We start from the raw sequence: 57671 nt of genomic DNA on the forward strand, positions 1-57671 counted from the left end.
GCAGCCCGTCGGCGGTGTACCGCTTGACCGCGCCGGAGCTCAGGTGCATGACCTCGGCGGCCTCCGCGACGCTGAGCTGCCACTGCAGCCGCATCACCACCGCCTCGCGCTCCCTCGGCGGCAGCTCGGCCAGCGCCGCGCGCACCGCCAGCGCGTCGGCGACCTGCGCGGAGACGTCCGGGCGCTGGCTGGGCAGCTCGGCGTGGCCGGAGTCGTCCTCGGCGACCAGCCGCTGCCGGTCCGGGATCACCGAGCGCAGCTCGCGGTTGACCTCGTTGCAGGTCGCGGTGAGCAGGTAGGCGTCCAGGTTGCTGATCTCCGGGCTGTCCTGCCGCTGGCGGCGCAGCACCTTCTCGAAGGCGCGCTGCACGACGTCCTCGGCGCGCCCGTGGTCGCCGACCTTGCGCGCGGCGTAGCGGACCAGCATCGGCATCCGGTCGCGGTAGGCCTGCACCAGCCGGCGCTCGAACTCCTCGGCCAGCGCCCTGGACACCCGCCGGATGCCCGCCCGCCCGGGCGGCACCAGGCCGAGGACGGTGCCGTCACCCTGGTCGGCGAGCCGCACGAGCAGCGTTCCGAACCGCGCCTCATCCTCGGACAGCTCGATCTCGGCCATGTTCGCCCCCTTCGCCCCCGATTATGACGTGTCGACGAGCCCGAGCAGGCGGGCCGGGGTGTCGTGCACGACACGGCGCAGGAACCCGACGCCCAGCCTGTCGTCCTCGGCGGCCCAGGCGTGGATCGCGCGCAGTTGCTCGGCGTAGGCGTAGGGCAGCGAGGGGTAGTCGGTGCCGAGCACCACCCGGTCGGCCAGGCCGTCGGCGGCCAGCCGGGCCGGCCAGTCCGGGGGAAGCGGCATCAGCGGCTCGATGAACGCGGTGCCCACCATGGTGGTGTCCAGGTACACCCGCTGGTGGCGGCGCACCAGGTCGAGCGCGGCGTCGTACTCCGGCATGCCGGCGTGGGCGAGCACGGTGGTCAGTGTGGGGTGCGCGTCCAGGACCTCGGCGAACACGTCGAGGCCCGTGTGATCGCCCCGCAGCGGCCCGTGCCCGCAGTGCACGACCACTGGGACGCCGGCCTCGGCGAGCAGCCCCCAGGCGGGCGTGAGCAGCGGGTCCCTCGGGTCGAACGCGCCGACCTGGACGTGCACCTTGACGCAGCGCGCGCCGGCGTCCAGCGCCTTGCCGAGGTAGTCGAGCACACCTGGTTCGGGGTAGAGCGTGGCGGTGGGCAGCGCGGCCGGGGTGCGCTCGGCAAAGTCCAGCACCCAGTCGGTCAGCCAGGCCGCCATGTCCGGCTTGTGCGGGTAGACCAGCGGCGCGAACCGCAGCACGCCGAGCCGGCGCAGCACGTCCACCCTGGTCGGCTCGTCGAACCGGTAGGTGATCGGCCAGTTCATGCCGTAGTGCCGGCCGCCCTCGTCGAAGTACGCCCACACCTTGCGGAGCACCCGCTCGGGCAGGAAGTGCACGTGCATGTCCACCAGCCCGGGCAGCCCCAGCTCGGCCGTCCACCTCGGCACGTCGGCGTCGTCACGCGGCGGCTCCGGCAGCCCCGCCGTCAAGCTGTAACACCTGCCTCGCCGCGCTCGGCGTGCATGGCGTTCGCACGGGTCGGGCAGCACTTGCGTCGTGGGCTCACGCCATGCCCTTGGCGCGGCGGCCAAGGACCCGCCTGATCTCCCGCTCCGCGTCGCGTTTGGCCAGGTCCTGGCGCTTGTCGTGGGACCTCTTGCCGCGCGCGAGGGCCAGCTCGACCTTCACCTTGCCGTCCGTGAAGTACATCCGCAGCGGCACCAGGGTGAGCCCGCCCTCCCGGGTCTTGCCGATCAGCCGCTCGATCTCCGAGCGGTGCAGCAGCAGCTTGCGGGTGCGCCGGGCCTCGTGGTTCGTCCAGCTGCCCTGGACGTACTCCGGGATGTACACGTTGCGCAGGAACACCTCGCCGTCGTCCACCGTGGCGAACGCGTCGACCAGTGACGCCCGGCCCAGGCGCAGGCTCTTGACCTCGGTGCCGACCAGCATGATGCCGGCCTCGTAGGTGTCCAAGATGGTGTAGTCGTGCCGCGCCTTGCGGTTCGACACGATCACCTTCTGCCCCTGCTCGCGCATACCGATCAGTCTAGGCGCCGCCCTGACCCGGGCCGGAGCCGGCGACCGACGTCCCCGAGAGGGTCCGAGCGTGAAGATCGCCACATTTCTGGGATGCTTGATATACCTGACAACTGGACGGACGCCCAGCTGGCGAGCCGGCGGACGGTGGCAGGCCAGGTGCTGAGCTTTGCCGTCGGCAAGGTGACGTTGGAGTTCAGCGGCGAGGTCAAAGCGGGTCGCGGGCGGCAGCGGCGGCGCGAAGTTCTGGGTGCTGACCGCCGACGCCAAGGCCGAGCGTTCGGCGGGGGCGCCGCGGCGAGGCGCTGGACGCCGCCCGGAAGGCGGTCAGGCGGCACAGGGAGCTGGTCGGCCGGGACCCCGCCCACGAGCCCGCCCTCGCCGCCGCGCTGAACAGCCTCGCCAACCGGTACGCCACCGCGGGTTGGCGAGACGAGGGGCTCGCGGTCGCCCGGAAGACCGTCGAGCTGTACCGGCGGCTGGCCGCGAACAACCCTGACGCCCACCTGCACAGCCTGGCCACCACGGCGCACAACCTGGTCACCGACCTGCGCAAGGCGGGACGCCCCGGGGAAGCCCACGCCCTCGCCCGGGAGGCCGAGCGGTACTACCTCGAGCTGGGCGTCACCGCCCCGGCCTCGCTCGGACCGAAGACCGACGGACCGGGCGGCTGAACCCCGAGCGCGCGCCGGTTCGCGATCGCACACGATCACCGGCAAACGCCCCGTGCCGGTCATGCCGTGGGATAACGCTGGTCGGCGTGACGGGGTGGGGCGGGATACGGACGGACGCCGAGCGCGGCGCCCTTGCGGGCCGAGCGTCCCTCGGCGGGGCGGCGCTGGCCGCGTTGCTGCTGCTCACGGGCGTGGCCTACGTGGCATGGGGCCCGTCCGAGGAGACGGACGCGCCGGCGTTGGTCGGCCCTGCGCTGGCTCGCGTCGAGCCCGCTCAGGAGGACGACGGCCGCGACGGCAACAACGGCGGGCCGCCCTGTACGAAGGTGCTCACCGACGTGGCGAGCCTGGCCAGCACGCTGTCCGCCGCCGGCCCGAGCGACGTGACCTGCATCCGGGGCGGGAGCGGCGCCACCCCTCAGCGCTCCCAGAACGGGCCGACCAAGCAGCTGCGCATCTGGCTGACCGGCTACTCGTGGCAGGACAACACGCCGCCGGGCTCGGCCAAGGTCAGCCAGCCGGTGCTGCACAAGGAGGCCGGCGGGGAAGGCACCTTCGACGACCCGATCACCGTCGCGGTGCCCGGCAAGGGCGGCGGGATCTTCAAGTCCGGCGCCAAGTTCTACCTGCCCACCGTGCAGCGGTACGTGATCGTCGAGGACACCGGCGCCAGCGCCGCCCCGTCCGGGCAGGACGGCCACCTGGACATGTGGATCGGCGGCAAGGGCGGCACCCGGAGCGCCACCGACGCGTGCATGGACAAGATCACCGCCAAGGGCGTCCCCGCCGAGCACAACCCGCCGCCGGACCGTCCCGTGATCAAAGGCCCGATCTACGCCGACAACCGCTGCAACATTCCCGGCGGCCGCTCCCGCAACTAGTGCCGCTAGAGCCGCACGTACAGCCGCAGCGTCACGTACCCGGTGATGGACGCGATGCCGATGCCGAGCAGGAACAGCCACGGCGAGACCGCGAGGATGTCCGTGTACTGCAGCGTCGGGACCACCCCGTTGCCGAAGCCGCTGGAGATCGCCGAGTCCAGGAACAGCGCCTTGCCGGCCAGCAGGCTGCCCACCGCGAGCGCCGTGCCGACCACCCCGGTCACCGCCGCCTCCAGCAGGAACGGCAACTGTGTGTACCACCGCGTGGCGCCGACCAGCCGCATCACGCCGACTTCCGTTCGTCGGTTGTACGCCGAGAGCTGCACCATGTTGGAGATCAGCAGCGCGGCCGCGACCACCTCGATCAGCGCCAGCGCGAACACCACGTCCCGGACCGTGCGCAGGAAGCTGAACAGCCGCTCCACCACGTCGCGCTGGTCGGTGATCGACTTGACGCCGACCTTGCCCTGCAGCAGCTTGCGCAGCCCATCGGTGTCGTTCGGGTTCACCAGCTTGACCCGCAGCGACGCCGGCAGCCCCTGCGGGCGGGCCAGCGCGGCCAGCGTCTGGCCCTGGAACAGCCGCTGGAACCGGGCGAACGCGTCCTGCTGGTTCTCGAAGGTCACCGACTGGACCAGCGGCGAGGCCTTCAGCTCGTCGCGCAGCCCGGCGCAGATGCTCTGCGAGCAGTCCTGGTCGCGGGTGGAGACGTCCAGGGTGAGGGAGACGACCAGCTCGAGACGGTCGCCGTAGAGGTCCTGGGTCTCGTCGATGGTGTGCACCGCGAGCAGCCCGGTGCCGAGCAGCCCCAGCGAGACCGCGGTGGTCAGGATCATCGCGATCGTCATCGTGACGTTGCGTCGCAGGCCGGTGATGACCTCGCGGAAGACGAAGTTGAATCGCATGTGGTCTGACCTTCTCGAAACCTCGGACGGACGGGCGCTGCTGGTGGGTGCGTCAGCGGCCCACGCCGTAGACCCCCCTCGTCTCGTCGCGGATGACCTTGCCGAGATCCAGCTCGACCACCCGCCTGCGCATCGAGTCGACGATGGAGTGGTCGTGGGTGGCCATCAGCACCGTCGTCCCGGTTCGGTTGATCCGCTCCAGCAGCAGCATGATGTCCTGGCTGGTGTCCGGGTCGAGGTTCCCGGTCGGCTCGTCGGCCAGCAGCACCAGCGGCCGGTTCACGAACGCCCTGGCCACCGCCACGCGCTGTTGCTCGCCGCCGGACAGCTCGTTGGGCATCCGGCCGGCCTTGCCCTCCAGCCCGACCAGCTCGAGCACCTCCGGCACCACCTTCTGCACCGTCCGCGCCGGCTTGCCGATCACCTCGAGGGCGAACGCCACGTTCTCCGCGACCGACTTGTTCTGCAGCAACCTGAAGTCCTGGAACACGCAACCCACCCGCTGGCGCAGCCTCGGCACCTTGCGCCGGGGCAGCTTGGCCACGTTCCAGTCGGAGACGAACACGTTGCCCTTGGTGGGCACGTCCTCCCGCAACAGCAGCCGCAGGAACGTCGACTTGCCCGACCCCGACGGCCCGATCAGGAAGACGAACTCGCCCTTCCCGACGTCCACCGAGACGTCGTCCAACGCGGGTCGGGTGGACGTCTTGTAGGACTTGGAGACCTTCTCCAGGCGAATCACGGGTGGCGAGCCTACTCGCCCCGGATCGGCCGACCCGCCGCCGACCCGCCGTCACCGGGTGCCGCCACTACCGCCCATCACCCCTCTCACCTCACCGTGCGTGATCATTCAACCGGTCGGACTCCGCACAGCGTGACCGTCCGTGACAAAGGCGGCCGGTCTCACCCGAACCGCCCATCCAGCTCGCTCCGAGCCGATACCGTCACCTCCCATGGCGAACGGCCCCGGCACGCCGCCGGACCCGGCACAGCTACGGGTCGAGCCGGAACGCGTGATGGCGGCGATGAGACTCCTCGTCGCCGAGTCCGACCGCCTGCTCGACTCCGCCCGCCGCGCCCGCCTGCAAGCCCCCTGGGTCGGCCCGTGCGGCGCCGACCCGGTCTCCCGTGACGCCGCCGCCGCCTTCAACCACCGCATCGACCTCCTGGTCGACCAATGCCACCGCTACGCCGCCGACCTCCGCGCCGCCGGCCACGCCCTGGCCCGCACGGCAAGGGACTACGGCCACACCGACGCCGAGATCGAAGCCGCCCTCCGCCACACCCACCCCTGACCGCCCGCGCCCTGACCGCCGGCCGCCCGCACACCCACTTCGTGCGCCACACACCTGCTGCAGCGCGTGTGCCGGGGACGAAGTGGGTGTGCGGGCGGTCATCTGTTGAAGGCGCGGAGGATGCGGGCGACGACGGGGGCGAAGTCGCGGAGGTCGTGCCAGGTCCAGCGGGTCACCTCGAGGTGGTTGTCGCGGAGGCGGTCCTCGCGGAGTTTCTCCTCGAAGACGGCGTCGCCGGGGGTTTCGCCGGGGCGGAGGAGGCGGCCGTACTTGATGCGGCCGTCGAACTCGCCGACCGTGCGAAACTCGGGCCAGGCGAAGTCGACCCGCGCGATCGACATCCCGTCCCGGCGTACCTCCCATTGCGGCACCGGCGCGGGCAGCCCGGCACGGCTCAGTGCCACCCGGCTGCGGGACTCGCCGACGCTCTCGCTGCGCCCGTCCGCGAACGCCACCACCCGGCGCGCGGCGGGGCTACCGCGCCATCCGGCCGCCCGGTCGACCGCGACGCCCATGCCGGCCTCGTCCACCAGCCCCAGCCGCAGGGCGGCGTCGGCGATCGCAACCGCCGAGGCGAACGGCAACGACCGCGCCAGGTCGACGACCGTGCGTGCCGGGGAGGTCACCGCCATCCCGGTCACCTCGACGATCTCCTCGGCCGTCAGCGGCGCGGCGTGCAGGTGCACCGTCGCGCCGATCCGCCCGCCGGTGCGCTGGGCGCGCGTCAGGTGCACCCGCCCGAGCGGAACCGACCAGGTCGGCAACCCGAGCAACACGGCCGCCGAGGCATGGCTGACCACCGATCCGGCCCCGGCGTCCGGCAGCGCGGCGGCGATGAGCAGCGCATGCCGAGCGGCGGCATCGCCCAGCCGGGCATCGTCGCCGGCGACGTAAGCACCCCGCCGAACCGACGCCAGCTCCCCCACCCGAAGCCCCCGCCGAAGCTCCCCGTCCGTATACCCCGCGGCGACCAACGACCGCCGCAACTCCACCCCACCCAGCTCCACCCCCGCAGCATCCCGCCGCCCCGCCCGCCGCGGGCGCCCCCGCCCGCCCACCTGTGGACAACTCGCCACCCGTGGACAACTCGCCGCCGCACACCCACTTCGTGCTCAGCACACCTGCTTCAGCGCATGTGCGGCGCACGAACCGGGTGTGCGAGCGAAGGCCGGGGCCGAGGTGGTCAGGGGCAGGCGGCGGTGTCGTGCACGGGGCAGTGGAGTTCGACCACGTCGGCGGCGAGGGGGAGCTCGCGGTAGGGGCCGTGGGACTGCAGGCCGTGCTCGGCCAGCACGGCGTCCACGGTCAGCCACGGGTCGGCCGGGTCCCCGTCCGTGCGAGCCAAAGTGACCACCGCGCCCCGCTCCTCGGCCGGCACCTCGCCCAGCTCCAGCCCGGGTCCCGGGTCAACCCCCGGAGCCAACGGCACCCCCACCATGACGTCGATCTTCGACCCATCCGGCCGTCCGTAATAAACGCGGACGCCGGCCGCCGCCAGCCGCCCGGACAACGCGGCGACCATGGCGCCGATCTCGCTGGCGTCGTTCACCTCGCCGCTGACCTGCGCGAGCCGGAGCGCGGGCAGCGGCTCCAGGCGGAGTGTGTCGGAAGACATGGTCAGCCCCTCCTCGATCGATCGGAGCCGCCGCGCCACCTCGGCCAGCCGCCGGGTGTCGGACTCGATGCGCCGCTCCAGCTCAGCTTCGCGCAGCCGGAGCATGCCCCGCAGCGCCTCGACGGAGATCCGGTCGTCCAGCGCCGCCCGGCACTGGTCGAGCGTGAACCCCAGCTCCTTGAGCGCGACCACGCCGTTCACCCGTCCGACCTGCGAGGCCGCATACCAGCGATAACCGGTGGCCTCATCGACCCGTTCCGGCACGACCAAGCCCACCGCGTCGTAATGCCGCAACATCCGGACCGAGACCCGGGTGCGGGCAGCAAGCTCTCCGATGCTCAACATGACGCGCCCACTACACGCCATGACACCGTGTCAGGGTCCAGCTAGCTCGCGGCCGTCTCGCGCTGCCGGCGCCAGCGGATGCCGGACTCCAGGAAGCCGTCGATGTCGCCGTCCAGCACCGCGGTGGGGTTTCCCACCTCGTGGTCCGTACGCAGGTCCTTGACCATCTGGTACGGGTGCAGCACATAGGAGCGCATCTGGTTGCCCCAGCTCGAGCCGGTGTCCTTGAGCGCATCCATCTTGGCCTGCTCCTCCTGGCGCTGCCGCTCCAGCAGCTTGGCCTGGAGCACGGCCATCGCGGTGGCCTTGTTCTGCAGCTGCGAGCGCTCGTTCTGGCAGGAGACGACGATCCCGGTCGGGATGTGGGTCAGGCGCACGGCGGAGTCGGTGGTGTTCACGCCCTGGCCGCCGGGGCCCGACGAGCGGTAGACGTCCACCCGCAGGTCCTTCTCGTCGATCTCCACGTGGTCGGTGGACTCCACCACGGGGGCCACCTCGACGCCGGCGAACGAGGTCTGCCGGCGGCCCTGGTTGTCGAACGGCGAGATGCGGACCAGCCGGTGGGTGCCCTGCTCGACGGACAGGGTGCCGTAGGCGAACGGGGCGTGCACCGCGAACGTGGCCGACTTGATGCCGGCCTCCTCGGCGTAGGACGTGTCGTAGACGTCCACCGGGTACTCGTGGCGCTCGGCCCAGCGCAGGTACATCCGCATCAGCATCTCGGCCCAGTCGGCGGCGTCCACCCCGCCGGCCTCGGACCGGATGGTGATCAGCGCGTCGCGCGGGTCGTACTCGCCGGAGAGCAGGGTGCGGACCTCCAGCGAGCCGATCTCGGAGCGCAGCCGGGCGCGCTCGGCGTCCGCGTCGGCCATCGCCTTGGCGCCCTCCTCGCCCTCGTCCTCCTCGGCCAGCTCGTAGAGCACCGGGAGGTCGTCGAGGCGGCGGCGGATGTCGGTGACCTGGCGCAGCTGGGCCTGTGCCCGGGACAGCCGGCTGGTCACCTGCTGGGCGTGCTCCTGGTCGTTCCACAGGTCGGGCTGGCCGGCCTGCTCGGAGAGCTCCTCCACGTCCGCGCGCAGCTTGTCCACGTCCAGCACGGCCTCGATCCCGTCGAGGGTGCTGGACAGGTTCTTCAGTTCGGCTGCGACGTCGAGGTTCACAACGCTCCAGGGTACGACCCCGGGCGGTCAGTCCGTCGGGACGGTGTCCAGGAGGGCCAGCACGGCGCGGTTGTGGGCCACCGCGAACTCGGCGACGGCTCGGGCGTAGGGGTCGGCCTGGGAGTTGGCGGCGTGCTTGGCGGCCTCCTCGGCGCGGGCCAGGCGCTCCAGGTACGTCTTCTGGCCCTGGGTGACCAGGGCGGTCCGCTGGCGCTTGGTGAGCGAGCCGGCGTGCAGCAGGCGCAGGATGAGCGGGCTGCGCAGCTGGTCGGAGCCGTCCCCGGCGGTCAGCCAGGTCTTGAACGCGCGCTTGCCGGCCGGGGTGAGGACGTACTGCTGGGACGAGCGCGGGCCCTGTTGACCCAGCCGCAGCAGGCCGGAGTCGACCAGCGCGGGCAGCTCGCGGTAGACCTGGCTGCGGGTCACCGAGAAGAACGTGCCGAACCGCTCGCCGGCCGCCGAAACGAGCTGGCCGCCGGTCATCGGGCCGCCGTGCAGCAGGCCGAGCAGGGCCGCCGCGGTGGCGTTCACCGGGGTCGCCGCGTTCACGTTGGTCACACGATCACCGTGCCACGGTCCTCCCAACGCTGTCCACAGTGGCCCACCCACCTCGGTGACCACCCCCGCAGCGGGTCCTATACTCCCGCCAGACGCGGGGGCTGGGGACGCGGGTACGTAAGCAACGATCAGGAGCGCCCAATGGCCGGATTCCTGGCCCGCAGGCTTGTCAACTACCTGGTGCTGTGCGTGCTGGCCACCTTCCTGGCGTTCGCGCTCGCCTCGCTGACCTTCCGCCCGCTCGACCAGCTCGCCCAGCGCCAGCCACCGCCGCCGGCCAGCACCATCGAGGCGAAGAAGCTGGAGCTGCACCTGGACCTGCCGATCCCGCAGCGGTTCGGCAACTGGGCGGCCGGGGTGGCGCACGGCGACTTCGGCAACACGGTGGCCAGCGCCCCGATCAACGCCGAGCTGTGGCGCCGGGCCGGCATCAGCCTGCGGCTGTTCCTGGCCGGCACGGTGATCGGCGTGATCGCCGGCGTGCTCATCGGGGTGACCAGCGCGATCCGGCAGTACCGGGTGTCCGACCACCTGGCCACGTTCTTCTCGTTCCTGATCCTGTCCACCCCGGTGTTCGTCATCGGCACCCTGCTCAAGGTGCTGTGGCTGCCGGTCAACCAGGCCGCCGGCACCCAGCTGCTGTACTTCAACGGCGAGTCCACAGCGGGGTTCAGCGGCGGCTTCGGCGAGGGCCTGCTCGACCGGCTCCAGCACCTGGTGCTGCCGACCGTCGCGATCGCAATCAGCATGGCCGCGTACTACAGCCGCTACCAGCGCAGCGCCATGCTCGACGTGCTGGGCAGCGACTTCCTGCGCACCGCCCAGGCCAAGGGCCTGACCAGGCGACAGGCGCTGTTCAAACACGGCCTGCGGACCGCGCTGATCCCGATGGCCACGCTGTTCGCGTTCGGGTTCGGGCTGCTGGTCACCGGCGGGGTGTTCACCGAGCGGATCTTCGGCTGGTTCGGCATGGGCGACTGGCTGATCGTCGGCGTGCAGACCCAGGACGCCAACATCATCGCCACCGTGACGCTGTTCATCGCCGTGCTGGTGCTGTTCTCCGGCTGGCTGTCCGACGTCATCTACGCCGCGCTCGATCCCAGGGTGCGGGTGCGGTGAGGACGGATGAGGCGATGACCGTCACGAAGCCCCCGACCGCCGCCGAGGACACCGCCCCCGAGGAGACCGGCACGCGGACGGCCGGGCGTGGCCGGTTGGTGCTGCGCCGGCTGGTGCGCAACCGGCTCGGGCTCGGCGGCGGGATGTTCATCGTGCTGCTGTTCGTCGGCGCGTTCGTCTCCCCGCTGCTCTATCCATGGGACTACCGCACCCAGGACGACTACGCGCTGCTCATGCCGCCGTCCCCGGAGCACTGGTTCGGCACCACCAAGCTCGGCGAGGACCTGTTCGCGCAGTGCATGCGCGGGCTGCAGAAGTCGCTGCTGATCGGGCTGTTGGTCGGGGTGATCTCGACGGGGGTGGCGTCGGTGGTGGGCGCGGTGGCCGGCTACTTCGGCAAGGCCACCGACCGGGCGCTGATGTGGCTGGTGGACCTGCTGCTGGTGCTGCCGTCGTTCCTGATCGTGGCCATCCTGAGCCCGGCGTTCCGGGGCAAGTCCTGGCTGCTGCTGGTGCTGCTGCTGTCCGCGTTCGGCTGGATGATCGCGTCGCGGATCGTGCGCGGCATGACGCTGACCCTGCGCGAGCGGGAGTACGTGCTGGCCGCGAAGTTCGCCGGCATGCCGGCCTGGCGGATCATCGCTCGGCACATCATCCCGAACATGGCCTCGGTGCTGATCATCGACGCCACCGTCGGGGTGGGGGTGGCCATCCTGGCGGAGACGTCGTTGAGCTTCTTCGGTTTCGGCATCCAGCCGCCGGACGTCTCGCTGGGCACGCTGATCGCGTCCGGCACGGAGTCCGCGCTGACGTTCAACTGGCTGTTCACGTTCCCGTCCGGGCTGCTGATCCTGACCGTGCTGGCCGTCAACTTCTTCGGTGACGCGCTGCGCGACGCGCTGGACCCCTCGTCCAAGCGGGCTCGGGTACGGAGCAAGCGATGAGCCAACCGATTCTGAGGGTCAAAGACCTGCGCGTGTCGTTCCCGAGCGAGGCCGGCATGGTGCGAGCGGTGCGCGGGGTGAGCTTCAGCGTGGACGCCGGCGAGGTGCTCGGCATCGTGGGCGAGTCCGGCTCGGGCAAGTCGGTGTCCGCGCTGGCCACCATGGGGTTGTTGCCGCCGCAGGCCGAGGTGTCCGGCTCGATCACCTTCCGCGGCGAGGAGCTGCTCGGGCGCCCGGACCCCGAGCTGGCCGGCATCCGGGGCAAGCGGATCGCGATGGTGTTCCAGGATCCGCTGTCCGCGCTCACCCCGATCTTCAGCGTCGGCGACCAGGTGGCCGAGGCGCTGCTCATCCACGGCAGGGGGGCGATCAGCAAGCGGGAGGCAGCCCAGCGGGCGGTGGAGCTGCTGGACGTGGTCGGCATCCCGCGCGCGGCGGAGCGGGCGAAGGCGTTCCCGCACGAGTTCTCCGGCGGCATGCGCCAGCGGGTGGTGATCGCCATCGCGATCGCCAACGACCCGGACCTGATCATCGCCGACGAGCCGACCACCGCGCTGGACGTCACGGTGCAGGCCCAGGTGCTGGACGTGCTGCGCACCGCCCGCGAGCTGACCGGCGCCGGGCTGGTCCTGATCACCCACGACCTGGGCGTGGTGGCCGGCGTGGCGGACCGGGTGCAGGTCATGTACGCCGGGCGGGTGGTGGAGTCCGCGCCGGTCGACGACGTGTTCGCCCGCCCCCGGATGCCGTACACGCTGGGCCTGCTCGGTTCGATCCCCCGGCTGGACTCCGACCGCCGCGAGCCGCTGGTGCCGATCGAGGGCCAGCCGCCCGCGATGATCGACCTGGGTCCCGGGTGCCCGTTCGAGCCCCGCTGCCCGCTCGCGGTGGACGCCTGCTCGGTGGAGGAGCCGGTGCTGGCCAACGGTGAGGCCGGCGGTCAGCACCTGGCCGCCTGCTGGCGCGCCGGCGACCTGCGCAGCGACAAGCTCGACGCCGCCGAGGTGTTCCACATCGAGACCGCGCCCGCCGAGCCGGCGCCCCCGGAGTCGAACGGAAACGTCGTCCTGCGCGTCACCGACCTGGCCAAGCACTACCCGGTGACCAGGGGCTCGGTGTTCCGCCGCCGGGTGGGGACGGTGCGCGCGGTGGACGGGGTGTCGTTCGAGCTGCGCGCCGGCGAGGTGCTCGGGCTGGTCGGCGAGTCCGGCTGCGGCAAGACGTCCACGCTGATGGAGATCCTGGGCCTGGCCGCGCCCACGGCCGGCAGCGTCGAGGTGCTCGGCCGCGACGTCAGCGGCCTGGACCGGTCCGCGCGCAAGGCGATCCGCCGCGACCTGCAGGTGGTGTTCCAGGACCCGATCGCGTCGCTGGACCCCCGGCTGCCGGTCGGCGACGTGATCGCCGAGCCGCTGCTGGTGCACGGCGTGCCGGCGTCGCGCCGCCAGGCCAGGGTCCGCGAGCTGCTGCGCCTGGTCGGGCTGCGCCCGGAGCACGCCGAGCGCTACCCGGCCGAGTTCTCCGGCGGCCAGCGCCAGCGCATCGGCATCGCCCGCGCGCTCGCCCTGGAGCCGAAGGTACTGGTGCTCGACGAGCCGGTGTCCGCGCTGGACGTGTCCATCCAGGCCGGCGTGATCAACCTGCTGGACGAGCTGCGCGACCGGCTCGGGCTGGCGTACCTGTTCGTGGCCCACGACCTGTCGGTGGTGCGGCACCTGGCCGACCGGGTGGCGGTGATGTACCTGGGCAAGCTGGTGGAGACCGGATCGGTGGCCTCGGTGTTCCGGGCGCCCCGGCATCCGTACACCCAGGCGCTGCTGTCCGCGATCCCGATCCCGGACCCGGCGGTGGAGCGCCGCCGGGAGCGGATCCTGCTGCGCGGCGACCTGCCCAACCCCGCCGACCCGCCGTCCGGCTGCCGGTTCCGGGGCCGCTGCCCGCTGTTCCCGACCCTGGGGCCGCTGGCCCAACAGCTCTGCCTGGACGTCGAGCCGCCGCGCCAACCTCCGGAGGACGGGACCGCCGAGCCCGGCCACGAGGTTGCCTGCCACCACGCCCGCGTCCGGGAGGTCGTTTGAGGTTCCGTCACCGGCCGCCGGCCCTGCTCCTGGCGGCCCTGGTAGCTGTGTGCGCAGCGCTGGCCGGCTGCGGCGGCGGCGAGCCCCCTCGGCCGCCCACGATCCCGTCGGCGGACCGCAACGACATCAACGCCAAGCCGCGCGACCTGGTCCGCGACGGCGGCGAGCTGCGGCTGCCGCTGACCGCGCTGCCGGACAACTTCAACGTCAACCAGTTCTCCGGCAGCCAGGTCGACACCGACTCGATAGCGATGGCCGCGCTGCCCTACCCGTTCGCCGCTACCGCCGACGGCGGCCTGAGGCTCGACCCGGACTACCTGACCGGCGCGGACATCACCTCCACCGCACCGCTCGTGATCAGGTACACGATCAACCCCAAGGCGACCTGGAGCGACGGCACGCCGATCACCTGGCGCGACTTCGAGGCCCAGTGGCGCGCCCTGAACGGCACCAACCCCGCCTACCAGGTCGTCAGCAGCACCGGGTACGCCGACATCGCCTCGGTCGAGCGCGGCGTCGACGACAGGCAGGCCCTGGTCACCTTCACCGAGCCGTTCGCGGAGTGGAAGAGCCTGTTCACCCCGCTCTACCCGGCCTCGACGAACTCCGACCCCGGCCTGTTCAACGCCGGCTGGCGCGACCGGATGCCGGTCACCGCCGGCCCGTTCGCCGTGGAGGCGATCGACCCGGCCGCCAAGACGGTGACGCTGCGCCGCAACCCGGCCTGGTGGGGCACGCCGGCCAAGCTGGACCGTCTGGTGTTCCGGGTCTACGAGCGGACCGCGCTGGCCGACGCGCTGGCCAACAACGAGATCGACTTCTACAAGATCGGGTCCAGCGTCGACCTGCTCAAGCGCGCCCAGGGCACCCCGGGCGTGGCCGTGCGCCAGTCGCCGGAGCGGACCTACAACCAGATCACCTTCAACGGCGCGCCCGGAGCGGTCCTGGCCGACGTGAAGCTGCGCCGGGCCGTCGCCAAGGCCATCGACCGCACCGCGCTGGCCAAGCGGCTGGTCGGCCAGATCACGCCGAACGTGTCCGAGCTGGGCAACCACATCTTCCCGTTCGGCTCCAGGTACTACCGGGACAACTCCGACGTGGTGGGCTACGACCCGGCGGACGCCAACCGGGAGCTGGACGCCCTGGGCTGGGTCCGGCAGGGCGCGGTCCGGGTCAAGGACGGCCAGGAGCTGCGGCTGCGGCTGATGGAGCCCTCGCCCAGCCCGATCGGCGAGCAGATCGACCGCACGGTGCTCGAACAACTGGCCCAGGTCGGGGTGACCGCCGTGATCGAGACCGTCCCGGTGGAGCAGGCCGCCTCCCGCTACAAGGCGGGCGGCTTCGACCTGGTCAGCTTCGCCTGGCAGGGCACGCCAACGCCGTTCAGCAGCAGCGGCGGGCTCTACGCCGAGCCTCGCGGCGAAGACATCCAACAGAACTACGGCCGGATCTACAGCCCGGAGATCACCGCGCTGTTCGACAGGGGCCTGCGCGAGCTGGACGACGACAAGCGCGCCGACATCGCCAACCAGGCCGACCGCCTGATCTGGCGCGAGGTCCACCACCTGCCGCTCTACCCGTCCACCGGCGCGGTCGCCGTCCGCTCCACCCTTGCCAACTTCGGCGCCCCCGGCTACGCCGACGTCGACTACATCAATGCGGGGTACCTCAAGTGATCCGTCCGAGCAAGCTCGCGTTACTCGGCGTCCTGGCGCTCACGCTCGTCGCCTGCGGCGGCGGGCCCCGCGGCGCGGCCCCGCCGACCAGGGCGCTGGGCCAGACCGACATCAACCCGCAGCCCCGGGAGAACGTGCGCGACGGCGGCGACCTGCGGCTGCCGATGCAGCTGATGCCGAGCAACTTCAACTACAATCAGGTCGACGGGCCCAACGGCGACGCCCACACCATCGACGTCGCGGTGCTGCCCAGGGTGTTCAACGACGCCGCCGACGGCGGCCCCGAGCTGAACACCGACTACGTCACCTCGGCGGACGTCACCTCGACCTCACCGCAGGTGATCACCTACACGATCAACCCGAAGGCGAACTGGAGCGACGGCACCCCGATCACCTGGCGCGACTTCCAGGCCGAGTGGCAGGCGCTGAACGGATCCAACCCGGAGTACCAGATCGCCGGCACCACCGGATACGCCGACATCGCCTCGGTGGCCAGGGGCCGCGACGACAAGCAGGTGGTCGTGACGTTCGCCCGGCCGTTCGGGGAGTGGCAGTCCCTGTTCACCCCGCTGATGCCGACCTCGCTGAACTCCAACCCGCGGGCGTTCAACACCGGCTGGCGGACCGGCATCCCGATCACCTCGGGGCCGTTCACCGTGCAGTCCATCGACCAGACCAAGCAGACGATCATCCTGGCGCGCGACCCGAAGTGGTGGGGCACCCCGCCCAAGCTGGACCGCATCATCCTGAGCGTCTACCAGACGACGGCGCTGCCGGACGCGCTGGCCAACAACGAGCTGGACCAGCACGGCATCGGCGGCCAACTGGACCTGCTGCGCCGCACCCAGCAGAACCCGAACGCGGTGATCCGGAGCGCGCCCGGCAGGTTCTCCTTCAACGTGACGCTCAACGGGGGCGCCGGCGCGCCGCTGTCCGACCCCCGGCTGCGCCGGGCCGTCGCGCAGGGCATCGACCGCGCGGAGATCACCCGCCGGATGCTCGGGCAGGAGATCCCCAACCCCGAACCCGACGGCAGCCACATCTACGCACCGGGTTCCAAGGAGTACCGGGACAACGCGGGCGTGCTCCCGTTCGACCAGGCGGCCGCGAACCGCGAGCTGGACGCGTTGGGCTGGATACGCCAGGACGCCGGGCGGGTCAAGGACGGCAAGCCGCTAAACCTGCGCCTGGTCTACGCCGAGGACCCGAGCAACACCAACATGGCCAAGACAGTCCAGAACGAGCTGGCCCAGATCGGCGTGACCGTCACGCTCGAACAGGTGGACGGCAACAAGCTGTTCCCGGAATACGTCAACCCCGGCAACTTCGACATGGCGCTGATGGGCTGGCAGAGCACCTCCACCCCGTTCAGCAGCTCGGCGGGCATCTACCAGCGGCCGCTGGGCAACAATGTCCAGCAGAACTACGGCCGGATCGGCAGCCCGGAGATCGACGCCCTGATCGCCAAGGGGCTCGCCGAACTGGACGACACCACACGCGCCGACATCGCCAACCAGGCAGACCGGCTGATCTGGGAGCAGGCGCACAGCCTGGTCCTCTTCGCCGTTCCCGGCCTCGTCGCGGCCCGCAAGAACGTGGCCAACTTCGGCGCCCGAGGCTTCGCCGACCCTGACTTCATCAACGCGGGGTTCGTCAAGTGATCACGCGACGCGGGGCGCTGGTGCTCGCGGGGGTGGCGGCGCTGGGGCTGGCCGGCTGCGGTGGCGCGGCGCGCACCCAGTTGCCGGGCGGCGCGGCCGGGCACAGCGACATCAACCCGCGCCCCCGCGACCAGGTGCGCGACGGCGGCGACCTGCGCTGGCCGATCGACGTCATGCCCGACAACTTCAACTTCAACCAGTTCAGCGGCACCCAGGGCCAGACCCTCGAGATCGTCGAGGCGCTGCTGCCGGCGCCGTTCCGAGGCACCGAGGACGGCGGTCTGGAGCTGAACACCGACTACCTGACCTCGGCGGTCCTGACGTCGACCTCGCCGCAGGTGGTCACGTACACGATCAACCCGCGCGCGACCTGGAGCGACGGCACCCCGCTGACCTGGCGTGACTTCGAGGCGCAGTGGAAGGCGCTGCGCGGCGCCGACCCGGCGTTCCAGGTGGCCGGCACCACCGGCTACGAGGACATGGCGTCGGTGGCCAGGGGCGCGGACGACAGGCAGGCGGTGGTGACCTACGCCCGCCCGTTCGCGGAGTGGCGCAACGACTTCCGGCCGCTCTACCCGGCCTCGACGAACTCCGACCCCTCGGTGTTCAACACCGGCTGGGTGAACAAGATCCCGGTCACCGCCGGCCCGTTCACCGTGGCCTCGATCGACCTCGCGGCCAAGACCGTCACCCTGGAACGCAACCCCCGCTGGTGGGGCGCCCCCGCCAAGCTGGACCGGATCATCTTCAAGGTCGTCGAACGCGCCGCGCTGGCCGACGGCCTGGCCAACAACGAGATCGACTTCTACCGGATCGGCTCCAACGTCGACCTGTTCCGCCGCGCCCAGTCCACCCCGGGCGCGGCCGTCCGCCAGTCCCCCGGCCGCCGCTACAACCACATCACGTTCAACGGCTCGCCCGGCGCCATCCTCTCCGACGTGCGCCTGCGCCAGGCCATCGCCAAGGGCATCGACCGCGCCGCCATCACCAGGCGCCTGATCGGCCAGATCGCCCCGAACATGACCCCCGCCGGCAACCACGTCTACGCCTACGGCTCCAAGGACTACCGCGACAACTCCGACATCCTCCCCTACGACCAGGCCGCCGCAAACCGCGAGCTGGACGCCCTGGGCTGGGCGCGCCAGGGCGCCGGCCGGGCCAGGAACGGCCAACCCCTGCGCCTGCGCCTTGTCGAGTCCACCCCCAACCCGATCAGCGAGCAGATCGACCGCACGGTCCTGGACCAGCTCGCCCAGATCGGCGTCACCGTCACCATCGAGCCGGTCCCGCTCAACCAGATGGCCGCCGCCTACCGCCAGGGCAACTTCGACCTCGCCGGCTTCGCCTGGGAGAACACCTCCACCCCGTTCAGCAGCAGCCGAGGCATCTACACCGCCCCCACCGAGTCCGGCGCCATCAACCAGAACTACGGCCGCATCTACAACCCGGAGATCAGCGCCCTGTTCGACCAGGGCATCCGCGAACTGGACGACACCAAACGCGCCGAGATCGGCAACCGCGCCGACCGCCTGATCTGGCAGGAGGTCCACCACCTCCCGCTCTACCCCGACAGCGGCGCCTACGCCGTCCGCTCCACCCTCGCCAACTTCGGCGCCCCCGGCTTCGCCGACATCGACTACATCAACGCCGGATTCGCCAAGTAGCCGGCCAAGTCACGGAGCCTGAGTTCCGTCGCGTCCTTGCGAGCCGGCCGCGGGAGCCGGTCGCGGGGGATCTCCGTCCACGACGTCACGGCACCTCACGCGGCTCGACCTGGGCGAGGTGAGCAAACGTTCGGTCCCACTCGTCGAACAGTTCCGCGAAGGCGGGCGTGGCGGCCGCGAGGGGCAGGAAGTGCTCGCGGGTCTCCAGGTAGTAGGCGCGCCGCTTGGCCGGGCGCGGGTGGGTGTCGAGCCGCTGCACGTTGCTGTAGCGGTCGGCGAGCTTGATCAGGCGCGCCGCCGGCGGGGCCGAGGCGAAGCGCTCCAGATAGCGAGCGCGCAACTGCTCGGACGCCTGCCCAGGCGCCGGTGCGGGCTTGGTGAGCCACCCGACCAACTCGGCCGTCGAGGCCCCAAAATTTACCTTCACCTGCTCGGCGGTGACCGGAGTGTCCTCCACGACGTCGTGCAGCAGCGCGGCCCGCAGCGAGTCCGGATCGACCAGCCGCCCGACCTTGTACGCGATCTCCAGCACCTCGAGCAGGTGCCACACGTAGGGCTCCCCCGCTGGCCGAACCTGGTCAGCGTGCCAGGCGCCGGCGAACTCGTACGCCTCGCTCAATGCGACAACGGTGTCGGGCCGCAGCCGCGCGGAGAGGTCTCTCCGCGCCGCGGCCCAGTCCCGCCAGGCACCGAATACCTTCACTTGTCTTCCTCGTCGGGGCCGATCAGCTCAGGAGGCTACTCGCGGGCCGGCGAAAACACCCGGGTAGCCGGCACGCACCCACCAGAACCTGGAACCGGCATCCAGCCGCACCCACACGTCGACCACGCGAACACCGGATTCGTCATCTCTCCAACCCGCCACGCGGCTAAGATCCCGTGCCACGTTCCCCACCCGTATACGAGAGGCTTCGCGTCACGTGACAGCTCGCCGGGTCCTCGCGATGGTCACAGTGGTCACCTTGATCACGGTGGCCGGATGCGGCGGGGGTGGTGCGGCGCTGCCGCCGTCCAGCCAGGAGGTCGGCCACACCGACATCAACCCTCAGCCGAGGGAGAACGTCCGCGACGGTGGCGACCTCAGGCTGCCCCTGGACGGCCTCCCGATCAACTTCAACTACAACGAGGTGGACGGCACCGTCGCCGACGTCAGCAACATCGTGGGCGCGGTGGTGCCGTCCTGGTTCACCGGGACCGCGGACGGCGGCCTGGTGCCGAACCACGACTACCTGACGAAAGCGGAGATCACGTCCACGTCCCCGCAGGTGGTGACGTACACGATCAACCCGCGCGCGGTGTGGACCGACGGCTCGCCGATCACCTGGCGGGACTTCGAGGCGTACTGGCGCTCGCAGAACGGCACGAACCCGGCGTACCAGACCTCGGGCACCACCGGGTACCAGGACATCACCTCGGTCGCCCTCGGCGTCGACGACCGCCAGGTGGTGATCACGTTCGGCCGGCCGTTCGCGGAGTGGCGCAACCTGTTCAACCCGTTCTACCCGGCGTCCGTGTCCGCCACCCCGGAGAGCTTCAACACGAGCCTGACCAAGGGCATCCCGGTCAGCGCCGGGCCGTTCGTGATCAGCTCGGTCGACCAGGGCGCCAAGACCGTCACGCTCACCCGCAACCCGCGCTGGTGGGGCACCCCGGCGAAGCTGGACCGGATCATCTTCCGTCAGGTCGACGACTCCGCCCGGCCGGACGCGCTGGCCAACAACGAGCTGGACTACTTCGAGTTCGGCGCGGACGTCGACCAGCTGCGGCGGGCGCAGTCCAGCCCTGGTGTGGCCATCCGCAACGCGCCGTCGCGCTACTACACGCACGTCACGTTCAACGGCGCGCCCGGCGCCGTGCTCGCCGACCTGGACATGCGGCGGGCCATCGCGCAGGGCATCGACAGGCAGGCCATCGCGCGGCGCATGCTCGGCCAGGTCGTCCCGGACGCCCGCCCCAGCGGCAACCACATCTACGTGCCGGGCGGCAAGGACTACCGGGACAACGCGGGCGGCCTGGCCTTCGACCCGGCGGCCGCGAACCAGGCGCTGGACCGGCTGGGCTGGGTCCGGCAGGGCCAGGGGCGGGTCAAGGACGGACGGCAGCTCAGCCTGCGGCTGGTCTACGGGCAGATCGCCACGAACGAGGACGTCGCCAAGACGTTGCAGAACCAGCTCGGCCAGATCGGCGTCACGCTGGTGCTGCTGCCGCAGGCCATCGCCGAGCTGTTCCCGAACATCACCCGGGGGAACTTCGACCTGGCGCTGTTCGCCTGGGGCGGCACCGCGAGCCCGCTGAGCAGCTCGGTGGAGATCTACGGTAGCCCGATCGGGAACGTGGTCAGGGAGAACTACGGTCGGATCGCCAGCCCGGAGATCGACGCACTGTTCGCCCGTGGCATCGCCGAGCTGGACGACGCCAAGCGGGCCGCCATCGGCAACGAGGTCGACCAGAAGATCTGGCAGGAGGTGCACAGCGTGGTGCTCTACGCCCGGCCGGGGGCCGTCGCGGTCCGGTCCAACCTGGCCAACTTCGGCGCCTCCGGGTTCGCCGACCCGGACTACATCAACGCGGGGTTCGTGAAGTGAACGCGGTGCGCCTCGCCGCCGTGCTCGCCTCGGCGGCCCTGCTGACCGGTTGCTCGCTGCTGCCCGGGGCCGACGACGAGCCGGCCCGGCCGGTGCTCAACGCCGGGCGCGCCGACCTCAACGCGAAGGACCCGTCCGGCCTGAAGGACGGCGGTGAGCTGCGCTGGCCGATCGAGGGCGTGCCGCCGACGTTCAACATCTACCAGACCAACGGCCCGTCCGACGACAACCGGGCGATCGTGGACGCCATGATGCCGCGCGCGTTCCGGAGCACGCCGAACGGCTCGCTGCTGCCGGACCGCAACTACCTGGTGTCCGCCGGCCTGCTCCCGACCGCCGCGCCGCAGACCGTGGTCTACACGATCCAGCCGAACGCGAGCTGGAACGACGGCGCGCCGATCACCTGGCGCGACTTCGAGTCCCAGTGGAAGGCGCTGACCGGCTCCAACCCCGCGTTCCAGTCCACCATCCCGGAGGGCTACGACGAGATCGCCGGCGTGACCAGGGGCGTCGACGACAAGCACGCCGTGGTGACCTTCAAGGGCGACTACGGCGAATGGCAGTCGCTGTTCAGCCCGCTCTACCCGGCGTCGACCACCGGCAACCCGGTGCTGTTCAACACCGGCTGGCTGCGCAAGGCGCCGGCGACCGCGGGCCCGTTCAAGCTGCAGTCCGTGGACCCGGTCACCGGCGTCACCACGCTGGTCCGCGACGAGGCGTGGTGGGGCCCGCGGGCCAAGCTCGACCGGATCGTCTTCAAGCCCTACCTGCCGGCCAAGCTCGCCGACGGCCTGCTCGGCAACGACATCGACTTCTACCAGATCGGCGAGAACGTGGACCTGGTCCGGCGCGCCCGCACCATGCCGGACGTGGTCGTGCGCCAGTCGGTGGACCGCGACTACGACGAGCTGCTGATCAACGGCGGCCCCGGCGCGGCCCTCGCCGACCTGCGGCTGCGGCAGGCGATCGCGGAGGGCATCGACCGCACCGCGGTGGCCAGGCAGGTGGTCGGCGAGATCGCGCCGGCGATCCGCCAGCACGGCAACCACCTCTACGCGTTCGGGTCGTCCAGCTACCGGGACAACTCGGGCGTGGTGCCCTACGACCAGGCGCGCGCCGGCCAGGACCTGGACGCGCTGGGCTGGACGTTGAGGGGCGACCGGCGGGTCAACGCCAGGGGCACGGCGCTGGCGTTGCGGCTGGTCGTGGAGGCCGGCAACCCGGCCAGCGAGGCGGTCGGCGCGGCGGTGCGCGACCAGCTGGCCAAGATCGGCGTCACGGTGACCGTGCAGCCGATGGCCGGCCCGGAGAAGAGCCTGGCGACGCGGGCCGGGAACTTCGACCTGATCCACGTGCGGTCCCGGCACTCCGCGTCGCCGCTGCGCAGCTCGATCGGCCGCTACTACCAGCCCAGCGGGCAGGACGTCGCGCAGAACTACGGGCGGATCTTCAACCCGACGATCGCCGACCAGATCGCCGAGGACATGGGCAAGACCGACGACATCGAGCGGGCGGCCGCCGGCGACGGCGTCGACCAGGTGATCTGGACGGTCGTGCACAGCCTGCCGCTCTATCCCGACCCCGGCGCGTACGCGGTGCGCTCCACGCTGGCCAACTTCGGCGCGCCCGGGCTGTCCGACCTCGACTACACGGCCGTGGGGTTCACGAAATGACGAGCGTCCGCACCGCCATCGCCCTGCTGACCGCGGCCGCCGCCGTGGCGCTGGCCGGCTGCGGCGGCGGGGGCGGCGGCCGGTTGCAGGAGCCCGCGCACGGCACCCAGGACATCAACCCGCACCCCGCCCAGGCCCTGCGCGACGGCGGTGACCTGCGCATACCGCTGGACAACCTGCCGACCAACTACAACTACAACCACACCGACGGGCACGAGGAACAGACCCACCGGGTGATGGCGGCGCTGATGCCGCGCGCGTTCGACGACGCCCCCGACGGCGGGCTGAAGCTGAACACCGACTTCGTGACCGCCGCCGAGCTGACCTCCGCCTCGCCGCAGGTGATCCACTACCACATCAACGACCGCGCGGAGTGGTCCAACGGCCGGCCGGTCACCTGGGAGGACTTCGCCGAGCAGGCGCGCGCGAACAACGGCTCCGACCCGAGGTACCTGCTCGGCGACAAGAACGGCTACCAGGACATCGCCAAGGTCGAGCGCGGCGCCACCGACAAGGACGCGATCGTCACCTTCGCCAGGACGTACTCGGAGTGGCAGAACCTGTTCTACGGGCTCTACCCGAAGGAGACGAACGCCGACCCGACCGTGTTCAACACCGGCTGGCTGGCCCGCCCGCTGGAGACCGCCGGGCCGTTCCGTGTAGGCCAGGTCGACCAGACCGCGAAGACGATCACGCTGGTGCGCAACGAGCGCTGGTGGGGCGAGCGGCCCCGGCTGGACCGGGTGATCTTCACCGTCACCGAGCGGGCCGCGCTGGCCGACCGGCTGGCCAACAACGAGATCGACCTCTACGAGATCGGCTCCAGCGTGGACCTGTTCCAGCGCGCCCGGACCATCCCCGGCGTGCGGATCCGGCAGGCCGCCCCCAAGGCGTTCGGGCACATCAGCTTCAACGGCGCGCCCGGCGCCATCCTCTCCGACCTCAGGGTGCGCCGGGCGGTGGCCCAGGGCCTCGACGCGAAGGCCATGGCCCAGCGGCTGATCGGACCGATCGTGCCGACGGTCCAGCAGATGGGCAACCACATCTACCCGGTCGGATCCGCCGCCTACCGGGACCACTCCGACCTGCTGCGCCACGACCCGGCGGCGGCCAACCAGGCGCTGGACGCCGCCGGCTGGGCGCGGCAGGGGCCCGTGCGGGTCAAGGACGGCCGCCCGCTGCGGCTGCGCATCGTCGTCCCCGCCGGCAACCCGATCTCCGACGCGATCGCCAAGACCGCGCTGGGCCAGCTCGCCGAGATCGGCGTGCAGCTCGTGCTGGAGGCGGTGCCGCCGAACCAGTTCTTCAGCGACTACGTCAGCCGGGGCAACTTCGACCTGGCCCCCTACCAGTTCGTCGGCTCGTCGGCGCCGTTCTCGAACAGCTTCAACGCCTTCCAGGAGCCGACCGGCAACGACCTCGGCATCAACTTCGGCCGCATCTACGACCCCCGCATCACCGAGCTGTACCGGCGGGGCTTCGCCGAGCTGGACGACGCCAAGCGGATCGAGATCGGCAACGAGATCGACAAGCTGATCTGGGAAGAGGTGCACGACGTCCCGGTCTACCCGCAGACCGGCGCCTTCGCCGTCCGCGAGAACCTGGCCAACTTCGGCGCCAAAGGGCTGGGGGACTACGACTATGTGCACGCCGGCTTCGTCAACCCGTGAGTGGTTAGCGTTGCTATGACAACGCTAACCACTCACGGGTTGCGGATGCTCGCTTGTGCGGTGGCCGGTGCGCTGGTGCTTGCGGGGTGCGGCGGCGGGCAAGGAGGCGGGACCGGCGACCCGTCGGGGTACGGGTCGCAGGACGTCAACCCGCGTGATCCGGACTCCCTGCGCGACGGCGGCACCCTGCGGCTGCCGTTGAACGACCTGCCGGTGAACTACAACTACAACCACGTCGACGGGCACGGTGAGTGGGCCAGGGATGTCCTGTGGGCGCTGATGCCCCGGGCGTTCGACCAGTCCAAGGACGGCGACCCCGTGCTGAACGCGGACCTGCTCACCGACGCCGGGCTGGTGTCGACCCTCCCGCAGGTGATCCGTTACCGCATCAACGACCGCGCGGTGTGGTCCAACGGGCGGCCGATCACCTGGGAGGACTTCGCCGCGCAGGTCAGGGCCAACAACGGGTCCGACCCGGCGTTCCGCTTCGTGGACAAGACGGGCTACGCCGACATCGAGAGGGTGGAACGCGGCGGGACCGACAAGGAGGTCCTGGTGACCTTGCGCAGGCCGTTCGCGGAGTGGCAGGGCCGGCTGTTCTACGGGCTGTACCCGAAGGAGATGAACGGCGACCCGGCCGAGTTCAACGGCTGGCACACCGAGCCGAAGATCACCGCCGGCCCGTTCCGGGTGGAGAAGATCGACACGACCGCGCGGTCCATCGCGCTGGTGCGCAACGAGCGCTGGTGGGGCAGGCCGCCCCGGCTGGACCGCATCACCTGGACGGCCGGCGACAGGGCATGGCCCGATCGGCTGGCCGACAACGAGATCGACGCCTACGAGATCGATGCCAACGTTGACCTGCTCGACCGGGCGAGGGCCATTCCGGGGGTGAAGATCCGTCGGGCCGCCACCGGCCAACGCACCCACATCACGTTCAACGGCGCTCCCGGCCGGCCGCTGGCCGACCCCGCGTTACGTCGCGCCGTCGCCAAGGCCATCGACAGGGAGGCCATCGCCCAGCGGGTGATCGGACCGATCGTGGGCTGGGCGAAACCGCTGGGCAACCACATCTACCCGATCGGCTCGAAGGGATACCGGGACAACGCGGGCGCCGCCCCAACGACCACTTTCGACCCGGAGAGCGCCAACCGGGAGCTCGACGCCCTGGGGTGGGTTCGACAAGGCTCCGGCACCGGCTCGATCCGAGCCCGAGGTGGCCAGCCGCTGCGGCTGAACCTCGTCATCTTCCGCGACGACCTGGAGTACGAGCAGATAGCCAAGGAGATCGCGGTCCAGCTCGTCGAGGTCGGCGTCGAGGTGGTGATCGAGCCGGTTCCGTCCGCGCGGTTCTACCCCGACTTCGTTCACGCCGGCAACTTCGACCTGACGGCCTTCGGATGGGTTCTCACCGGGCCGCCGTTCAGCGACTCGGTCTCGATCTACCAGGAGCCGAAGGGCGGCGATGTCGGCCTCAACTACGGCCGCATCCACGACCCGGTGATCAGCGAGAAGTTCGCCGAGGGAACCGCCGAGCTGGACAACTCGAAGCGGATCGAGATCGGCAACGAGATCGACAGGCTGGTCTGGGACGAGGTTCATCACCTGCCGCTCTACGCGGAGCCCGGGGCGTACGCCGTGCGCGAGAACCTGGCCAACTACGGCGCCAGGGGCCTCGCCGACTGGGACTACACGAAGGTCGGGTTTAACCCATGACGCGAACCCTGCTCGCCTGTGCGGTGGCCGGCGCGCTGCTCCTCACGTCGTGCGGCGGTGGCTCGGGCGCGCGGCTGGAGGCGCCGCCGCCGCCCGGCGCGCAGGACCTCAACCCGCGTGACCCCGCCACCCTGCGCGACGGCGGTGACCTGCGCCTGCCGTTGGACAACCTGCCGGTGAACTACAACTACAACAGCACGGACGGCCACGAGGGGCAGACCCACCAGGTGCTCTGGGCGCTGATGCCGCGCGCCTTCGACGAGGCGGCGGACGGTGGCACGGCGCTGAACACCGACCTGCTCGCGTCCGCCGACCTGGTCTCCACCTCGCCGCAGGTGGTCCGCTACCGGATCAACGAGCGGGCGGTCTGGTCCACCGGCCGGCCGATCACCTGGGAGGACTTCGCCGCGCAGGTCAGGGCCAACAACGGGTCGAACACGGAGTACCAGTTCAGCGACAAGACCGGGTACGTCGACATCGAGAAGGTCGAGCGCGGCGGCGGCGACAAAGAGGCGGTGGTGACCTTCCGCAAGCCGTTCGCGGAGTGGCAGGGCCGGCTGTTCAACGGGCTGTACCCGAAGGAGATGAACGACGACCCGAAGGAGTTCAACGGCTGGCTGACCGAACCGAAGATCACCGCCGGCCCGTTCCGGGTGGACAGGGTGGACCTCACCGCGAAGACGATCACGCTGGTGCGCAACGAGCGCTGGTGGGGCGCCCGCCCCCGGCTGGACCGGATCATCTTCACGGTCACCGAGCGGTCCGCGCTGGCCGACCGGCTGGCCAACAACGAGATCGACGCCTACGAGATCGGCTCCAGCACCGACCTGTTCGAACGCGCCCGAAAGATCCCGAGCGTACAGATCCGCCGGGCCATCCCGAAGCAGTACAGCCACCTGACGTTCAACGGCGCCCCCGGCCGGGTGTTGGCCGACAAGGCGCTGCGACGCGCCGTCGCCAAGGGCATCGACCGGGCGGCCATCGCCCAGCGCCTGGTCGGGCGGATCGTCGGCCAGGTGACCCCGATGGGCAACCACATCTTCCCGATCGGCTCGAAGGGCTACCGGGACAACTCCGCCAGCGCGGCCTTCGACCCGGTGGCGGCAAACCGCGAGCTGGACGCCCTGGGCTGGGTCCGTCCCGCCGGGTCCGCCGTGCGCGCCCGCGACGGCCAGCCGCTGCGGCTGCATTTCGTCACTCCCAGCGGCAACCCGATCAGCGAGCAGACCGCCAAGACGGTCCTCGACCAGCTCGCCCAGATCGGCGTCGAGGTCGTCATCGACCCGGCCCCGACCGCGCAGTTCTTCTCCGACTTCGTCAACGTCGGCAACTTCGACCTGACCACCTTCCAGTGGATCACCACCGGCTCGCCCTTCAGCGACTCGGCCGCCATCTACCAGGACCCGACCGGAACCGACGTCGGCGGCAACTTCGGCCGCATCTACGACCCGACCATCAGCGCGAAGTTCGCCCAGGGCATCACCGAGCTCGACGACGCCAAACGGATCGAGCTCGGCAATGAGATCGACAGGCTGATCTGGGACGAGGTCCACCACCTGCCGCTCTACCCCCAGACCGGCGCCTACGCCGTCCGCGAGAACGTCGCCAACTACGGCGCCAAGGGCCTCGCCGACCCGGACTACACCAAGGTCGGCTTCACTCCGTAACTCCGCGAACATTGCCACTTTTATGACCAACGTCGCATTGCTGAGAACCCGCCCTCGACCCGGTCCCGGTTCTTAGGAAAATGACAGGAAAAGGAATCCGGACTATCAGGTAGGCGCCCGATCCTGATCTGGTCACGTGTGGCCGAAAACGATCCGTGCGGGGGTAGCGACCAGTGATCCTCAGGGACATCCTGGCAATCGCCTTCCGCAGCCTGCGCGCGCACAAGCTGCGCTCGGTGCTGACCATGCTCGGCCTGGTCATCGGCGTCGCCGCGGTGGTGCTGCTCAGCTCGCTCGGCCAGGGCCTGCTGGGCTCGGTGAACGCGGCGATCGAGCCGGTGGCGAACAGCATCACGGTGGTGCCCAAGGTGTCGCCGTACCCGGGCGGGCCGCCGGCCAAGCCGCTCACCGACGCCGACGTGGCCGCGATCGCCAAGATCCCGCAGGTGGCCGAGATGGTGCCGTCCGTGACCGGGGCGACCACCGGGGCCGCCGGCCAGTCCGCCAAGGCGGTGACGGCCACCACCCAGGGCGCGCAGTACCTGTCCGCCTCGGTCGAGGGAACCACCGCCAACTACCTGCAGGCCTCGCAGCGGGAGCTGGTCGCCGGGCGGTTCTTCAACACCGTCGAGGACGACAACGGGGCCAAGGTCGCGGTGATGGGCTCGCTGGTCGGCCAGGCGCTGTTCGGCCCGGACCCGCACGCCGCGCTCGGCCGCACCGTGCGCCTCAACAGCACCACGGTCAAGGTGATCGGCGTGCTCAAGTCGTACGGCGCGGCCAACGACAACGTCGTCGTCATGCCGTTGAAGGCGGTGCGGGCCGGCGTGTTCGGCTCCTCCTTCGGCACCGGCGCCAACCACGTCAGCCGCCTCACCGTGAAGGCCACCTCGACGCAGGCGGTGCCGGCCGCGAAGGCCCAGATCCAGGAGGTCCTGCGCGAGCGCCACCACATCGACTCGCCGCAGTACGACGACTTCCAGGTGCAGGACCTGGGCTCACGGGTGACCACGTTCACCTCGCTGATGACGCTGGTGACCAACGCGGTGCCGGCGGCGGCCGCAATTTCCCTGCTGGTCGGCGGCATCGGCGTGCTCAACATCATGCTGGTGTCGGTCACCGACCGGACCCGGGAGATCGGCACCCGCAAGGCGGTCGGCGCCAGCGACTCGGCGATCATGGGCCAGTTCGTCCTGGAGTCGATCGCGCTGGCCGGGCTGGGCGGGCTGATCGGCGTGGGGGCCGGCATCGGCGCGATCCTCGGGATCAAGCAACTGCTCGCCGGCATGGCCGCGGGCGGCCCGCTGAAGACCTTCGACCCGACGATCTCCCTGCCGGCCGTCGGGCTCGCCTTCGCCATCTGCCTGGTGATCGGGCTGATCGCCGGCGGCTATCCGGCATGGCGGGCGGCTCGCCTCGAACCGATCGAGGCACTGCGGTTTGAATAACCCCAACTGGACGGCGAAGAACGCAGGGAGTCGGATGATCCGCCTGGAAGGCATTACCCGTTCCTTTCGCATGGCGGAAGGCGAGATGAGGGTTCTGCACGGCATCGACCTGGACATCGAGGCCGGCGAGATGGTCGCCATCATGGGGCCGTCCGGCTCCGGCAAGAGCACGCTGATGAACATCCTGGGCTGCCTGGACACCCCCACCACCGGCCGCTACCTGCTGGACGGCACCGACGTGACCCGGCTGTCCAAGCGCGAGCTCGCCAAGGCCAGAGGGCAGAAGATCGGGTTCGTGTTCCAGTCGTTCAACCTGATCCCGCGCACCAACGCGATGCGCAACGTCGAGCTGCCGCTGGTCTACAACGGCGTGCGGCGGCGCAAGGCCAAGGCCAGGGCGGCGTTGGAGCGGGTCGGGCTCGGCGAGCGGATGGGGCACGTGCCCAGCGAGCTCTCCGGTGGCCAGAAGCAGCGGGTCGCGGTGGCCCGCGCGCTCATCAACGACCCGTCGATCATCCTGGCCGACGAGCCGACCGGGGCGCTGGACACCAAGACCACCACCGAGATCATGGAGCTGTTCACCGACCTGAACAGGGCCGGGAGCACGATCGTGATCATCACGCACGAGGAGGAGGTGGCCGAGTACTGCTCGCGCCGGGTCTGGCTGCGCGACGGCAACATCGAGAGCGACACCCCGGTGGAGCGGCCCGACAACGTCAGCGGGCTCAGCGCCTGAGCGTTGTGTCGGCGTCGGGGGGCTCAGAGAGGAGCCAGTGGTGATCAAGCTCGAGCGGGTCGGGAAGGCGTACCGGTCGACCGAGCGGCGGGACGTTCCGGCGCTGTTCGACATCGAGCTGACCATCGAGGCCGGCGAGATGGTCGCCGTGGTCGGGCCGTCCGGCTCCGGCACCAGCACCCTGCTGAACGTGCTGAGCTGCCTGGACCTGCCCAGCGACGGGCGCTACCTGCTGGACGGCGTGGACGTGGGGCGGCTGTCCAAGCGGCGGCTGGCCAGGCTGCGCGGACGGTTGATCGGCTTCGTGTTCGGCAACTTCGACCTGATCCCGAGGGCGAGCGTGCAGGAGAACGTCGAGCTGCCGCTGCTCTACCGGCGGGCGGGGGTTCGGCGGCGGCGGGCGCGGGCCGCGCTGGACCGGGTCGGGCTGCGCGGGCACTACGGCGACCGGCCGGTGGAGCTGTTCGAGGCGCAGCGGCAGAAGGCGCTGATCGCCCGCGCGCTGATCAACGACCCGGCGGTGCTGCTGGACGACGACCCCACCGGCGGCCTGGACGCCGGCTCCGCCACCGAGATCATGGAGCTGTTCGCCGAGCTGAACGAGGCCGGCCGCACGATCATCTACTGCACGCACGACGAGGACGTCGCGGCCTGGGCCACCCGGATCGTCCGGATGCGGGCGGGTCGGGTGGTGAGCGACCGGCGCAACGTCCCGTACCGGCCGCACCGGCCCCGGCGGCCGCACCTGCGCGCGGTCTGAGGCACGGGGTTGGGCCGGGGTTTCGCACCGCCCCGGCCCAACCCGTCTAGGCCGCGCGAGGCGGCCGTTTCATCACGTGACGCGGGTGCCCATCATCGGCGATCCCCCCTTTCCACATTCGGTGATCCGGCGTGGTCGCCGGACCGGGGTTCTGGCGCGCTCGGCGGCACGCCGGTACCGAGCAGCGGACGGGCGAGCACCAGCAGGCTCCCGGCCAGCAGCGCGCCGGCGAGCAGGTAGACGGCCCCGAGGCTGGCCAGCTCGGCGACCGGCCCGGCCAGACCGGCGCCGATCGGCATCAGGCCCCAGGTCAGCACCCGGTAGCCGTTGGTGACCCGGCCCATCATCGGCGCCTCGGTGAGCCGTTGGCGCCGGGTCGCGGACAGCACGTTCCAGCCGCCGGCGCCCAGCCCGACCAGCGCGTAGCCGAGCCAGCCGACCGGTTGCCAGGACAGCGCGCCGAGCAGCAGGAACCCCGAGGCAAGCACCGCCATCGCGGCCACCATCACCGGCCCTTCGGAGAACCGGGCGGCCAGCGCCGGCACGCACCGGGCCGCGACCAGGGTGCCCAGCCCCATCGCCACCCACAGCGTCGGCACCAGCGCGGTCGGGATACCGAGCACCTCCACGGCGTAGAGCGCCATCACCGCGTTCGCGGCGGCCACCGCGACCGCGGCGAACAGCACGGCGGTGACCAGCACCCGCAGCCCCCGGTGGCCGAACAGGTAGCGCACGCCCTCGCCGACCTGCCCGGCCAGCCCGTGCCGTACGCCGTGACCGGCCCCGATGCGCGGCAACCCGGCCACGACCAGCCCCGCCGCCAGGAACGAGACGCCGTCGAGCGCGAAGCAGACCGCCGGCTGCCACAGGAACAACCCGCCCGCGACCAGCGGACCGAGCACGTCCAGCGCGATCGTCTCGACGCTGACGAACCGCCCGTTGCCCCGCTCCAGGTCGTCCGGCCCGGCCAGCCGCACCAGCAGCCGCTGCGACGCCGGGTCGGCGAACGTCTCCCCCGCCGTGACCACGAACGCGGCGGCCACCAGCACCCAGACCCCCGCCGTCCCGGTGGCCACCGCGGCGGCCAGCAGCAGCGTCGCCACGCCACGGACCAGGTGCGCCCCGAGCACCGTCCAGCGCGGCTCCCACCTGTCGGCCAGCGCGCCCGCCGGCAGCGCGAGCAGCAGCCAGGGCAGCACCTCCGCCACCGCGACCGCGGACACCGCCAGCGGGTCGCGGGTGCTGACCGCGGCGAACAGTGGCAGCGCGGCCAGCCGCACGCCGTCGCCCACCATCGACGTCGACCAGGCGACCAGCAGCCGGCGGAACCCCGGGGTGTCGACGCCGACGGCCGGAGCGGGCGGTTCGGGCACGCCCGGGCCGGGCACGACCTCCCCCCGACCCGCCACCGCACGTCCCCCTCGTTGTGACCGGCGTCCCGCCCGAGGCTAGGTGCAGCCGAGCACGGATGGGTAATGGTTTACCCGATTGGGTAATGGATTACTCGCGGTTCCTGATGTTATGCCGAGCGGCCGATTTACCGTGGCCGTCGCCGGGCGGAGCTGGCACCGTAACCGGGTGGCCGCACCCACGGACGGCGCCGGCGCCCCGACCGTCACGACCGGGATCGCGGCCGCCGTCACGGTTGCGCTGGTGGCGGTCAGCCCCGGCTACGGCTACCACCGCGACGAGCTGTACTTCCTACAGGCCGGACGGCACCTGGCGTGGGGCTTCTCGGACCAGCCGCCGTTGACCCCGCTGCTGGCCCGGGTGGCAGACGAGCTGTTCGGCGACTCGCTTGTCGGGCTGCGGGCGGCCTCGGCGGTGGCGGCCGGGCTGATCGTGCTGCTGTCCGGGCTGATCGCCCGCGAGTTCGGCGGCGACCGGGCCGCGCAGGCGCTCGCCGCCGGCTGCATGGCCGTCTCGTCGTACCTGCTCGCGGTCGGCCACACGCTCTCGACCAGCACGTTCGACCTGCTGGTGTGGGCGGGGCTGAGCTGGGTGGTGGTGCGGGCGCTGCGCGACGGCGGCCGGTCCTGGCTCGCGGTCGGGCTGGTCGCCGGGGTCGGCCTGGAGGTCAAGACGCTGCCCGCGCTGCTGCTGGCCGGGCTGCTGGTCGGGGTGCTGGTGGCCGGCCCGAGGGCGGTGCTGCTCGGCCCGTGGCCGTGGCTCGCGGGCGGGATCGCGGTGCTGCTGTGGGCGCCCAACCTGATCTGGCAGGCCACGAACGGATGGCCGCTGGTCGCGTTGTCCGGGGAGATCGCGGCCGGCGGCTCGACCAGCAGCCAGCCGAGGTGGCTGTTCCTGCCGTATCAGTTGGTGCTGGTCAGCCCGCTGCTGGTGCCGGTGTGGGCGGCCGGGCTGTGGCGGCTGGCCAGGGATCCGGGGCTGCGGCGGTACCGGGCGTTCGCTCCTGCGTACGCGGTGCTGGCCGCCGTGTTCATCGCCGCCGGCGGCAAGCCGTACTACCTGGCCGGCCTCTACCCCGTGCTGCTCGCCGCCGGTGCCGAGCCGACGCTGCGCTGGGTGCGGCGTGGCCGGGCCCGGGTGCGCGCATTCGTGCTCGCCGCCGCCCTCGCGGTGAGCGCCGCCGTCAACGCCACGCTGATGCTGCCGCTCGTGCCCGTGCACGCCCTGGCGTCCACGCCGGTCGTCGCGGTGTACCCGGACGCCGGCGAGACGGTCGGCTGGCCGGAGTTCGCCCACACGGTGGCCACCGTCTACCACGGACTGCCGGCCCCCGGCGCGGTGCTGCTCACCCGCAACTACGGCGAGGCCGGCGCGCTCGACCGGTTCGGCCCCGCGCTGGGCCTGCCGCCCGCCTTCAGCGGCCACAACAGCTACGCCGACTGGGGGCCGCCGCCGGAGACGCCGTCCACGGTGATCGCCGTCGGCTACCGGCGCGCCGAGCTGCAACGCTGGTTCACCACCGTCGACGAGGCCGCGCGCATCGACAACGGCCTCGGCCTGCGCAACAGCGAGCAGGGCAAGTCCGTCTGGATATGCCGAGGCCGGCTCGCCCCCTGGACCGATCTGTGGCCCCAACTACGCCACGTCGGCTGACCCGAGAGCTCAGCAGCCGGGCACTCTGAGCGAGAGGACCAAGGCCCTTAGGCCAAATAGGGCGAAAGACACCGAGTACACGACCGGCTCCAATCCGGGTCAAATTGCCTCTGAACAGGAAACTCCGACGCTGGCCAGGTGGCACGGCTAAGCGTCCTCCAGCTCGGTGGGCAACGAATCGGCAGCACGCACCTGCTGGTCCGACAGTTGCTGACGACGTAGCCCTCGCGCTCCCCGCAGCTTGGCGCCCGTGAGGTCGGCGCCCGTGAGATCAGCATCGGTGAGATCGGCGTCGGTGAGATCGGCCTGGTTGAGTCGGGCCTGAGCCAGGTCGGCACGGACCAGGGTCGCGCCGGTCAGGTTGGCACGAGAGAGGAAGGCATGGCTAAGGACGGCTCCATGAAGGTCGGCATGAGTGAGGTCGGCACCGAAGAGGTCGGCGTGGGTGAGATCGGCCTCGCCGAGATGAGCCTCGGTCAAGTTCGCGTGATGTAGGTTCGCGTTAGTGAGGCCGACGTATTCGAGGTCGGCACGGCTGAGATTGGCAGGCCCGAGGCTAGCGCCAGGCAAATCAACGTCGCTGAGGTCAGCACGTGGTATGCCCGGCCGTTGCGGGAGACGCCCGAGGACGGCGAGTGCGGCGGCAACATCGCTCGGGAGTGACCTCGGTTCGTTCGACGACGAAGGCTCCTCGGCTGCCTCATCGGTGTTCGAGGTTTCGCGTGACCGCGGCGCTCCGGCGAGTTCTCGGATGAACGCGGAGAGGACCTCGACCACGGTTTGTTGATCACTGTGTCGGTCGGTGTCGACGGCGATCTGTTCAAGCGCGTAAATCCCGCCCAGGCGGATCGCCTTCGACTCGGTGTTACCGAGTTGCTCGACGGCCTTTGTGTAGCGCTCGGTGATCTGACCTCGTGCTTGAAGGGCGAAGGTGCGCTGGATAATCTGCGAGTTTCGATAGTTGATCAAGATCGTAACGAGAGCGCCGAGGCCGGCCGCTGCCGCCAAGACGCTTGCCCGGGTGGTGGCAATCGCCGACAACCGCGCCGACTCCTGCGCGGCCCTCACCGCATCGCTGGGCGCATCCGGCAACGGGTACGCGGCCGGTACCTCTATCCAGCCCCATACCGCCAATGCCACGACAAGCCCGGCAATCACCCATGACCACGGACGCAAGCTCGATACAACGGAGCCTGCGCGGTCCGCCACACCCGTCATCGGCATATCCCCTCGTCACGGCACCAGCGACGATCGATCCGAGCGCAGTATGCACGCTCCCGCGAATCTGAGGTGCTGGGTGGTCGAGTCCCGGCCACTTGTCGGTGTGCGTGCCGAGGTGACAGACCGACGGCTGAGCTGGGATGGCCATTCGGCCGGAACCGAAGGCTTCCTGACCATCAGCGGACCAGGTTTCGAGTGGCCGGTCAAGTTCGCCACGATCGTCCGTTCCTCTCGCAAGGCCCGGGAGTTCGCGGCGCGCGTCAACTCAACCAGCCCGCCTACGTCTGCCGGGGCGCCCGGTCCGAACATCGCCCCCGAGCTTTCCAAGCTCGCTGAGCTGCACAGGTCCGGCGTACTCAACGAAACCGAGTTTGCGGCCGCCAAGGCCCGTCTCCTCGGATAAACCCGGCCGACGAGACAAGTCCGCGCGAGCCCTTGAGCGCCGGCTGCGCGCGCCGCAGGACTACCGGCTGGTACCGACTTCCACGCGCTATGCCATCACTTCGCCAGGCTGTTGATCTTTACGAGCGCCTCGGTCAGGGCGGTATGCCGGGTTGTGCCCGACTTGTGCCCGGCTCAGCCGATCGTCAGTTCGGCGAGGCGTGCGCGGTGTTCGTCGGCGGTGCCGGCGATTCCGGCCAGACGCTTGGCGCGCTTGTAGAAGAAGTGGGCTTCGTGTTCCCAGGTGAAGCCGATGCCGCCGTGGTACTGGATCATCGCGCCGGTCACCAGTGACGCGGTGTCGCTGGCTTTGGCCTTGGCTACGGAGACGGCTAGCGCGCTGTCGGGGGCGGCGGTGTCCAGGGCGTGGGCGGCGTAGAGGACGGCGTGTTCGGCCATGGTCACGGCGACGTGCAGGTCGGCCAGGTCGTGTTTGATCGCCTGGAAGGAGCCGACCGGGACGCCGAACTGCTTGCGCTCGCGGTCGTAGTCCACGGTGCGGGTGAGGGCCTCGCGGGCGATCCCGACCAGGTCGGCGGCGATAAGGACGGCGTTGCGGGCGGCCAGTTCGGCGACCACCTCGGCGGTGGCGCCGGGCAGCGGTTCGCCTGCGCTCTCGGCCAGGGTCACGGACGCCAGCCTGGTGGTGCCGTCGAAGCTGGCCTGCCCGGTCACGGCGACCTCGTCGCGGCGCAGCAGCCGCAGCTCGGCGGGGCCGTCGGCCACCACGAGCACGTCGGCCGGCGCGGCGTACTCCACCGCCGGCCAGCCGTCGGCGGACGACCCGCGCAGCGCCACCGCACCGGCCACCGAACCGGCGGCCAGCCGGGGCAGCCACTGCCGCTGCTGGCTGCCCGTACCCGCCAGCCGCAGCGCCTCGGCGGCCAGCACGGTGCCGCGCCACGGCCCCGGCGCCACCCCGGCGCCCAGCTCGCGGGCGATCACCTGCGCGTCCACCATGCCGAGCCCGAGCCCCTCGTGCTCCTCGGGAACGAGCACCGCCAGCCAGCCCTGCTCGCCCATGGCCCGCCACAGCGTCGCCGGGTTCCCGTCCGAGTCCGGGTTCTCGCCGTCCTCGACGACGGCGCGCACCGCGTCCAGGTCGAACTTCCCGGCCAGGAAGTCGCGCACGGCGGCGCCGAACTCGCGCTGCTCCTCGGTCAATGCGAAGTACATGCCGGGCTCCTATCGCGGCAGGCCGAGCACCCGCTCGGCCACGATGTTGCGCTGCACCTGCGACGAGCCGCCCCAGATGGTGACCGACCGCGACCACATGGCCTGCGCGTGCATGGCCGTCAGGTCCAGGCCGGGCACGGGCTCGCGCAAAGTGGCGTCCGGGCCGAGCACGTCGTCGAACACCTCCCAGAGGTCCTGGAACGTCTCGGACCACTGGAGCTTGGTCATGGACGCCTCGAAGCCCAGGTCACGGCCCTGTTCGACCTGGGTGAGGACGTGCATGGCGTGGTAGCGCAGGCACTCCAGCTCGGTGAGCACCCCGGCCAGCTTGCCCCGGACCACCGGGTCGCGGTCGCGGCCGAGCGCGCGGGCCACCGAGGCGATCTCGTCGTACTGCCGGCGGAACTCGGTGTACTGGGCGATGCCGGACGCGCCGCGCTCGAACGAGAGCAGCAGCATCGCGGTCCGCCAGCCGTCGCCCAGCTCTCCCAGGCACTCCGACGCGGGCACCCGGGCGTCGGTGAAGAACACCTCGCCGAACTCGCTGGCCCCGCTGATCTGCTTGAGCGGGCGGGCCTCCACGCCGGGCTGGTGCATGTCGATGAGCAGCATGGAGATGCCCCGGTGCCGCTCGGCGCCCGGCTCGGTGCGAACCAGGGTGAAGATCTTGTCGCCGTGCACGGCGTTGGTGGTCCACACCTTCTGGCCGTTCACCACGAAGTCGTCACCGTCGCGGACGCCCTTGCAGGACAGCGCGGCGAGGTCGGACCCGGCGCCGGGCTCGGAGAAGCCCTGGCACCAGATGACCTCGTTGCGCAGCATCGGGCCGATGATCTCCTTGCGCTGCGCGTCGGTGCCGATGGCCATCACCGTCGGCGCCAGGAAGGTCAGCCCGAGCGGGTTGACGGTCTGCGGCGCGCGCGCCCGCACCGTCTCCTCGTCATAGATCGCCTTCATGCCCGGCGTGCCGCCCCGGCCGCCGTACTCGGTCGGCCACTGGATGCCGGCGAACCCGGCCAGCGCCTTGTCCCGCTCCCATTCCCGGCGCATCTCGAAGCTCTCGGCCGAGGGCAGCGACGCCCAGAACCCCGGCCGAGTCCACTCCTCGGGGATGTGCGCGCGCAGCCAACCGCGCAGCTCCTCGCGGAACTTCTCCTCCTCGGCGGTGTAGCTCAGGTCCATGCCACGCGCCTCCTCGCGAGTGCCGACCGGTCAGCCCCCAGCTTGGCATACTCGCCGGTAACTTGTCCCGCCGATAGACCCGTGAGTGGTTAGCGTTGCTATGACAACGCTAACCACTCACGGGGTCGGTCAGGCGCGTTCGCAGGACGTCCAGCTCGGTGTCCGGCATGCCGTGGCGGAGCAGCCAGCCGGGGGCGGAGCCGCGCGCGTCCAGCTCGCCGAGCAGTGCGGCCATCACCTCGGGGCGGCATTTGTGCGGGTCGACGTCGGTGGGGTCGATGTCGTACTCGCCGCCGACGCCCCGGCGCAGCACGGCCGCCAGGCGCTCGTTGGACAGCGTGTAGTCGTTCACCACGGCGTCGCGGCGTACCCCTACCGCGTCGGCGACCAGCGCGCAGAAAACCCCGGTGCGGTCCTTGCCGGCCGCGCAGTGCACGAGCGCGGGGCCGGCGTCCGGTTCGGTGAGCAGGCGCACGGCGGCCAGCATGTTCTCCGGGCGGTGGTCGAGGTAGCCGCGGTAGTTGAACAGCTTGGGGTCCTCGCCGTCCCTGGGCAGCGGGCGCTGGCCCTCCGGCAGGACCGTCAGGTGCTCGGTGCGCACGCCCGCCCGCTCCAGCGGCGTCGGGCCGTCGCGCTCGACCTCGGCGGGGGTGCGCAGGTCGATCACGGTGCGCAGCCCGTACTTGCCGACCAGGAGCTCGACGTCCGCCTCGGTCATGTCGTGGAGCCGGGCGCTGCGCAGCACCTGCCCGAACCGGGTGCTGCCGCCGCCGGCCAGCGGCATGCCACCCAGGTCTCGGACGTTTTCCACGCCCTCGAGCGGTACCCAGCGGCCGTTCAACGCTCGAACGGGGTCGGGTTGAGCACCCGGCGGGCGAGCCGGGCCAGGATCGGTCCGTCCCGCTCGCTCTCGGCCTGCACCCGCTGCCACTCCGGGTCGGCCACGAACTCCGCCCACTTGCGCTCCATGTCGGCGTAGTCGGCGAAGCGCAGCACGTAGACCAGCTCGTTGGTGGAGTTCTCGCCCACGGCGGTCAGGGAGATGAACTCCAGGTCCATCCCGTGCTGTTCGAACAGCCGCAGGGTGTGCTCGTTGAAACGTTTCACCAGGGCCGGCATCCGGCCGGGGACGGTGGTGTACTCCCTGATCTCGTAGATCACCCGCTCAGTGTGCCCGGCCGCAGGGGTAATCGCAGGGTGACGCTGGTCCCGGTTTCGGCGCCGGCGGACACGTCCAGCGTCGCGGCCGAGCCGTGCGCGGCGGCCAGCCGGCCCCGCACGTCGGCGACCGCGTCGGTGAGCCACCGTGGGTGACCGCCCTCCGTGGCGACTGTGCCGTCTTCGGACACGGTGACCACGCAGTGTGCCCCGGCCGGGGCCGCCGTGACGGTCAGCGTGCCGCCGCGCGGGGTGCCCTCGATGCCGTGCCGCACGGCACCCTCCACCAGCGGCTGCACCGTCAACAGCGGCAGCTCCACGTCGCCCAGGTCGTCGGCGATGTGCCGCTCGACCCGCAGCCGCTCGTCGAACCGGGCGGACTCCAGCGCCAGGTACCGCTCCACGTTGGCCAGCTCGGCGCCGAGCGTGCTGGGCTGCCCGGGCTGGCGGAACGAGTACCTGTTGAACTCCGCGAACTCCTGCAGCAGCTCGCGCGCCCGCTCCGGGTCGCGGCGCACGTAGGACGCGATGGTGGTCAGCGCGTTGAACATGAAGTGCGGCGAGATCTGCGCGCGCAGCGCACGGACCTCCGCCTGGGCCAGCCGGACCGCGTCGTCCATCGCCGCGAGGCCCGGCCCGCGCACACCGGCGGCCGGTTCGTGGTCGGGCACCCCGGGCGGCACCAGCGGGCCGTGCACGCTCGCCGGGTGCGCGCTCGGCCGCAGCCCGCGCCAGCTCGCGCCGCGCAGCCGCCCGTCCGCCTCCCAGCGCCGGTAGGAGACCTCGCCGACCAGCGCGGGCGTCACCCAGTGCGCGCCGTGCGCGTCGGCGTCCGGCGGCGGTTCGGCGAACGGGCAGTCCGGCCGGGCCAGGCCGTCCAACCGGTCGGTCAGCTCGCGCCGCGCGGCCGCGTCCAACCCGGAGCCGACCCGGCCCAGGTACCGCAGCCCGGCCGGCCCCGGCACCCCGACCAGCAGCGCGCCCGGCCGCCCCGACTCGCCGGGGCGCCAGCCGCCGACCAGCACCCGCTGGGTGTGCCGGGGCAGCGTCTCGACCCACGCCCGGGACCGCCGCCCCGGCCGGTACCGCGAGTCCAGCCGCTTGGCCACCACGCCGGACAGCCCGTGGCGCTGCGCCTCGTGCAGCACCAGCTGGCCGTCGGTGTCCAGGAAGTACGGCGGCAGCCGGGCCGGCAGCCCGGTCAGGTCCAGCTCGTCGAGCAGCTCGCGGCGCCGCCGGTAGGTCAGGTCCAACGTGGACGCGCCGTCCGCGTGCAGCACGTCGAGCAGGTAGAACAGCACGGGCACCCGGCGCACCAACCCGGCCGACGGGCTGGACGTGCTGGTCCGGTGCCGCAGCAGGGCGGTGCTCGGCCGGCCCATCTGGTCGGGCGCGACGATCTTGCCGTCCAGCACCAGCGGCCCCCGGCGATCGGCGAGGGCGCCGAGCGCGGCCAGCTCGGGGTAGCTCGCGGTGATCACCCGGTCGTTGCCGCCGAGCAGCCGGGCCCGTCCCGGTGTCAGGTAGGCGACCGCCCGCAGCCCGTCCCAGGCGAACTCGAACGCCCACGCCGACCCGGACGGCATGACGCCCTCGGCCGCCAGCATCGGGCGTATCGGTCGCACGGCCGACCACGGCTCGCGGGCGGCCACCGCAGGGCTATCCACGCCCCGGGGTCAGTTCGTGAACAACCCTCTGAATGCGGCGCACGGCGTCGAGCCTAACGCCGTACGCCACCCAGACCAGCGGAAAATCTCACTCACCGCGCTCAAGCAGTTGCTTGAGGTTGTGATAGCTGTCCGGCGCCCGTTTCGCGGCCATCCGGTGCAGCATCTCCGGCGCCAGCAGCTTGCCGATCCCCCGGCCCTCGAAGTCGAGCTCGAACCTGACCCGCGACCGGGTGCCCCCGTCCAGCGGTTCGACGGAGATGCTCGCGCTCGGCCGCAGCGGCCCGTCGACGCCGCGCGCCGCCCAGCCGGTCGGGCTCTCCAGCCGGGTGATCTCCTGGGTGGTGTGGTGCTCGACGCGGCCGATCCGCCGCGTGGTGGTGAACCGCGAGCCCACGCCCGGCGGGTCGGCGCCGTGCACGTCGACGCGCACGACGTCCTCCTGCCACTCGGGGAACCGCGAGGGGTCGGTGGCGAACCGGAAGACCTCCTCCGGCGGCCGGGCGATCTCGACGGTATGCACGGTGGGCGCCATGTTTGATCTCCCTGTCATCTCTCCTGGAAGGGTTGTTCACGAATCGCCTCCGGCGATCAAACCGCCTGATCCAGTCGCTCGGACGAGCCTCCGGCCCGCCCTCGCGCCAGGAGCGTGAACAACCCTTCCTGTCACAGCGAAGCGTTGTGGTCCGTCACCAAGACGACGGGCCGCGACGAGGGACTGTGACCGATGGACGAGTGCGACGGGCTGGCCACGCTCTTCCAGGCCCACCGGCCCCGGCTGCGGGCCGTGGCCTACCGCATGCTGGGCTCGTTCGACGAGGCCGACGACGCCGTTCAGGAGGCCTGGATCCGGGTCGGGCGCGCGGGCGCCGACGGGGTGGACAACCCGGCCGCCTGGCTGAACACGATCGTCGCCAGGTTGTGCCTCGACATGCTGCGCTCCCGCGCGGCGCGGCGGGAGGAGCCCAGCGGGGTGCACCTGCCCGACCCGGTCATCGGCATGTCCGACACGCTCGACCCCGAGCAGGAGGCGCTGCTCGCCGACTCGGTGGGGCTGGCGCTGCTGGTGGTCCTGCAGCGGCTGGAGCCCGCCGAACGGCTGGCGCTGGTGCTGCACGACAGCTTCGCGGTGCCGTTCGGGGAGATCGCCGCCGTGCTCGGGCGCTCGCCGGACGCGGCCAGGAAGCTGGCCAGCCGCGCCCGAGGGCGGGTACGGGCGGCCGGCGTGCTCCCCGACGCCGACCTGGCCCGGCAGCGGGAGGTGGCCGCCGCCTTCCTCGCCGCCGCGCGCGACGGCGACCTGGAGGCGTTGCTGGCGGTGCTCGACCCGGACGTGGTGGCGCGGGCGGACTGGGGCGCGGCGGGCGCGTCCAGGGTCCTGCGCGGTGCGCGGGCGGTGGCCGAGCAGGCGCTGGCGTTCGCCCGGCGGGCGCCGTTCGCGCGGCCGGCGCTGGTGAACGGCGCCGCGGGCGTGGTCGCGGCGGCGAACGGACGGCTCTACGCCGTCATCGGGATCACCGTCGCGCGCGGCAGGATCGTGGAGATCGACATCCTGGCCGACGCCGAGCGCCTGGCCCGGCTAGGCGCCGGCTAGCAGCCGCCGCCCCCGCCGCCGAGCAGCCCGCCGACCAGCGACACCAGCCCGCCGAGCAGGCCCGGGCTGCACGCGCGCGGCGCGGGTGGGGTCGCGGCGCGCGCCCCGCCACCGCCGCCGCTGAACGTCGCGCGCGCCGGCGCGTTCGGGGCCGCCGGGGCGGCCCTCGGACCCGGCGCCGAACCCAGTCCGCCGCTGTTGACCAGCTCGGGGGGCTGCTGCATCGGGATCCCGCCGACGGCGCGCAGCTCGAGCGGCGCGCCTGCCTGGCCGCCGCCGGGGATCCGGGCTCGCTCGTCGTGCTGGTGGGAGTTCGCGTTGTACGCGAGGACCCCGATGACGATCGCGAGCGCCGCCGCGACCACGGCCGCGACCGATCCGAAGGCACGAACCACCACAAGCTCCAGTCATGCGCCGTTGATTACCCAGGTTAACGATCGTCCGCTTGCCTCGTTTCCAAGATCACACGGACGGATGGCCGCGACGGCGAGCGCCCCACGAACCAGATGCCCGGCGAAGTCGAAGGCCCGCTTCTGGAACGCGACCAGGTGACCTCTCGTCACCCGGTAGGGCATCCGGCACGGCCACCGCGGGTGGGTGGCCGGTACTACTTCGTGAGTGGCCCGTACTGCTATGGCCACGCTCGCCGCTCACGGGCACGCTGGTGCACATGACTGTGGTGCTGGTGCATGGCAATCCGGAGACCGACGAGGTGTGGGGGCCGCTGAAGGACGCGCTGGGCCGGCGCGGCGTGACCGACATCGAGTGCCTGTCCCCGCCCGGTTTCGGCGCCCCGGTGCCCGACGGGTTCGGCGCCACCGTGGACGAGTACCGGGACTGGCTGATCGGCGAGCTGGAACGGTTCCCCGAGCCGGTGGACCTGGTCGGGCACGACTGGGGCGGCGGCCACGTGCTGAACGCCGTGATGAGCCGCCCCGAGCTGGTGCGCAGCTGGACCAGCGACGTGGTCGCCCTGTTCGACCCGGACTACGTCTGGCACGACCTGGCGCAGGTCTGGCAGCGGCCAGGGGACGGCGAGGAGCTGGTGGCCCAGATGCTGGGCGGCACCGCGGCCGAGCGCGCCGCCCGCCTGGTCCCGCTGGGCATGACCCAGGAGGTCGCCGAGCGGGTCGCGGCCGGCCAGGGCGAGGAGATGGGCCGGTGCATCCTGGCGCTGTACCGCGACGCCGCCCAGCCCGCGATGGCCGAGCGCGGCCGCGACCTGCCGAAGGCCGCCGCCCGCCCCGGCCTGGCCATCAACGCCACCGAGGACCACTTCGTCGGCACCGCCGAGATGGTCAAGCGCTCGGCGGACCGGGCAGGTGCGAGCGTCGCGGTGCTCGACGGCCTCGGCCACTGGTGGATGGTGCAGGACCCGGAGGCGGGCGCGGAGGCGCTGGTCCGGTTCTGGGCCGAACGGTAACGGCGACGACCGTCACATCACGACAGCCCGTAACCAATCCGGTTACGGATCGTTGACCCGTACAAGGCTGCCGGCCGGTGCGCTCCATCGGATTTGTGGGGGTGCGTCCGTCCTTACGCGCCCAGACCCGGCCGGCAGCCTCGCCTCTTGGTTCTCATTCGACGAGAACCTCTTGCCCCTCGGAGAAAAAGCTCTCTAACGTCATCGCATGATGATGTCCGCCACTCGCCATCGGCGGGCGGGCGGATGGCATGCGGCATCGCTGGGCGCCTTCGTCGTCATTCTCGTCCTGGTCCTTGCGCTGCCGGCCGCCGTGCCCCCGTCCGGCACGACGCGCATGGCGCGGTCGGGGACAATCCTGCGCACCGCCGACGGGCTCCCTTACGAGACAATTCAGCCGGCCTGCAAGGACAGAAACGTCACCCTCGACGGCCACCACCTGACGATCGACCAGGTCGTCGAGGTCGCCACCTGCGGCGCGCGGGCCACCATCACCGAGGACGCCAGGAAACGGGTCGGCGATACGTACGCGTTGCTGCTCGAAGGCTCGTGCCAGGACATACCCATCTACTGGTTCAACCGCCGCCCGGGCGCCGGCCGCGAACAGGCCATCTTCTCCGGATGCGCCACCGCGCCGCAGAACGCGGAGAACATCGGGAAAAGCCAGCTCCAGGCGTTCGAAGAAGGCGCGCAACAGGGCATCGGCCCCGAGGTCGCCGAGGAAAGGGTCGTGCGCGCCATGATGGTCGTGCACCTGAACACGATCCTCGGCGGCTACAACGCGGCCAGCCCGCAACTGCTGCAGGCGCTGGTCGATCTCATCGACCACGGGATCACGCCGGTGGTGCACTCGCAGGGTTCGCCCGGCGAAGGCGACCTCGGCATGATGAGCAACGTCGGGGCCGCCATGGTCGGCGCCGGCGAGGCCTACTACCAGGGCCGGCGGCTGCCCGCGCGCGACGCGTTGGCCCAGGCCGGGCTGCGCCCGCTCGCCCCGTTCGCCGCCGACGAGTCCGCGCTGACCAGCACGAACGCCTTCTCCGCCGGCCAGGCCGCGCTGCTGCTGCACGACGCGGCCCGGCTGCTGACCTGGCAGGACCTCGTGTTCGCGATGTCCATGGAGGGCCTGAACAGCAGCGTCACGCCCATCGTCCCGGTCACCCAGGGCGCGCGGCCCTACCCGCACCAGAACATGGTCGCGAACCGGCTGCTCGACATGCTGCGCGGCAGCTACCTTTTCGAGAAAGACGAACGGCGCATCATTCAGGACCCGCTGAGCTTCCGGGACACGAACCAGCGCAACGGCGCCGCCTGGAAAGCGTACGAGCAGCTCCGGCAGGACGTACTGCTGCAGATCAACTCGTCCGACCACAACCCGGCCACCGCCGCGGGTTCCACACCGGACCACTGGACGCTCCAGAGCCCGTGGCTCAGCCAGTACTACGTGCGCCCCAAAGACGGCGGCCCGCACGGTTTCGTGCTCTCCAACTCGAACTTCGAACCCATTACCTGGGCAAACGAGGTCGAGGCCTTCAACATCGCGCTGACCGAAATGCTCGCCGCGACGGCTCAAAGGCCGCTGCGCATGGAGGACAAGTTCTTCACCGTCATCCAACCGTCCGAGGTCCTCTCGCCGGAAACCCTCGCCAACGCCGCCCCGAAGGCGAGCAGCTACAACCTCTCCGACCTGATGGCGAAGGCCCAACAGCTGGCGAACCCGATTCCCGCCCAGGGAAACGCACTGGTCAGCGAGGTCGAGGACCTCGAGGCGTTTACCCGGCAAAAGGTGGCGAGGGGCCGCGAACTCGTCGATACGGCATATCGGCTGGTGGGCCAGGAGCTGCTGACCGCGAGCTACTGGATGGACGTGCGCCAGGCGCAACAACCGGGCCGGCGATTCGGCGAGGTGACCACCAGGTCCTGGCGGGCATTTCGCGAGGTCATCCCCTGGCAGGCGGCGGGACGCCCGCCCACCCCGCCCGGCGACCTGGCATACAGGTTCCTGATTGGCCACTCGCCCTCGGAGTACACCGGCGGCCGCGTCGAGCTCGTCCCCGCCGCGCCGTAGCGATGCCCGACGGAGGTTCGGTCTTCGCTTTCGACCAACGCACGTCCGATCCTGGCGATAGTGTGCTCCGGTGGGAGTGACGCCGTGAGGCTCGGAGACATGCTCGGTTCAAGGCGGACGCCCGAAGCGCGGGGCACCGCGATCGACACGTCACCACTCGCGCGGACTGCCGTGTCATTGCTCGGCACCGCACTGCTTGCCGCCGGAGCGTTCGCCGTCTTCCTCACCACGAACTCGGCGGGCGCATCCACGTTGATTGCGGCGGGTACCGTCCTCATCTCCCTGGCGTTGTTCGCGAACCGCCTGCAGAGCGTGGAGGGCGGCGGCTTCAAACTCCAACTTGGAGCGGCCGTCGCGGCCAAGCTGCGCGAGGCCGGCGAGGCCGACGCGACCGGAGACACGGAAGGAGCCGACCGGTTGCGCCGCGAGGCTCAGCGTCTCCTGGCCGCGATGGAGCCACTTGCGGAACGCTACGAGGAAATTCGCGAGGGTGGCCCGGCCAGCCGCGCCCGGTCAACGGCAATGAGCGACCTCGTCCAACAGGCTCAAACGATAGCCAAGCTGGGGCTGCTGGATCCGGCGGAGGTCGAACAGCTCTTCCGGTCCAACGAAGACGGAAGCAGGGTCATGGCCCTCGGCCTCATGCGCGGAGACTCTCGACTCGCGTCCCTCTCCATCGCCACCCAGGTGGTCAGGCGGCCACGTTCCAGCTTCGAGCAGTTTCAAGCGCTCCGCGTCTGTGAGCAGATCGCCCTGCGTGGCGTCACGAAGGACCAGCGGCAAGCCATCCTGGATGCGATCGAAACAGCACGTCAGAACGGGACCCTCATCACCGGCCGCGACTACTCACGGGAGAATCTCTCGCGCAGGATCGAAGATGTTCTACGGAGCGCGGAGCCCGTATAACGATCGATTCCGTGTGTGGGAAACATGTCACCTCGGCGTGCCAAAGCGTCTGATGCTCATGAACGGACAGGCTCGCCGAAGTTGGTGGCGACCAGGTGGTCGGTCCACGCGTCCAGGGCAGCGGGCAGCGGCGGCGGCTGGAGGCCGGCCGCCCGGGCGAGCGCGCGGGCCGAGGCGGTCGGGTAGCCGTCGGCGGACAGGAAGGTGAGCGTCTCCGGGTCGGCTCCGGTCAGGGCGCGCGGCAGGAGCCTGAGCACGGCGGCGGGGACGCGCAGGCGTGGGGCCGGCACGCCCAGGCGGCGGGCGAGGTGGCCGATCAGCTCGGGCAGCTTCGGGGTGTCCTCGTCGAGCACCCAGAGCTCGGCGCGGTCGGGGGCGTGGTGTGGGACGGCGGCCAGGAAGCGGGCGAGGTGGTCGGCGGTGACGACCGGGACCCAGGTGTCGCGGCCGCCGGGCACGGCCGGGAGCTTGCCCCGGGACAGGTCGCGGACCAGGGAGGCGAGGCCGATGTACTGGGTGGTCTCGCCGGTCACGGAGTCGCCGATGACGGTCGAGGGGTTGACCACCGCGACCGGCAGGCCGAGCTCGGCGGTCAGGGCGAGCACCGCGCGGTGGGCCTCGACCTTGCTCGCCTCGTAGGCGCCGCGTCGGTAGTCGGGGGCCTCGGTGTGGTTCGAGCCGACCCGGTAGCCGCTGATGTGCACGAACCGCCGGGGCGCCGGCAGCCGCGCGGCCCAGCGGACGGCCTCCAGCGCGCCGTCGACGTTCGTGCGGCGGGCCTGTGCGGCGGTCAGGCCGAACGCGAACCTGGCGCCGAGGTTGTAGACGTCACGGACCCCGTCCAACCCGGCCGCGTTCGCCAGCCCCAGCCCTGGCGCGGTCAGGTCCCCCTCGGTGACGACCAGGTGAGCCGGGTCGCCGCCGTGCGCGGCCACCCAGGAACGCAGCTCGCCGCCCCGGGTCGACGCGTCGCGCACCAGGGCGGCGACGGTGCGGCCCCGTCGCGTCAGCTCCGGCAGCAGCCAGCGCCCGATCAACCCGCCGCCCCCGATGACGAGCGTGTCCGGCCTCATGAACGAATAGTAGACCGATCTACATAGTTTGTGAACCCACACCGTCGAGCGCGGGCCGGAGCCACGCGTGCGCCCAGGCCGCGAGGGGCGTCGGCGTCGTGGTGAGGACGGTGCGCGCGTCCTCGGCGACGAAGCCCTCGCGCAGGCCGGCGGCCATCCCGACGATGCCCTCGATGTGCGCCTCGCCAAGGCCGGCCGCGCGCAGCCCGTCCCGCACGGTGTCGTCGGAGATCCGTTCGGCGCGGACCGGGCGCCCGATGGCCACGCTCAGGATCTCGGCCACCTGGGCGAACGTGAGGTCCGCCGGGCCGTGCACTGCCTGCACCTGGCGGCCCGACCAGTCCGACAGCAGCCGTGCCGCCGCGACGTCGCCGATGTCGCGCGGATCGACCCACGCCAACGGCAGGTCGAGCGGCCACGTCGTGGCCAGCACGCCCGCGCGCAGCCCGTCGAGGTCCATGAGCAGGTTGGTGAAGAAGTATCCGCCGCGCAGGTGCACCACGCCGGCCGCGACCTCGTCCAGCATCCGCTCGGTCCGCGCCAGCCCGTCGATCTCGCCCGCCCCGACGCGCTTCTCCGCGCCGACGCTGCTCAGGAACACCGTGCGGGCGATCCCGTTCTCCTTCACCGCCCGCGCCGCGTTCGCCCCCATGAGCGCGTAGCCGGCCACCGGGTCGCCGTCGACCAGCGCGGGCGGATCCACCCAGAACAGGCTGTCCGCGCCGAGCGTCGCGGCCACCACCGCGTCCGCGTCGCCCTGGTCACCCTGGACGACGTCGACGAGCCCCCGCAACGCCGCGTCGAGCCTCGCGGGATCGCGCATCAACACCGTCGGCCGCGCCCCCGCCTGCACCAGCAACCGCACGACCCGCGAGCCCACGTGCCCGGTGGGCGTGGTCACAACGATCTTCCTCTGTTCGAACGCCATGTCCGCAACGCTACGACCGGTCGCGGCCACATCCTGGCCGCAACTCGGACGCGCCCGAGTGTTCCGTGCTCACTCGAAGGCGGACCTCCGCAAGACCCTCAGGCACTAGGCGCTCGCCCTGGCTCGGGTCGGCCCTGAACATGAAAAAACGGCCCCCGGTGGCTGGATACCGGGGGCCGTTCTAAGAGTAGCGGGGGCAGGATTCGAACCTGCGACCTCTGGGTTATGAGCCCAGCGAGCTACCGAGCTGCTCCACCCCGCGTTGGTGATACCTAGTTTACACACCGGCAAACGGCCGGCGCAGGGGGGTCCCACGCCGGCCGTCGGTCGAGCTATCCGCCGCCGGGGCCGGGTGCCACACCGGGTGCCGGTGCCGGTGCCGGTCCCGCGCCGGGCGCGGGTGCCGGAGCGGGCGCCGACGACGGAGCGGGCGCCGGCGCCGGGGCCGACGACGGGGCGGGGGCCGGAGCGGACGACGGGGCCGCCGATGGAGCAGAGGCCCCGGGCTGGGTGGACGCGGAGTTGAACTTCTTCACGGCCTTGTCGAGCTCGGAGAGCGCGGTGCCCTGGCCGGCGAAGTCACCGGACTGCTGGGCCGAACGCAGCTTGTTCAGCGCGCTGTTGATCTCCGTGACGGCCGATCGCAGCTCCGGAGAGGCCGCCGAAGCCGCGCCGCCCGTCGACGGCGTGGTGCCGCCGCCGCTCGGTGGCGAGGACGGCGTCGCGTTCGCCACCCCGGCGCCGAACACCTGGTTGAGCGCCTCGTCCAGCCGGGAGCTGTAGCCGATCTTGCCGCCGAAGCTGACCAGCACCCGAGCCAACTGCGGGAACGACGACTCCTGGTTGGCCCGCTCGATATATATCGGCTCGACGTAGAGCAGGCCGCCGGCCACCGGCAAGGTCAACAGGTTGCCGTAGTCAATCGTTGTTTGGTTTTGTCGGAGCAGGTTGAGCTGTTGGCTCACTTCGGGCAACGAGACGAACTGGTTCTGCATCTGTTGCGGGCCGGGTGTCTGCGTCCCGACCGGCAGCTGCAGCACCGTGATCTTGCCGTAGCCGTTCGGATCGGAGTGTGCCGAGACGTACGCGGACAGGAACTCCCGGCGCAGGCTGACCAGCGCGCTGGTCAACTGGAAGCTCGCGCCCTGTTGGCCGGGCAGCCCGGCGAGCACGTAGTACGGCGGCTGCGGCTGCTTGCCCACCTGCCCCGGGTTGCCGAAGGTCGGGTCCGAGGGCACGTCCCAGAACGACACAGTGGAGAAGAACTCGGCGGGGTTCTTCACGTGGTAGCGGGTCAGCAGGTCGCGCTGGACCTTGAACTGGTCCTCGGGGTAGCGGAAGTGCGCGCGCAGGTCCGGGCTGATGGCGCTCTCCGGCTTGACGGTGTCCGGGAACACCTTCATCCAGGTCCGCAGCACCGGGTCGTTCTCGTCGAAGGCGTACAGGTTCACCGTGCCGTCGTAGGCGTCCACGGTGGCCTTCACCGAGTTGCGCAGGTAGCTGACCTCCTTGTTGGGCAGCCGCCGCACGCCGGGCAGGGTGTCCTGGGTGGCCTCGCCGAGCGCCGTCTTCGCGGCGTACGGGTAGTTGTCCAGCGTGGTGTAGCCGTCCACGATCCACTGGATCCGCCCGTCCACCACCGCCGGGTACGGGTCGCCGTCCAGGGTCAGCCACGGCGCCACCTGGTTGACCCGGTCACTCGGGTCGCGCAGGAACATGATCTTCGAGTCGCTGTTGATCGAGCCGTTGAACAGGATGTTCCGCTCGCCGTAGGCCAGCGCGAAGGCCAGCCGGTTGATCGGGTTGCCGATCGGCACGCCGCCCTTGCCCTGGTAGGCGTACTGGTCGGAGTCGGAGTCGTACTCGCGCGGCGCGTCACCGGGGCGGGTGCCGACGATCGAGTAGTCCGTGATCAGCTCGCCGTAGTAGACCCGAGGCTGGTCGACGGGGATGTCGCCCTTGTTCTTCAGGTCGCTGACGGTGAACTCGGGGTAGCCGCCCTGGCCGGCCGCCTCGTCCAGTGCGGAGTTGACCCGGTTGGCCGGCGCGGCGACGAACCCGTTGCCGTGGGTGTACACCATGTGCCGGTTGATCCAGTCGGTCTGGTTGCCGGTCAGCCGGCTGCTGTCCAGCTCGCGCGCGGCGACTATGTAGTCCTGCGTCTTGCCGTCGACCGGGTACCTGTCGATGTCCAGCTTCTCCGGGAAGCCGTAGAAGTTCTTCTCCTGGTGCTGCTGCATGAACGTCTTGTAGAGCCGGCTCGGGTCCAGCAGCCGCAGGTTCGGGATCGTCGCGGTGTCCGACCGCACCTCGGCCGGCGCCGCCTCGGAGCGGCCGGAGTAGTCGACGTACTTGACCTTGTCGTCGGTCAGCCCGTACGCCTGTTGGGTCGCCTTGATGTTCCGCTCGATGGGCACCGACTCGCGGACGTTCGCGTTCGGCTTGACCACGAACTGGTCCAGCACGGCCGGCCACGCGGCGCCGACCAGCACGCTGGTCAGCACCAGGCCGGCGACGGCGATGGACGGCAGCTGCAGGTTCTGCCGGAACACCGCGGCGAAGAACAGCGCCGCGCAGATCAGCGACGCCAGCAGCAGGATGATCTTCGCGGGGAGCACCGCGTTGAGGTCGGTGTAGCTGGCGCCGTTGAACACCGGCTCGCCGCGCTTGGAGAACAGCAGCTCGTAGCGGTCCAGCCAGTACGCGACCGCCTTGAGCAGCACGAACAGCCCGGCGAGCACGGCGAGCTGGGCGCGCGCGGCCATCGAGACCTGGCCGGCGCGCCCGGTCAGCCGCACGCCGCCGAACACGTAGTGGGTGATCAGCGAGAGCACGAAGCAGACAGCCACCGCGACGAACATCAGGTTCAGCGCCCAGCGGTAGAACGGCAGCTGGAACGCGTAGAACCCGACGTCCGCGTCGAACACCGGGTCGGTGACGCCGAACGGCGTGCTGTGCAGGAACATCTGGATGGTCTGCCAGTCGCCCTGCGCGGCGAGGCCGGCGATCACGCCGATCACCAGCGGCACCCCGATGGCGAACACCCGCAACCGCTGGATGATCACCGTGCGGTACCTGGCGATCGGGTCCTCCGGGCCGCTGACCGGGACGAACACCGGCCGGGACCGGAACGCCACGGCGAGCGTCGCGGCGGTCAGCCCGGCGAACACCAGCGCCACCACCACGAACTGCAGCACGCGGGTGAGCACGATGGTGTTGAACACGCCCCGGTAGCCGACCTCGCCGAACCACAGCCAGTTCACGTAGTAGTCCAGCAGCCGGGAGCCGGCGAGCAGCGCCACGAGGGCGACCCCGCCGATCACCAGCAAGATCCTTGTCCGTCGGGACAGTGCGGGAGCCCCAGGTGGGGGCGTCATCGCCACGAGGCACGCTCCACGAAAGTCGAACCCGATGCACCGCGCTCCGGGCTGCTCCCCCGACCCCGGCGGCACGGATCAGTTGTCTGTTACCTGCCCAACTGTACGGACGGGCGATAGGGTTCCCATTTCGGATGGAAAGATGTCCGCGATGAGCCCCGCCGAGCACTCGCCGCCCGACTGGTCCGCCTCGCTCCCGGCCGCCGCCCGCGAGGTGGAGGACTTCCTGGCCGAGACCGGCTGGGACCAACCGCCCCGCCTGTTCGCGCTGGTCCCGACCGCCGAGCTGCTCGCGGCCGAGCCCACCCTTGCCGACCAGCTGCCGTCGTCGGCCACCGGGCTGACCCCGGTCGCCCAGGACCCGCTGGGTGGCGAGAACCTCGCCGAGACCCTGGCCGGCATCTGCTGGCCGGACGAGGTCACCGGGTGCGCGCTGGCGCAGGAGATCATGGTGCTCCCCCCGGAGGCGGAGGCCGAGCTGGACCGCGCGGTCGCCGAGGCCGGCGCCGCGAACGGCAACGGCAACGGCAACGGCAACGGCCATGGGACGGGCGACGAGGAGCTCGCCGCGATCCGCGCCGCTCAGCAACACCCCGAGCGGCGCGACGCCCGCCTCGTGGTGGCCGTCCTGCGCTCCGGCGGCTACTGCTGCCTGATGCGGCTGCGCGGCGCCGGCGAGGCCCCCGACGAGCTGGTCGAACACCCCGACCTCGCCCCCAACATGGTCACCGCCCTACTCCGCACCCTCGAGCCGGCCTGATACAAGCGACGCTATTCCCGGACGCGTCGTCCGAACTCGATTTCGGAGATCGGCTCCCACTCGCGCGAGAACTGACCTAATGTGTGGGCTCCGTCAACCGGAAGGGCGACATGGCCGTCACCCCACCCCACTTCGAGCACCGATAATGGCCGACCAGCGGTCCCCATTCGAGGGGTATCGAGCCTTGCTCGAACTCCTTGCCCGGCTCTACCGGCGGCGCTGTAAGGATCGTCGGAACCGCCCGCTGATATGTCTTATCAGAGACGAGGACGCGCCCGACCGGCTGCCGGAGATCCGCGAGCGGGTTCGCTCGGGCTTGGACGCCGGTGAGGTCCTGGACGTCGACCTGGTCAACCCGCCGGATCGAGGCCGGCCACCGGCGGTCACGGAAGAGGACGTCCAGAGGGTCAGGTACCTGCTCACCAGGCTGTCCCTGCAGCTGGGCGCGGACCGCGAACGTCGGCGGCCGATCACGCGCTTCCGGCGGTTCGCACTGGTCGACTGGCTCATGGACCTGCCGCTGGAACCGAACCTGATCGACCAGGAGGGTCGCAAGCGCGAGATACGCGCCGCGCTGCGCCGCCGCTATCGCTACGAGCCCTCGAACATCCCGAACGACCTCGGCGTGCCGGGCTGGGTACGCACGACCGCGATCGCGGCATTGGGCCTGCTGTTCCGGGCCAGGATCAGCGGTCGGGTGCCTTTGCTCAGCGGGTACTACAGGTGGTTCGTGCGCCGGCACTCACTCGCGCCGGGTCGTGTTGGAAGCATGCCGAGCGTAGCCACCGCGCTGACCGAGCGTGAATGGCCCAGCGAGCCGGAGCAAACCCTGCTGTTCATGGTGAACTCATTCATGGAGGACATTCGAGCGGCATATCGCAACCCGCTGAAGTGTTTCCTGGGCATCCGGCGGACCTCCTGCTGCCTGCTCACCATCAGCAACATCACCCGGCGCAACGGCGGATACCACCTGCTGCGGGCCATCAATGAGGTACGCAACGCAAGCGGGCTCACTGATCCGTTGCTGGTGGTCACCGAGAGCCAGCGGGTGCCGCCGTTCGCCGAACCGCCCGACGGCATCGCCCCGGTTTCCGACGCCTGGGCTGCCTACCTGGACTGGACGCTCCAGGGCGACCCGACACAGGCGGCGAGGGCCTGGTACCTACCCCTGAGGGTGCCCCCAACCCCGAACGATCCCGAGCAGCGGCGCCGGCTCGACCGCTTGCTGCGGGCGGCGCCGTGGCTCGAAGCGCCGCCCGACCCGCCGTTGGCCAGGGCCGCCAGGATCGGCTCCGCGGCGCTGGTGGTGGCCGCCGGCGCGTACAGCTATGCCTGGTGGAGCCAGGCGCACTGCGGCAACGGGCTGAGCTGGCCCGGCCTGCGACCCACGGTGTCCTGGGTGGGCAGCGAGTGCGTGGGCGTCTCGGCGGACCTCACCGTGCTGTTCAGCCCGCTCGGCCCGGAGACCGAGCGGTTGGCCAGGGACGTCGCCACGCTGAACGCCGAGGTGGACGACCGGCAAGACGAACAACCCACCAGGCCGGTCATCACCCTCGCCTACCTCGGCGCGTTGAGCGCCCCGGGTCCGAACACCGGCGCGTTGACCGCGGAGATCGAGGGGCTGAAAGGAGTGGCGGTCGCGCAACGTAGGGCGCTCGACTCGACGGCGAGCACCGACCCGCTGGTCAAGGTGATCATGGCGAACGCGGGCCAGCGGATGGCCAGCGGACACCTGGTCGCCGACATCATCGGCGGGCTGGCCAGGAAAGACCCGACCTTGGTCGGCGTGGTGGGCCTCAACGAGAGCTACCGGGAAACCGCCAGCACCGTCAACGCGCTCGCCGGCCACGGGATACCGACCGTCGCCGCCACCGTGTCCACCGACAGCTTCGCCCGCGACCTGCCCATGTACTTCCAGATCGCCCCGCAGAACAGGCGGGAAGCGGCGGTGGCCGCCGCCTACGCCTCGGCGCACACCGGCCCCGGCCAGGAGCGCTCGGTCCGCATCTACTTCAGCGACAACACGTCGGACGTCTACAGCTCGAACCTGGCCGAGGATGCCCGCGAGGCGTTCAAGGCGGTCGGGTTCGACGTCACGACGATCTCGTTCACGCCCGATGGGAACGACCCGCCGGCCGCCGCCGCCCCCGCCGATCGTCACGTGGTCAACGCGGGCGCCGCGGGCGCCGACTCGTGCGGCTACCGAGGCGTGGCGTTCTACGCGGCGCGGCCGATGCCGGACTTCGGATCCTTCCTGGCCACCGCCAAGAACTGCCAGCCCTTCCAGCCGCGAATCCTGGCCGCCGACGACACCACGCGCTACGTCGCCAACGATCAGGCCCGCGAGCTGTACCCGTCGATCGCGTTCGACTACCTGGCGTTCGCGGTCACGCTCCCGTCCCAGGCGGCGGCCACCCCGGAGCAGGATTTCTACAACAGCTACGGCCGGTTGTTCCCCGCCCTGCCCGGTGCCGGGGAGTCACTGGACGGACACGCGGCGCTCGCCTACGACGCGGCCGAAACGTTCATCGCCTCGGCCCGCCAGCTCAGCTCCAGGCCCCAGCCGGTGCCGATCTCCCCGGGGACGGTGGCGGGGCGGATCAGCTCGATCACCGCTCCGGGTCTGCGCGGGGCATCCGGATACATCGACTTCGGCGGCGAGGTCGACCGTCACGTGCCCGTCGACAAGGCCGTCATGGTGCTGCGAGTCCGGGGCGGGAAGGTGGAGCAGGAGAGCAAGATGAACTACTGCGGACCTCCCAAGCCCATGGAGCCTCGGACGCTGGACTGGTGTCCTCATGAGACGCCGAAGCCGCGATGAGCACCTCGGCCGGGTTCAGCGGATGGCGCTGAGGTAGCGGGCGGTGGTCCAGCGCTGGGCCAGGCGGCCGAGGGGGCCGGCGAGCTTGGCGTACCAGGTCGCCGGGCGGGAGAACGCGAGCACGGTGACCCAGACGTCGCCGGAGTCGTCCCGGGTGACCAGGAAGGCCTCCTCGCCGCGCACCGGGTGGCCGGGCAGGGTGCCGTATCCGAACCCGGCGTGGCGGTCGTCGTCCAGCCGCCAGACCACCCGGCACGGTGTGACCAGCGGGACCGGCCCGAGGCGGGTGATCACCAGCGCGGTGCGGCCCTCCTCCGGCCGGACCTCGGGCGGGTACAGCTCACCGCCGGCCCGGTGCTGCATGCCCCAGCCCAGCACGACCTCCCTGGCCTGGGCGAACGCCGTGTCGCCGTGGCCGGCCCTGACGGTGCGTCGCAGGTAGTGGTAGCCGGCGGGCGGCTCGTCCTTCTCACCGAGGGCCAGCGGCTTGGTCGCGCCCACCTCGGGGTAGGTGGGCGTGGCGGCGCGGTCGGTCGGGTAGCGCCGCGCCCATCGCCGGTCCGCGTTCGTCCGGGTCATCGCCAGCCCTCAGCATCCCGCCGGGGTGCGCCCCTCGTTGAGCGCGGTCAGCGAGCTCACCGCCTCGGCGAGGGTGGCCACCTTGATCAGCTGCAGGCCCTCCGGTGCCTTCATCTTGGCCTCGGCGCAGTTGGCGGCGGGCACCAGGAACACCGACGCGCCGTCCCGCTTGGCGGCGATCATCTTCAGCCCGATGCCGCCGATCGGCTGCACGCCGCCGGTGGACAGGATCTCTCCGGTGCCGGCCACCGCCCGGCCCCGGAGCAGGTCGCCCGGGGTGAGCTTGTCGATCACCGCGAGCGCGAAGGTCAGCCCGGCGGACGGGCCGCCGACGTCGCCGAGGCTGATCAGGATCTGGTTCGGGTCCTCCGGCTCGCCCTTCATCACGATGCCGAGGAAGCCCTGCGGGCCGTTCGGGTAGGCGCCCACCGTGACGGTGCCGGTGCGCACCTGGTTGTCGCCGTGCAGGTAGCCGACCGGCACCTGGTCCCCCGGCCGGGTGGTGGTCATGATCTGGTTGACCTGCGAGGGCGAGCTGATCTGCTGGCCCTTCAGGCTGACCAGCTGGTCGCCCGCCTTGAGCACGCTCGCGGCCGGGGCGTCCGCGCCGATCTGGCCGACGAACACCTTCACCGGTTCGTTCAGGTACGACAGCGCGGCGACCTCGGCGTCGTTCTCCGAGTTGGTGAACAGCTGGTTGTTCTCCTGCTCCACCTGCTGGTCGGACTTGCCGGGCGGGTAGAGGATCTCGCGCGGCACCAGTTGGCGGTCGCCGTCGGCCCAGAACCGCAGCGCCGTCATGGCGGTGAGCCCGTCGGTGACCGCCACGGTGGTCATGTTCAGCCGCCCGGTCGTGGGATATGTCGGCCGTCCGTTGATGGTGACGACCGTCTTGCCCTCGACCTCGCCCATGACGTCGAACGTCGGGCCGGGAGCCAGCGCCACCAGCGGTACTCGCACGGTGCCGGCCACGACACCGACCGCGAGCAACACCATCAGACCGATCGCAAAGGTTCTGGTGCGCGAACTCACCGGTTCAGCCTACGGCCGATCTCCGACGGCGGCGTCGGCACCGCCGCGTACCGTGGTGGTATGAGTGACACCCCGTTCGGATTCGGCCCGCCCGACCGCGATCGGGACCGTGATCGTGACAAGGACCGGGACCAGGAGCGCGCCCAGGACCAGGGCGGCGGTGATCCGGGGCACGATGATGGCCCCAAGGACCCGTTCGGGTTCGGCGCGCCGGGGTCGTCCGGCGGCTCTTCCGGCGGCTCGTCCGGCGCGGGCCCC

General features: G+C 71.2%; 49 protein-coding genes, 1 tRNA gene and 2 pseudogenes (1 of these 52 running past the window's edge). 27 read left to right on the forward strand and 25 right to left on the reverse strand.

Annotation, left to right across the window (positions count from 1 at the left end):
• The 3 genes from N912_RS64200 to smpB form a co-directional block, all read right to left on the reverse strand.
• A partial coding sequence (locus N912_RS64200; RefSeq protein ID WP_028927536.1) for an RNA polymerase sigma factor occupies positions 1–616 on the reverse strand: 616 nt, incomplete at its 3' end.
• A 21-nt stretch (positions 617–637) separates the two neighbouring features.
• Positions 638–1567 (reverse strand): amidohydrolase family protein, encoded by a 930-nt coding sequence (locus N912_RS0144480; RefSeq protein WP_028927537.1) that lies wholly within the window; start codon positions 1565–1567, stop codon positions 638–640.
• A gap of 73 nt (positions 1568–1640) precedes the next feature.
• Entirely contained in the window at positions 1641–2114 is a 474-nt protein-coding gene (gene smpB / locus N912_RS0144485) for an SsrA-binding protein SmpB (protein WP_037069930.1), read from the reverse strand.
• A 293-nt stretch (positions 2115–2407) separates the two neighbouring features.
• On the opposite strand from smpB, the pseudogene N912_RS67165 reads away from it, so the two are divergent.
• The 3 genes and pseudogenes from N912_RS67165 to N912_RS64210 form a co-directional block, all read left to right on the forward strand.
• Positions 2408–2461: pseudogene (locus tag N912_RS67165) on the forward strand (hypothetical protein); the annotation flags it as partial.
• The gene (locus N912_RS67170; protein WP_425415395.1) at positions 2459–2788 is read left to right on the forward strand and encodes a tetratricopeptide repeat protein; all 330 of its coding nucleotides are present in this window, start codon (positions 2459–2461) and stop codon (positions 2786–2788) included. The pseudogene N912_RS67165 and the gene N912_RS67170, both read left to right, overlap by 3 nt.
• 86 nt (positions 2789–2874) lie before the next feature.
• Positions 2875–3669, forward strand: coding sequence for a hypothetical protein (locus N912_RS64210; protein ID WP_051581658.1), 795 nt, complete (start codon positions 2875–2877; stop codon positions 3667–3669).
• 5 nt (positions 3670–3674) lie between these two features.
• Here N912_RS64210 and ftsX read toward each other — a convergent pair whose 3' ends face one another.
• Both ftsX and ftsE read right to left on the reverse strand, forming a co-directional pair.
• The gene (gene ftsX, locus N912_RS0144500; protein WP_028927540.1) at positions 3675–4574 is read right to left on the reverse strand and encodes a permease-like cell division protein FtsX; all 900 of its coding nucleotides are present in this window, start codon (positions 4572–4574) and stop codon (positions 3675–3677) included.
• A gap of 52 nt (positions 4575–4626) precedes the next feature.
• Positions 4627–5316: a cell division ATP-binding protein FtsE gene (gene ftsE / locus N912_RS0144505; RefSeq protein ID WP_028927541.1), complete on the reverse strand. Its 690-nt coding sequence runs from the start codon at positions 5314–5316 to the stop codon at positions 4627–4629.
• 211 nt (positions 5317–5527) lie between these two features.
• On the opposite strand from ftsE, the gene N912_RS0144510 reads away from it, so the two are divergent.
• Positions 5528–5869 (forward strand): WXG100 family type VII secretion target, encoded by a 342-nt coding sequence (locus tag N912_RS0144510; RefSeq protein ID WP_028927542.1) that lies wholly within the window; start codon positions 5528–5530, stop codon positions 5867–5869.
• A gap of 98 nt (positions 5870–5967) precedes the next feature.
• On the opposite strand, the gene N912_RS0144515 is transcribed toward N912_RS0144510, so the two are convergent.
• The 4 genes from N912_RS0144515 to N912_RS0144530 all read right to left on the reverse strand — a co-directional run bounded on the left by N912_RS0144515 (position 5968) and on the right by N912_RS0144530 (position 9538).
• On the reverse strand, positions 5968–6876 hold the full coding sequence (locus tag N912_RS0144515; RefSeq protein ID WP_051581659.1) for a hypothetical protein: 909 nt from the start codon (positions 6874–6876) through the stop codon (positions 5968–5970).
• 176 nt (positions 6877–7052) lie between these two features.
• Complete coding sequence (locus N912_RS58570) at positions 7053–7829, reverse strand: MerR family transcriptional regulator (protein WP_064745563.1); 777 nt, start codon at positions 7827–7829, stop codon at positions 7053–7055.
• 41 nt (positions 7830–7870) lie between these two features.
• Positions 7871–8989: a peptide chain release factor 2 gene (gene prfB / locus N912_RS0144525; protein WP_028927544.1), complete on the reverse strand. Its 1119-nt coding sequence runs from the start codon at positions 8987–8989 to the stop codon at positions 7871–7873.
• Between the two features lie 27 nt (positions 8990–9016).
• Entirely contained in the window at positions 9017–9538 is a 522-nt protein-coding gene (locus tag N912_RS0144530) for a PadR family transcriptional regulator (protein ID WP_028927545.1), read from the reverse strand.
• 150 nt (positions 9539–9688) lie between these two features.
• On the opposite strand from N912_RS0144530, the gene N912_RS0144535 reads away from it, so the two are divergent.
• Genes N912_RS0144535 through N912_RS0144560 form a run of 6 tightly spaced genes read left to right on the forward strand, consistent with a single transcriptional unit; the run spans position 9689 to position 18689 of the window.
• Entirely contained in the window at positions 9689–10666 is a 978-nt protein-coding gene (locus N912_RS0144535) for an ABC transporter permease (RefSeq protein WP_028927546.1), read from the forward strand.
• A 14-nt stretch (positions 10667–10680) separates the two neighbouring features.
• Positions 10681–11610: an ABC transporter permease gene (locus N912_RS0144540; protein WP_028927547.1), complete on the forward strand. Its 930-nt coding sequence runs from the start codon at positions 10681–10683 to the stop codon at positions 11608–11610.
• Positions 11607–13688, forward strand: coding sequence for an ABC transporter ATP-binding protein (locus N912_RS58575; RefSeq protein WP_037069934.1), 2082 nt, complete (start codon positions 11607–11609; stop codon positions 13686–13688). The genes N912_RS0144540 and N912_RS58575 overlap by 4 nt, the downstream gene beginning before the upstream one ends.
• Positions 13685–15364, forward strand: coding sequence for an ABC transporter family substrate-binding protein (locus N912_RS0144550; RefSeq protein WP_028927548.1), 1680 nt, complete (start codon positions 13685–13687; stop codon positions 15362–15364). The genes N912_RS58575 and N912_RS0144550 overlap by 4 nt, the downstream gene beginning before the upstream one ends.
• Positions 15361–17025, forward strand: coding sequence for an ABC transporter family substrate-binding protein (locus tag N912_RS0144555; protein ID WP_028927549.1), 1665 nt, complete (start codon positions 15361–15363; stop codon positions 17023–17025). The genes N912_RS0144550 and N912_RS0144555 overlap by 4 nt, the downstream gene beginning before the upstream one ends.
• The gene (locus N912_RS0144560) at positions 17022–18689 is read left to right on the forward strand and encodes an ABC transporter family substrate-binding protein (protein WP_037069936.1); all 1668 of its coding nucleotides are present in this window, start codon (positions 17022–17024) and stop codon (positions 18687–18689) included. The genes N912_RS0144555 and N912_RS0144560 overlap by 4 nt, the downstream gene beginning before the upstream one ends.
• An 85-nt stretch (positions 18690–18774) precedes the next feature.
• Here the strand turns inward: N912_RS0144560 and N912_RS0144565 are convergent, their stop codons facing one another.
• Complete coding sequence (locus tag N912_RS0144565) at positions 18775–19392, reverse strand: HD domain-containing protein (RefSeq protein WP_028927551.1); 618 nt, start codon at positions 19390–19392, stop codon at positions 18775–18777.
• Positions 19393–19633: 241 nt separating this feature from the next.
• Between N912_RS0144565 and N912_RS0144570 the strand changes: the two genes are divergently transcribed.
• The 8 genes from N912_RS0144570 to N912_RS0144605 all read left to right on the forward strand — a co-directional run bounded on the left by N912_RS0144570 (position 19634) and on the right by N912_RS0144605 (position 30944).
• Complete coding sequence (locus N912_RS0144570) at positions 19634–21274, forward strand: ABC transporter family substrate-binding protein (protein WP_037069938.1); 1641 nt, start codon at positions 19634–19636, stop codon at positions 21272–21274.
• Positions 21271–22947 (forward strand): ABC transporter family substrate-binding protein, encoded by a 1677-nt coding sequence (locus N912_RS0144575; protein ID WP_028927553.1) that lies wholly within the window; start codon positions 21271–21273, stop codon positions 22945–22947. The genes N912_RS0144570 and N912_RS0144575 overlap by 4 nt, the downstream gene beginning before the upstream one ends.
• Positions 22944–24617, forward strand: coding sequence for an ABC transporter family substrate-binding protein (locus N912_RS0144580; RefSeq protein ID WP_028927554.1), 1674 nt, complete (start codon positions 22944–22946; stop codon positions 24615–24617). The genes N912_RS0144575 and N912_RS0144580 overlap by 4 nt, the downstream gene beginning before the upstream one ends.
• 45 nt (positions 24618–24662) lie before the next feature.
• Entirely contained in the window at positions 24663–26333 is a 1671-nt protein-coding gene (locus N912_RS0144585; protein ID WP_169748061.1) for an ABC transporter family substrate-binding protein, read from the forward strand.
• Positions 26330–28000 (forward strand): ABC transporter family substrate-binding protein, encoded by a 1671-nt coding sequence (locus N912_RS0144590; RefSeq protein ID WP_028927556.1) that lies wholly within the window; start codon positions 26330–26332, stop codon positions 27998–28000. Before N912_RS0144585 ends, N912_RS0144590 begins: the two co-directional genes overlap by 4 nt.
• 173 nt (positions 28001–28173) lie before the next feature.
• Positions 28174–29448: an ABC transporter permease gene (locus N912_RS0144595; RefSeq protein WP_028927557.1), complete on the forward strand. Its 1275-nt coding sequence runs from the start codon at positions 28174–28176 to the stop codon at positions 29446–29448.
• 85 nt (positions 29449–29533) lie between these two features.
• Entirely contained in the window at positions 29534–30184 is a 651-nt protein-coding gene (locus tag N912_RS0144600; protein ID WP_342670905.1) for an ABC transporter ATP-binding protein, read from the forward strand.
• 40 nt (positions 30185–30224) lie between these two features.
• Positions 30225–30944 (forward strand): ABC transporter ATP-binding protein, encoded by a 720-nt coding sequence (locus N912_RS0144605; RefSeq protein ID WP_028927559.1) that lies wholly within the window; start codon positions 30225–30227, stop codon positions 30942–30944.
• Between the two features lie 92 nt (positions 30945–31036).
• Here the strand turns inward: N912_RS0144605 and N912_RS0144610 are convergent, their stop codons facing one another.
• A complete protein-coding gene (locus tag N912_RS0144610; RefSeq protein ID WP_156994383.1) occupies positions 31037–32353 on the reverse strand; it encodes an MFS transporter in 1317 nt (438 codons plus the stop codon).
• Between the two features lie 169 nt (positions 32354–32522).
• Here N912_RS0144610 and N912_RS58580 point away from each other — a divergent pair, with 169 nt between their 5' ends.
• Positions 32523–34007, forward strand: a complete 1485-nt coding sequence (locus N912_RS58580) for a glycosyltransferase family 39 protein (protein ID WP_245645918.1) — start codon at positions 32523–32525, stop codon at positions 34005–34007.
• A gap of 147 nt (positions 34008–34154) precedes the next feature.
• Here the strand turns inward: N912_RS58580 and N912_RS58585 are convergent, their stop codons facing one another.
• Positions 34155–35225 carry a pentapeptide repeat-containing protein gene (locus tag N912_RS58585; protein WP_064745572.1) on the reverse strand — a complete coding sequence of 357 codons (1071 nt, stop codon included), beginning with the start codon at positions 35223–35225 and terminating at the stop codon, positions 34155–34157.
• A gap of 79 nt (positions 35226–35304) precedes the next feature.
• On the opposite strand from N912_RS58585, the gene N912_RS64215 reads away from it, so the two are divergent.
• Complete coding sequence (locus tag N912_RS64215; RefSeq protein WP_211261616.1) at positions 35305–35631, forward strand: SHOCT domain-containing protein; 327 nt, start codon at positions 35305–35307, stop codon at positions 35629–35631.
• A gap of 173 nt (positions 35632–35804) precedes the next feature.
• On the opposite strand, the gene N912_RS0144625 is transcribed toward N912_RS64215, so the two are convergent.
• The 6 genes from N912_RS0144625 to N912_RS0144650 form a co-directional block, all read right to left on the reverse strand.
• On the reverse strand, positions 35805–36845 hold the full coding sequence (locus N912_RS0144625) for an acyl-CoA dehydrogenase family protein (RefSeq protein WP_028927561.1): 1041 nt from the start codon (positions 36843–36845) through the stop codon (positions 35805–35807).
• Between the two features lie 9 nt (positions 36846–36854).
• Entirely contained in the window at positions 36855–38027 is a 1173-nt protein-coding gene (locus N912_RS0144630; RefSeq protein WP_028927562.1) for an acyl-CoA dehydrogenase family protein, read from the reverse strand.
• Between the two features lie 109 nt (positions 38028–38136).
• Positions 38137–38838, reverse strand: coding sequence for a tyrosine-protein phosphatase (locus N912_RS0144635; protein ID WP_281176393.1), 702 nt, complete (start codon positions 38836–38838; stop codon positions 38137–38139).
• Between the two features lie 26 nt (positions 38839–38864).
• Positions 38865–39188 (reverse strand): NIPSNAP family protein, encoded by a 324-nt coding sequence (locus tag N912_RS0144640; RefSeq protein ID WP_028927564.1) that lies wholly within the window; start codon positions 39186–39188, stop codon positions 38865–38867.
• The gene (locus N912_RS66235; RefSeq protein WP_156994385.1) at positions 39185–40852 is read right to left on the reverse strand and encodes an ATP dependent DNA ligase; all 1668 of its coding nucleotides are present in this window, start codon (positions 40850–40852) and stop codon (positions 39185–39187) included. The genes N912_RS0144640 and N912_RS66235 overlap by 4 nt, the downstream gene beginning before the upstream one ends.
• An 88-nt stretch (positions 40853–40940) precedes the next feature.
• Entirely contained in the window at positions 40941–41387 is a 447-nt protein-coding gene (locus tag N912_RS0144650) for an SRPBCC family protein (RefSeq protein WP_028927565.1), read from the reverse strand.
• A 192-nt stretch (positions 41388–41579) separates the two neighbouring features.
• Here N912_RS0144650 and N912_RS0144655 point away from each other — a divergent pair, with 192 nt between their 5' ends.
• The gene (locus N912_RS0144655; protein ID WP_028927566.1) at positions 41580–42446 is read left to right on the forward strand and encodes a sigma-70 family RNA polymerase sigma factor; all 867 of its coding nucleotides are present in this window, start codon (positions 41580–41582) and stop codon (positions 42444–42446) included.
• Here the strand turns inward: N912_RS0144655 and N912_RS0144660 are convergent.
• Positions 42443–42841 carry a hypothetical protein gene (locus N912_RS0144660; protein ID WP_156994386.1) on the reverse strand — a complete coding sequence of 133 codons (399 nt, stop codon included), beginning with the start codon at positions 42839–42841 and terminating at the stop codon, positions 42443–42445. The genes N912_RS0144655 and N912_RS0144660 overlap by 4 nt on opposite strands.
• A 275-nt stretch (positions 42842–43116) precedes the next feature.
• Between N912_RS0144660 and N912_RS0144665 the strand changes: the two genes are divergently transcribed.
• From N912_RS0144665 to N912_RS0144675, 3 genes are all read left to right on the forward strand, one after another.
• Positions 43117–43869, forward strand: coding sequence for an alpha/beta fold hydrolase (locus N912_RS0144665; protein ID WP_028927568.1), 753 nt, complete (start codon positions 43117–43119; stop codon positions 43867–43869).
• A gap of 208 nt (positions 43870–44077) precedes the next feature.
• Complete coding sequence (locus N912_RS0144670) at positions 44078–45937, forward strand: aromatic amino acid ammonia-lyase (protein WP_051581665.1); 1860 nt, start codon at positions 44078–44080, stop codon at positions 45935–45937.
• 84 nt (positions 45938–46021) lie between these two features.
• Positions 46022–46843 (forward strand): hypothetical protein, encoded by an 822-nt coding sequence (locus N912_RS0144675; RefSeq protein WP_156994387.1) that lies wholly within the window; start codon positions 46022–46024, stop codon positions 46841–46843.
• Positions 46844–46899: 56 nt separating this feature from the next.
• On the opposite strand, the gene N912_RS0144680 is transcribed toward N912_RS0144675, so the two are convergent.
• From N912_RS0144680 to N912_RS58595, 4 genes and pseudogenes are all read right to left on the reverse strand, one after another.
• Positions 46900–47916 (reverse strand): SDR family oxidoreductase, encoded by a 1017-nt coding sequence (locus tag N912_RS0144680; protein WP_028927571.1) that lies wholly within the window; start codon positions 47914–47916, stop codon positions 46900–46902.
• 19 nt (positions 47917–47935) lie between these two features.
• Positions 47936–48844, reverse strand: a complete 909-nt coding sequence (locus tag N912_RS0144685; RefSeq protein WP_028927572.1) for an NmrA family NAD(P)-binding protein — start codon at positions 48842–48844, stop codon at positions 47936–47938.
• A 188-nt stretch (positions 48845–49032) separates the two neighbouring features.
• Positions 49033–49106, reverse strand: a tRNA-Met gene (locus tag N912_RS0144690).
• A gap of 262 nt (positions 49107–49368) precedes the next feature.
• A pseudogene (locus tag N912_RS58595) lies at positions 49369–52221 on the reverse strand (UPF0182 family protein); the annotation flags it as partial.
• 142 nt (positions 52222–52363) lie between these two features.
• On the opposite strand from N912_RS58595, the gene N912_RS0144700 reads away from it, so the two are divergent.
• Positions 52364–52981 (forward strand): PPA1309 family protein, encoded by a 618-nt coding sequence (locus N912_RS0144700; protein ID WP_425415393.1) that lies wholly within the window; start codon positions 52364–52366, stop codon positions 52979–52981.
• 316 nt (positions 52982–53297) lie between these two features.
• On the forward strand, positions 53298–55802 hold the full coding sequence (locus tag N912_RS0144705) for a type 1 periplasmic-binding domain-containing protein (RefSeq protein WP_028927574.1): 2505 nt from the start codon (positions 53298–53300) through the stop codon (positions 55800–55802).
• Between the two features lie 15 nt (positions 55803–55817).
• Here N912_RS0144705 and N912_RS0144710 read toward each other — a convergent pair whose 3' ends face one another.
• Positions 55818–56381: a DUF1990 domain-containing protein gene (locus N912_RS0144710; protein ID WP_051581666.1), complete on the reverse strand. Its 564-nt coding sequence runs from the start codon at positions 56379–56381 to the stop codon at positions 55818–55820.
• 9 nt (positions 56382–56390) lie between these two features.
• Positions 56391–57377: a YlbL family protein gene (locus N912_RS0144715; RefSeq protein ID WP_051581667.1), complete on the reverse strand. Its 987-nt coding sequence runs from the start codon at positions 57375–57377 to the stop codon at positions 56391–56393.
• Between the two features lie 96 nt (positions 57378–57473).
• On the opposite strand from N912_RS0144715, the gene N912_RS0144720 reads away from it, so the two are divergent.
• Positions 57474–57671, forward strand: partial view of a zinc-dependent metalloprotease gene (locus tag N912_RS0144720; RefSeq protein ID WP_028927577.1) — the 5' end (the start) only. Its footprint extends 1308 nt past the window's final position; only the first 198 of its 1506 coding nucleotides appear in the window; its start codon is at positions 57474–57476; the stop codon falls past the right edge of the window.

The organism is Actinospineispora acaciae DSM 45401 (genome assembly GCF_000620785.1).
GTDB classification, from domain to species: Bacteria; Actinomycetota; Actinomycetes; order Mycobacteriales; family Pseudonocardiaceae; genus Pseudonocardia; species Pseudonocardia acaciae.

Excerpts from the sequence above, each read along its gene's own strand:
- smpB (WP_037069930.1), bottom strand. The coding sequence starts at position 2,114 with ATGCGCGAGCAGGGGCAGAAGGTGATCGTGTCGAACCGCAAGGCGCGG.
- ftsX (WP_028927540.1), bottom strand. The coding sequence starts at position 4,574 with ATGCGATTCAACTTCGTCTTCCGCGAGGTCATCACCGGCCTGCGACGC.
- N912_RS0144510 (WP_028927542.1), top strand. The coding sequence starts at position 5,528 with ATGGCGAACGGCCCCGGCACGCCGCCGGACCCGGCACAGCTACGGGTC.
- N912_RS58570 (WP_064745563.1), bottom strand. The coding sequence starts at position 7,829 with ATGTTGAGCATCGGAGAGCTTGCTGCCCGCACCCGGGTCTCGGTCCGG.
- N912_RS0144535 (WP_028927546.1), top strand. The coding sequence starts at position 9,689 with ATGGCCGGATTCCTGGCCCGCAGGCTTGTCAACTACCTGGTGCTGTGC.
- N912_RS0144540 (WP_028927547.1), top strand. The coding sequence starts at position 10,681 with ATGACCGTCACGAAGCCCCCGACCGCCGCCGAGGACACCGCCCCCGAG.
- N912_RS58575 (WP_037069934.1), top strand. The coding sequence starts at position 11,607 with ATGAGCCAACCGATTCTGAGGGTCAAAGACCTGCGCGTGTCGTTCCCG.
- N912_RS0144570 (WP_037069938.1), top strand. The coding sequence starts at position 19,634 with ATGGTCACAGTGGTCACCTTGATCACGGTGGCCGGATGCGGCGGGGGT.
- N912_RS0144580 (WP_028927554.1), top strand. The coding sequence starts at position 22,944 with ATGACGAGCGTCCGCACCGCCATCGCCCTGCTGACCGCGGCCGCCGCC.
- N912_RS0144585 (WP_169748061.1), top strand. The coding sequence starts at position 24,663 with ATGCTCGCTTGTGCGGTGGCCGGTGCGCTGGTGCTTGCGGGGTGCGGC.
- N912_RS0144590 (WP_028927556.1), top strand. The coding sequence starts at position 26,330 with ATGACGCGAACCCTGCTCGCCTGTGCGGTGGCCGGCGCGCTGCTCCTC.
- N912_RS0144600 (WP_342670905.1), top strand. The coding sequence starts at position 29,534 with ATGAGGGTTCTGCACGGCATCGACCTGGACATCGAGGCCGGCGAGATG.
- N912_RS58585 (WP_064745572.1), bottom strand. The coding sequence starts at position 35,225 with ATGACGGGTGTGGCGGACCGCGCAGGCTCCGTTGTATCGAGCTTGCGT.
- N912_RS0144625 (WP_028927561.1), bottom strand. The coding sequence starts at position 36,845 with ATGTACTTCGCATTGACCGAGGAGCAGCGCGAGTTCGGCGCCGCCGTG.
- N912_RS0144630 (WP_028927562.1), bottom strand. The coding sequence starts at position 38,027 with ATGGACCTGAGCTACACCGCCGAGGAGGAGAAGTTCCGCGAGGAGCTG.
- N912_RS0144650 (WP_028927565.1), bottom strand. The coding sequence starts at position 41,387 with ATGGCGCCCACCGTGCATACCGTCGAGATCGCCCGGCCGCCGGAGGAG.
- N912_RS0144655 (WP_028927566.1), top strand. The coding sequence starts at position 41,580 with ATGGACGAGTGCGACGGGCTGGCCACGCTCTTCCAGGCCCACCGGCCC.
- N912_RS0144665 (WP_028927568.1), top strand. The coding sequence starts at position 43,117 with ATGACTGTGGTGCTGGTGCATGGCAATCCGGAGACCGACGAGGTGTGG.
- N912_RS0144670 (WP_051581665.1), top strand. The coding sequence starts at position 44,078 with ATGATGATGTCCGCCACTCGCCATCGGCGGGCGGGCGGATGGCATGCG.
- N912_RS0144680 (WP_028927571.1), bottom strand. The coding sequence starts at position 47,916 with ATGAGGCCGGACACGCTCGTCATCGGGGGCGGCGGGTTGATCGGGCGC.
- N912_RS0144685 (WP_028927572.1), bottom strand. The coding sequence starts at position 48,844 with ATGGCGTTCGAACAGAGGAAGATCGTTGTGACCACGCCCACCGGGCAC.
- N912_RS0144700 (WP_425415393.1), top strand. The coding sequence starts at position 52,364 with ATGTCCGCGATGAGCCCCGCCGAGCACTCGCCGCCCGACTGGTCCGCC.
- N912_RS0144710 (WP_051581666.1), bottom strand. The coding sequence starts at position 56,381 with ATGACCCGGACGAACGCGGACCGGCGATGGGCGCGGCGCTACCCGACC.
- N912_RS0144715 (WP_051581667.1), bottom strand. The coding sequence starts at position 57,377 with ATGGTGTTGCTCGCGGTCGGTGTCGTGGCCGGCACCGTGCGAGTACCG.